This window comes from Acinetobacter sp. WC-743 (assembly GCF_000335555.1).
Lineage (GTDB): Bacteria > Pseudomonadota > Gammaproteobacteria > Pseudomonadales > Moraxellaceae > Acinetobacter > Acinetobacter bereziniae.
Window position 1 is genome coordinate 1 of the sequence record NZ_AMFQ01000148.1, and the last position, 57,671, is coordinate 57,671.

A 57,671-nucleotide genomic window follows, 5' to 3' on the forward strand; every position below is an offset into this window, starting at 1 on the left:
CGTAATTGCAAACTGTGTTATGCGAATCCCCTATTACTTGGGCAATGTCTTTAGGAGTAAAACCAGGTGTTTTACTTATCATTTGCCAAATAGCGTTTTGAGCTTCTCGGCTTAAATTGATTTCCATATGTGAATCCTTTGTATTTATTCACGTTTATTTCATTGATTGAATTATTGATAATTCAATCGTTATTGATTTGTGGCTGAAAGCGACACACGGTCAGCTTTGAGCTGGCCATCAGAATTAACCTCAAAGAGCGCCTGAGTTCTTGGTGGAATACCAAACTTTTCCCACTCCCAGATGGTTGTTCTCCCTCGCTTAATTTTTTTTGCCAATAGAGTGTTATTTTTCACTCCATAAAAAACTCGTAACTGTGCAACATTCATGTTCTTTTAACCGAATTAATTATGTTCGGTTAAGTGAAACATATATTCGTTTAGCCGTCAATAAATTCGTTCACAATTCCGAACAGATTAAGAGGAATATTTTATGGACACATCTGATCGCATAAATTTAAGAATGAGCGAACTAGGGTTGTCTCAAGCTGACCTAATTAGAAGTACTGGAGCTGGACGCGCTACAGTTCATGGCTGGGTTACTGGAACGAATAAACCTAGTGCGAAACATATAGGTGCTGTGTGTGCAGCTTTAAAAACTACACCTCAATGGTTGTTAGATGGAGTTGGTCCATCTGAAACAAGTAATGGCTCTATGACAAACATTGAAATTGATGTTTATAGTCCTGGCGACCCTATACCAGAGGGATATGTAGCTATTGATTATTATGATGACGTATACGTTAGTGCAGGTAATGGTTACTTGAATATCGACCATCCAAGTCCTAAAAAAATGCTTTTTGAAACAGCCTTAGTGAATAAATGCAACGTACACTCTAATGAAGCAAAAATTATCCATGTCCGAGGTGAGAGTATGCAACCAGTTCTTTGGGATGGTCAGCCTGTATCAATTGATACTTCAGCGAAAAAAATATTTGATGGTGAAATTTACGCATTTCAAGTTGCTGATGATACTAAAATCAAGTATTTATCCACTTGGAACGAACAAGGTGTAGGAGGTTTTAAAGCTGTTTCTGCTAATCCAGATAAAAACAGATACCCAGATGAATATTATTCACCAGATAGAATTGAAAGTGAAAATATCCAAATCATTGGCCAGTATTGGATGAAGATAGATACAAGGCGTATTAGACGCTAATTTTAGGAAGTTCTTACATCCAAAATCCATAATCCGAAATAAACTTGAATACCTTTATGTAATTAAAATTCATCAAATAAAAGAGAACACTATGATCGCAACACTTAATAAATCCAAAACTGCGCTAACAATTAATCGCCAAGAGTTTAAATTGGCTTTAGCTAAAATGGGCGAAGGTATTGAGAAGCAAATAGCTAAGCTAAAAAAAGCCAGACTTAGCTATGATGCTGGTGAGATGGCGCGAGAAGTGATTGCTGAAGCAAATATTTTTGAAGCCATTATTGAGGGGTTTAATGAGGCTGAGGAAACCAATCTAAAGCTTGCAGACATAACCAATATCGATGCTGCACAAGGTTGGATTGATGAGTTTTTGGAGAAGTATAAAGAATTGTAAATTACATCCACTAAATTAGCTCCTTGATAGTTCAATAAATCCAGTGTGAAAATTGACAGTCATATGGGAAAAAAATGAAATTTATAGAATTAATAATTATGCTTTTAATAGTCATTTTACTTTGGATTCCTTTGTTAATTAATTAGATAAGGCATATGAGCAAAATTAAAGAGAAAATATTAAATGCTATTGATAAAAATGAGAGCTTGCTCCTTAGTAATCATGAACTCAAAGAACTTAAAGAGGAATTAAATATTAGTAGTCCTACAGTTTCATACACTCTAAATAAGGTAATCAGAATGTGTTCTGAGAACGGTTTAGATGGCCCTTTAACAGGTAAAGAAGATTGATTTCAATTTCTAAGTAATTAAAAGATAAAGGGTGAGATAAATTATGAAACACATAATTATTTACAACGCAGCAAATACCAATAACCTTGATGAGATTAATTACTACGTAAAAAACTTTAAAAAACATATACAGGTCGGTCCTTATATTTGGATTGTTGAGGGTAATGTTTCCTCAACAAATATAAGAAATTACTTAGTAAATGAGATTGGTGCCAATGAATCTATTCTTGTTTTTGGTATCACCAAAGATTGGGCGATAGCCAACTCCATTGATGTAAGTGACTGGCTTGAAGATTAAAAAACTGCGAACCAGCTTAAATCATAAAGTGAAAAAGGGATATTTTGTGGAATTTAGTGATTATATTATTTATGTAGATGAGAGCGGTGATCCAACACTAAATGGTGTTAATTCAAAATACCCTGTATTTGTTTTGGCGTTTTGTATCTTCCATAAACGACACTATACAGAAAAAGTGATTCGAGACTTAGAGCAGCTAAAATTTAAGCATTTCGGTCACGATATTATTGTTATGCATGAAAGAGAAATTCTTAAAGGCACCGGGGACTTCAAAAATTATGCGTCCAAGGAGCAAAAAGAGTCTTTGTTAACTGACCTTACAACCCTTATGAGGGATTCAAATTTCATTTTAATTTCGTGTGTTGTACGAAAAGATTTGCTTATTGCGAAATACTCAACACCAAAAAATCCATATTTTATTGCTCTAGAGTTCGGCTTAGAGAGAATCTATCGATTTTTACAAGAAAAAAATCAACATAACAAGAAAACACACATTATATTTGAGCAGCGAGGACTACAAGAAGACAAAGATCTTGAACTGGAGTTTAGGCGTGTATGTGATGGTAAAAACTTCTCAAAAATATGCCTTCCATTTGAGATCAAAATGGCTTCAAAGAAAGTAAATTCAACGGGGCTTCAGATCGCTGATTTGGTTGCAAGACCCATCGGCAATCACGTACTTAAGCCTGAACAAAATAATCGAGCATTTGAAGTCTTAAAATTTAAATTGTATAGCTCTAAGGGAAGAGATGGTGCTGGGGATGGCTATATGAGATATGGCTTAAAAATATTTCCATAACTAAAAAACAAAAGGCCCTAAAACATTATTAGAGCCTTTTGCCGACTGGGAATCCCCGGTCCATGATTTAAATATAAATCATATATCATAATTTAGCAAATATTTTTCAAAACTGCGAACCCGACGCAGTCCTTAGAATGATCGGGTGGAGAATAAAATGAGTGATAGTATTACAGTTAGTCGTCCAATTGAAATTAAAGACAACTCAGTTGAGCGTGTTGCTCTGGAACTGATGGAAAAAATCGCGTACGCAGAAAGTAAAACTGGCGATGAAAATTACCGAAAACCCAACCCACGCGAGTATTATTTAAAGCTATACAATCAATGCCATAGAGTTGCCAGTTGGTCTGGAGTAGATGTAAAAGACATACTTTAATTTAATTTTTTGCAAATAGCTCCTTTTCAATTTTTTGAATACTATGAATGATATCTTCAGCATCTTTTATGCCTGACTGAATGAATTCAATAACAAGCTTTAGTTTTTCATTGTGATCTAACATGATGAAACTCCATCTAACCCACCCTGTGTGGGTTTTCTTTTGTCTATTAAAGCATAAGTTCGGGTAACAGCACAAAATAAACCGAACAAAACCGAATTTATTATTGACATATTTGTTCGGTTATACGAATATACTAACATCAGCTAATAAAAAAGCGCACCGACCTCGAAATCAAATGCGCTTTTTCAATACAACAGGTGAATTATGAACACAAAACCAAATTCAATCAATCCCATTGTTACACATCGTGTACAGCCTATGGGATTTTTCAAAGTCGCTGCAATAAGTGGTTTAGTCACTGTTGGTGCTGTTGGTCTTACGTACGACCAGAAAGCGACTGAATACAAGCCACCTATCACTGCTCCTAATGTAACGCCATCAGCTTATAGCGTTAGTGCTCTAAAACTTACCTCTGAAACTTCAGGCAAAGCGGTTATCAAACTTGATAGCTTCCTTGTTTTAGTAAGCTTTGATTTTGAAACACATCCTGATAGTTACGGCGTACCTGGTTCCGAATTTACAGCTATTGATATTACAAATTTGGCTGTTGAACAAATTACTGATGTAAACGGTAAAGATTGGAATGATTTCACCGATTACAACGATCACAGAAATATCAATCAGATGATTGTTGGTTATATCGAACGTAATCGATTGGTGGAGGCAGTTCAATGAAAACTTCTACTCAAAATTTCTCAGAATTTCAAGGTGATGAAAACGGTTTATTCCGTATGCGTCTTGGTCAATCGATCTATGTGCAAAAAGGATCTGATGTTTACTGGGTGAATAGATCAGGTGTTTTGATTTTAGTTTCAGAAGAAACCCACGCAACGAAACCTTGGATTCGTGAAAATTTCGAACGTGAACGCAAATTCCAAAAGCGTAAAGCTAAAGCAGAATTGTTTAACCAACCTTGCTTTAAGCGCACACCGTATTCCGCTAATCAACGTATTGCTTACAACAATACGAAATATAATTAAGGGGTTACATCATGGCTCTAAATATTATTTTCCCAGACCAACCTTTAACAGTTTCTTCGATTATTTTTTACTTATATACAGATCCTGGTTTAGGTAAGAGCTCTATAGCTCATACGGCTGATAAACCTGTTGTGTTTGATTTCGATAAAGGTCAGCACCGTGTAAATGCCAAATTACGCAGAGGTGCGATTGTTCCTGTTCCTCAGTGGTCTGATGTCTCTTTTATGGATGAAAAGGATTTAGCTCCTTTTAATACAATTATTTGTGACACTGTTGGTGCAATGCTCGACTGCATAAAAACTCATTTAAGTAATAACAAGGAGAACTTGCAACGAGACGGAAATCTGACTCTAAAAGCTCAAGGTTTGGCTAATAATTTATTTATGCAAACCGTAAATAAATGGATCTCCTTTGGTAAAGATGTTGTGTTTATTGCACATGCTACAGAAGAAGAATCAGGCAAGGAAAAACTGAAGGTTTTCCGACCTGATTTAGGTGGTAAAAACAGAAACATGCTTTACCGCATGGCTGACATGATGGGTTATATGCATGCCACAACAGATGCAGAAGGTAAAATGGATCGAATTATTTACTTCAATCCAAGCCCTACACATCATGCAAAAAATTCAGGTTATCTTGGGGTTAAAACTCAAAAACCAAATGGAATGACTGAGAACTCAGGGCAAGTATTTGTTCCAGATCTTGAATTTAATGGATTATTCCTAGCTTCATTAATTAAAGAAGCGAAAGACTATATCAACTCAATGACACCTGAACAGCAAGCAGAAGTAAAAGCAATTGGTGAGTTGGAGAATTTCCAACAGTGTTGCACAGAAGCTAATCATTCAGGTGACTTAAATCAATTAACCGAGTCGATAGATTCAGATCATAAATACAAAACTCAAATGTGGCATGCAGTTCAAATTCGTGGTCGTGAACTCAAATGCACTTTTGATAAAGAAAATACAAAGCGTTGGTATAACCCGCCTGATTTTAAAGGGATTAGTGATCAGCAAAGAGATGATTTGCAAGCTTTCATTGATGAAAGAGGTCTTGATGTTAAAACAGTTTGTGAATATCTAGGAATTGACGCACTTACGCAAATTGAGGCAAACAAACTTGATGCTGTTAAAGCTGAAATAGATGAATTGGCTAAAAAAGGTGTTACGGCATGATTGCATTGATTTTAGACACTGAAACCAACAGCTTAAACGGTTATCCAATTGAAATTGCTCATGTACCCTGCTCATTTGAGCAGGGAGTTTTTGAAATTCATCAAAAATCAGCTTTTGATGAATATTTTTCTTGCCCTGAGCCTATCGAACTTGGTTCATTAGCAACTCATCATATTCTTGAGTCTGATATAGCGGACAAGCCGAGTTATGAGGTTTTCCGCTTACCTGAAAATACTGTTTATTTGATTGGCCACAATATTGATTACGACATTCAAGCAATCAAATTGTGTGATTCTTCAATCAATGTAAAAGGCATTTGCACATTAGCTTTGGCGCGTATGGTTTGGGATGAATTAGAAACTCATAACCTTACAGCTTTGTATTACCACGTGATGAGCGGAAATTTAGAAACTGCTCGTAAGCATTTGAGAAATGCACATAACGCGCGATGGGATATTTATTTCACTGGCGTGATTCTACAAGTAATTGTCGAAAAGCTTGCAATTAAAGATATGAATTCACTTTATCAAATGTCTGAAATTGCCCGAATTCCCAAGCGCATTAACTTTGGTAAACATAGAGGTGAGCTAATTGATGAGCTTCCTGATTCATATATTGCTTGGCTTCTCAAACAACCCGATTTAGATCCATACCTAACTAAAGCTTTAAAAGGACAAAAATAATGCATACTTTTAATGGTGTTGAGGCAATTTCTGCTTTGCAATCTGGCAAAACTGTTTTATGTCGTCATATCGGTGGATTGCTTGATTTTGATGAGTTAAATCAATTCCCTGCTACTGTATTTTTTACAAATGATCATGAGTTCTGTATCAAACGTGAAACTTTTACATTGGCAGATATTAAATTTACAAAGCCTGTTCAACCGCATGATTTAGAGTCTGGGCAAGAAATTTTTATTGTTATGCCAACTTGTATCTTACGTACAAAATACGATCCTGAGCATGGTGATATATGTTTGAGTGTAGCAAATGGATTTGCTCAGTTGGACGAGGAAAATGCGAAATTACAGCTGCAGGCATTTGGTAAAACTTTTGGCTATATTATTACGGAAATTGAAGTTAAAGACGGTTTCAGTGAAAAGCCCAAAAAAGCAAGAAATACAAAGAAATCTGTTGAGCAAGAATCTTCACAAGTAGTTGAGAAAAAGCCAGTTATATCAATAGAATCAGAATTACAGCTCTACTTAGATGGCTTGCGTGCCTGCACAACTTTGGCTGAGATTGAAACTACTTTATTTAATGTTGATAAAGTGGGTTTTTCAGCTGAACAAAAGCTTGAAATTACGATGGCTAAGGAGAGAAAAATAGCTGAGTTTAATCAACCAAAAGCTATTGAGTCTCAAGAAAATATATCCCTCTCTGAAGATCCAATTACTTCAGAAGATAACTCACCTGCATTACATCCATATCAATCAGTAGTTGATGAGTTGATGGAACGTTTAAAAATCGTCAAAACTCCAACAGAAGCTAATGCTCTCTATAAATACACGGTTCACTGGACCGAGGAAGAGCGTAAGCCAGTTATGAGCGCCATCCATAAACGTTTAGCTGAATTCAACCCACCTGAAAAATCACAATCATCTTTGATGGTTCGCATTCAAGAATCAAAGACATTGGTTGATCTTGCAAAGCTTGAAGAGGAAATAATCCAGTGCGACCCGGCTATACATGAGCGTTTATTCAGTTATGCGAATCAAAGACGTACGGAATTGACTTTGAATAATGAATTTCCATGGGAAGAGCAGAAATGAAAAAAAGAATAAAAGTTCATCCATTAATGAGTGAAGCCTTTTTAATTTGGCTCACAAAAATTGGGTATAGAGGTGTTTCAGGAATTGAAGGGATTTCGTTTTATTGTTCTGTAGCTAATAACTATTTCCCAAGAAATGTAATGATTTTTTCAAACGGTCGCATGAATAAACCTGCCATCAAACTGTTTGAAGAATTTAAAAAATATGACCCTTTTAATGAGGTGGCGTGATGGAAAAACAGATCAAAATTCAAGACATTGATATCAGCACAACACCAAGTGTGATTGCTCAAAATGTATTTTTACAGGCTGTGTCACCAATTGTCGCAGTCTTAGAAAAAGATGGTCGTGAATCAGTAAAAGAGTTCACCTTCTGTTCAATGTGGTTGGCAATGGGTTTGTATATAAACAATTTAAGCACTTCGGACGCAGAGAAAGCATTAAAGCATGCAACCTCAAACGTGATTAAAGAGCTTAAAAAAATGCGAGGTGAAGGTTGATGGGTGCATTAAAAATTGAATCTGAATCAATTCAACATTTAACTAAACTTGTTGAGCAGCTAGTAAATCAAAAAGAAGAGCGTAGAATTGGACGGGCTGAATTTGCTCACATGCTGAACATTGAACCAGAGACTTTGGATCGTAAAATTAGAGAGGGTTTTATTACCCGTCCTTTTAAAGATGGTCGTAAAAGTTATTGGTTCCTGAGTTATGTTCAAACCATTGTAAAAGATACGACAAACAGTGCTAATATAGCCACCAATTAAGGTGGCTTTTTTATACCCTTTTAAATAGGTTACTTTAAGCACATTGAGTACAGAATTGAGTACGATATGGCATCAATTTAAAATTAGTTTTTAAATTCAAAAGGTTAAGTTTGATATGCTTCTAATGATCGATAATTACGATAGCTTTACGTATAACATTGTCCAGTACTTTGGCGAGTTAAACCAAGACGTAAAAGTTGTTCGCAATGATGCCGTGACTTTAGAGGATATTGAACGATGGCAACCAAAGTATCTGGTCATTGGTCCTGGTCCTTGCTCTCCAACTGAGGCAGGGATTTCTATTCCAGCAATTCAACATTTTGCTGGAAAAATTCCTACACTTGGCGTTTGTTTAGGGCACCAAGCGATTGGTCAAGCTTTTGGTGGCGATATTACTCGTGCCAAAACCGTAATGCATGGTCGCTTATCTGACATGTATCACAGCGATCAAGGGATTTTCAGCAATTTACCTTCACCTTTTTCAGCGACACGCTATCACTCCCTCGTGATTGATCAAGCCACAGTTCCTGAATGCCTTGAAGTTACCTGCTGGACCAATGAAACAGATGGCTCAATGGAAGAAATTATGGGTGTAAAACATAAGACACTACCTATAGAAGGTGTGCAGTTCCATCCTGAATCAATTCTGAGCCAGCATGGTCATCAAATCTTTAAAAACTTTTTAGAAATTTATGCGAAATGAGTGTAGTAGCAAATCATGAATATTCAACAAGCTTTAAATAATATCACCAAAAATATTGAACTCACTCAACCACAAATGGAAGAAGTGATGCGCACCATTATGCAAGGTGAAGCGACTGATGCCCAAATAGGCGCACTCATGATGGGTTTACGTTTAAAGGGTGAAAGTATTGACGAGATTACGGCTGCCGCGCGTGTCATGCGTGAGTTTGCGATTAAGCTTGAAGTCAGTGACATTCCTCATTTAGTCGATATTGTGGGTACAGGTGGTGACGGACAAAATCTATTTAATGTATCGACAGCATCCTCATTCGTCATTGCTGCTGCTGGTGCAACGATAGCAAAACATGGCAATCGAGGTGTGTCATCAAAGTCTGGTTCATCTGATCTTTTGGAACAAGCAGGCATCAATCTTGATTTGAATATGCAACAAACTGAACGTTGTATTCGAGAAATGGGGGTTGGTTTTTTATTTGCCCCTAATCATCACAAAGCAATGAAATATGCAGCGGGTCCTCGTAAAGAACTCGGTTTCCGCAGTATTTTCAACCTCCTCGGCCCGCTTACGAATCCGGCTGGGGTAAAACGCTATGTAATTGGTGTCTTTTCGACAGAACTATGCCGTCCTTTGGCTGAAGTGCTCAAGCAACTAGGCGCTGAACATGCGATGGTGGTCCATTCTAAAGATGGTCTAGATGAAATCAGTCTAGCTTCCTCAACCTATGTGGCTGAGTTGAAAAATGGTGAAGTGACAGAGTGGACAATTCAACCAGAAGAAGTCGATATTGAATCGCAAACCTTAACAGGGCTTTCAGTCGAAAGTTCAGCTGAAAGCCTTGCATTAATAAAAGATGCGCTGGGCAAGAAAAAATCAGCAAAAGGTGAAAAAGCAGCAAGTATGATTGCTTTAAATGCTGGTGCAGGCATCTACGTTTCAGGTTTAACCAATACCTATAAACAGGGCGTCGCTTTAGCACATGATATTATCTACGGTGGACAAGCTTTGGAAAAAATGAGCATTTTGTCTGAATTTACCAAAACGCTTAAAGAATATGAAGCTTAAGGATAGAAGGATTTGACCATGCTAGATATTGCCAATACGATTTTAGGTAAAATTGTTGATCGTAAACATGAAGAATTTACTACTCGTTTAAAACAACGTAGTTTAAAGGATGTTGAGGAGCTTGCTCATGCAGCAAGCCCTGTTCGGCATTTTGCACAAGCGTTACATAGTAAACGCCCAGGTGTGATTGCAGAAATTAAGAAAGCTTCGCCATCAAAAGGCATTATTCGTGAAAATTTTGATCCTGCCGAAATCGCTCAACAATATGAACAAGCAGGCGCTGCGTGTTTGTCCGTTTTAACAGATGTTGAATTCTTTCAGGGCGCTGATGAAAATATTCAAATTGCACGAAATCACTGTAATTTACCCGCCCTTCGTAAAGATTTTTTAATTGATCCATATGGCGTGATTGAAGCGCGTGCCCTACATGCAGATTGCATCTTGTTAATTGTGGCTTGCTTGTCTGATCAGCAACTTGAAGAAATGTCAAAAACGGCATTTGAACACAATCTTGATGTTTTAGTTGAAGTCCATGATGAAGCTGAACTTGAGCGCGCATTAAAACTTTCAGATCGTTGTATATTAGGGGTAAACAACCGTAATTTAAAAACCTTTGATGTCGATTTAAATACCTCTCTGCGTTTGAAAAAACAACTCGAACCTACGCGCTTATTGGTTACAGAAAGTGGTATTGCAACACCACATGATGTTCAAATGATGCAGGAACATGATATTCACTCATTCTTGGTGGGTGAAAGCTTTATGAAACAACCTCGTCCTGATCATGCTTTTTCAGCGCTGTTTGGTACACCTGAAAACATATAACTCTTGAATAAAGGGTGAGTCTGCTCACCCTTTATACCTGTATAGTTAGCCTCTATTGATAGAATTTTTTTAATGATTGAAAAGTATTTTATTTAACTTTCATCTTTTATTGATTGTTGCATTATGGTTTTACATTTTAAATATCAGTAATATTTACATAGATTGTTCTCACAAATACCAACAATATAATTTATTTTAAGTCTGCTTAGAATTGAGAATTGAGAATTGAGAATTGAGAATTGAGAATTGAGAATAATGAAATCTAAATCTATAACTCGCAGTTTTGTTTTTTTATTGTTAGTGCTGTTGTATTCGTTACAGCAAATGAGTTGGGCAAAGGAAATACCCATTTACACTGGTTCACCCTATTATATTGATTCAAAACGGATACTCTATTTTAATATCCCCCATCCATCTGAAGGTATCATTGCTGCTCAACTTGATCTTGATCAAATTTTTCCAAATATAGATATGGAGTTTCTTGAGCAAAAAAACTACCTGTTTAAAAACAACCAAATTCAAATTATCAGTTATCAAGGACCACCCATCCATATTGACTTTACTATCGACACCGAAAATAAAAAAGTTCAAAAATCAACATACCATCTTGTTTATAAAGGACAGGAACGTAGATTGCGCAAAGCAATCAACATTCAATCTCAACCGATTTCATTCGAAATACTAAATCAGTTTGAACAAAATTTTAATGTCAAATCTCAAGATTGGCTGGGTAAAAATTTGTCAGCAGAACCTTATATGCTAAATACATTAATGTTTTATGCGGCGATCAATCGTTTCGATGATATGAATGAATTTATGCAAAATCTAATTAAAAATCTCACTCAAAGTCAGGACGTCAATGATTATAAAAAAGCCAAAGCTTTATATCTTCAATATTTAATCGAAAATACTGAGTTTAATGATATTGATTTAATTATGGCGACCATCGACCATCATGATCTGGATTTTTTAAATAATATGAGACTTAGACAGCTCAACCAAATCGTGATAGATGAAATCGAACCCTACACATTTTATTTCACGATGTGTTCACCACTGGGTAAAGCAATACGCCTCAATCAATTTCAAACTGTTGCCCTTTTACTCAACAAAGGCGCTTCAATAGAAAAAGTCTGTATTTCAAAATTTAATGAGCAACAATCAGCATTAGAAGTTGCAAAGAAATATAAAAATAAACGTGTACTAAAATTAATCGAATCATATCTCAATAAACCATAAACTTCTTGGCACTATTAAATTTCACACCATCTTGCGAATGCAATTCAGTTCAAATTTATTCACTTTCAGACTATAATTAGCACCAAATATCGCCGTCCATTGTTTTTTGCAATTATGAGTAAGTCTGATTCTACATTTTCCAAGTCTCAACTGGATTTATTAAAGCAGTTCAAAAAACAAATCACTCATCCACACACGTCAAAAGTTGCAGCACAACCCGAAACCAAACATGTGCTTTCATCCCATGAAGATGACGTTAACGATGCCGATTTGTTTAAAACTGCTTTAACAGGTGTGACTAAACTGGATAACAGCAATATTGCTAAAATTGAGCGTAATGATGTCAGAAAAAAGCCAGATGCAAAAACGCTCGCAAAACGTGCTGCCGCTGAAGGTGCATTTGAAGCTGATGATGCTGAATTATCAGATACTCAAGCAATGCTCAACCCTGTTGCCAGTCAAGCTGCATTAAGTTATCGCATTGCAACACTGCAACATAAGGTTTTTGAAGATTTAAAGGCTGGAAATCTTCGTTGGTTTGAGGCCGTTGATTTACACGGTTGTACTGTTGAAGAAGCGCGTTCCGCAGTTTTACAAATCATCCAAATGGCAAAAGATGAAAATCAAAATGTCATTAAAATTGTGCATGGCAAAGGTCCTGAAGCAATTCTTAAAACTTATGTTAATGGGTGGCTTCGTCAGCACCGCGATGTTCTGGCATTTGTGAGTGCTCCTGAAAAACAAGGCGGTACTGGTGCTGTTTTGGTGCTACTTAAACGTGCTGAAAAAAACCCAAAGTTTAATCGTAATTCATAATCCTTTATTTGATTCAATCCCAAAATCTCCCACAGTGGCGGTTTATCTTGTAATTGAAAAAATTTATCGATTTTTCTGCTACAATGCCGTCCTTGTTCAAACCGTATAAGTGAACACGTTTTATGTCTATGCAGCAATCCTACGCAAATATTTTAACTGCCGTTGGCGAGGACTTAGACCGTCCTGGTCTGAAAGATACGCCTATGCGTGCGGCTAAAGCTTTTTCGTACTTGACGTCTGGTTATAGCAAAACGCTTGAAGAAGTGACCAATAATGCGGTCTTCCCTTCTGATAATGACGAAATGGTCTTGGTTAAAAATATTGAATTCTATTCTTTATGTGAACACCATTTACTTCCATTTCATGGTCGTGTACATATTGCCTATCTTCCGTCTGGTAATGTACTCGGTTTATCCAAATTTGCACGAATTACTGAAATGTTTGCACGTCGCTTGCAGATTCAAGAACAACTGACCAAACAAATCGCGGATGCTGTTGCTGAAGTGACTCAAGCACGTGGTGTTGCTGTGGTGATTGATTCAGCACATATGTGTATGATGATGCGCGGTGTAAGTAAACAAGAGTCAACCACACGTACAGTTTCATTTGTCGGTGACTTTAAAACTGATAAAGAAGCGCGTCGCGAGTTTCTTTCTGCTGTTCCAGAGGCACATTAAAACGTTTATTTGATTGCTTCAAATATAATTCTTAAAGCCTCAATCTACTGAGGCTTTATTTTACTTAGGATTTTATCATGTCTTCAATTTGGCTTGCTGGTTATGGATTAACACAAAGTGAAACGAGTGTAGACCATCCTCGTGCAGACCGTTTGGTACAGGGAAATCCAAAACGCCTTACAGAAAGCTTATATGAACATCCCAATATGAACTGTGGTATTTGGCGATGTGAAGTTGGTGCTTGGCATATTCAATTTGCAGACAATAAACAAGAATTTTTCCAAATGATTGAAGGCGTTGTTCGTCTACATGATCAACTAACCCAAACATTTATAGAAATCCAAGCCGGCGAAGCAGGTATTATTCCTCCCGGATTTAAAGGAACATTTGAAGTTGTAGAAGCCGTAAAAAATATTTTGTAGTGGTTGAAGTTTAATTACAGCAATCTAAAAAATATGTTTTGTTTAACAGGGTTCCTTCGCTGCAAACAAAGCAGTGCTTTGTTTTTGCTCATATACCCCAGCTCAACATGGCAACATCCGTGTCGACTCACGATAGAAAGACCATCGATGATTCAAAAGTACCAAATAAATGGATCACCAAATCTTCTTAAAATTTTTATACAAACCATAAAGTCTATTGGATAAGAATGATTGAAATCAAATCACTTGTCTAAATAGGCAAAAGGTTTGACTCTATTTTCAGTTCAGATGTATGCTTTAGAAAAACAAAATTGAGTTCTTTTTATAAATGAAAAATTTATTAATTTTTATCACAATATTAAGCTCCTCTACAGCATTTGCTGACAACTTAAATAGTCAACAACTCAAGGATGTTCAGCTTGTAATTGCGTTGTTTAAACAAAAAAATATCTCAGCGATTTCAAATCATATTGTTTATCCCTTAGCACGTGAAGAACCACTTCCAAGTATCCAAAACCCCACTGAAATGAAACAACGCTTTAACCAAGTGTTTGACGCTAAACTGATTCAAAATATCGCCAATTCCAAGCCATCACAGTGGCAAAGTGTGGGTTGGCGTGGTGTCATGCTGGATAGCGGTACAGTTTGGTTAGAAGGTCATCAGATTAAAGCCGTCAACTATAGTAGTGATGCAGAACAAAAATTAAAGGCACAACTTATATCCCAACAAAAACAGAAACTATATCCGTCACTGAGAAATTTCAGCAAACCAGATTTACAGTTCAAAACAACCAAATTTCAAATACGTATCGATGAAATGCCAAATGGTCAATATCGTTATGCTGCATGGGGAGTGAACCAATCACAAACTGAAAAACCTGATTTAATTTTAAATCAGGGTAAAGTTGTAATGGATGGTTCAGGGGGAGATCATCACTATATTTTTAACAGTGGTGGTTATCAATATATAATTTATCGAAATCTGTTGGGTACAAGTGAAACGCCTGACGTGCAACTAGAAGTCACTTTAAAAGCCAAAACAGTACTTAGTCAAAATGGCTATTTATTTTAATAATTTTCAGTTGTACCTAGCTAGTCAGGATTCTGTAAGATGATCCCAAAATACAGGTTTGGGTGGTGGTGAGCTCACATTCACTTTAGCCTGTAAATGGTTGGCTAAAATAGATGTCCATAATTGTATATAACGGTTAAAAAATTCATCAGCTTGCTGAATATTTTGACTTAGATGTCGATCTTCCGCCATTCCCCTTAAAAACCATAGTGTAATAATCATTAAATCACCAACATGATCTTGCTCAGTAATCGGTTCAAGATAGTGTGCTGCAGCACTATGCACAGTATGGTACGAAGCCATCCATAGTTTCTGTAATTTCTCAGCAAGTTCGGGTTCTTGACGACTCGCCACCAATAATTCTAATAATGCTGTGATCTCAGGTGTTTTGAGTAAATTTGCGCCTGCTGAAACAAGATCATGTAAACGATCATCCGATTGTTGCATATTCTTAATCAGTTTACCTAAGGCAATGTATATACGACGTACCAATTGCTCTGCTGTAGACTCCATCAGTGCAGCTTTGGATGGGAAATGATGAACTGGCGAACCTCTTGAGACTTGTGCAATTTGGATAATTTTACTAATTGTAGTTTTTGCATAGCCTTCTTGAATCAAACATTGTAATGTCGCTTCGATCAAACGTGCTCGCATTGCTTCACTACGTTCATTTTGACTGCGTCGAATAGCATTTGAATGAGATATATTCATCAATATTCTGCAACCTTATTTTATGAGTAATTTGAGCCGAATAAGACCTGATTTGTTGTTATTGATAGATGTCGGCAATTCATAGCTGGGTGCAATGTCATGTGCCTTACTCTATATTTATAAATCAATATTTACAACACAGTCCAATATTTCGATAAAGCACAATGGATTGAGCAACTCATCAAAGTTTGCTGATCTCATCAAACGCATTGTGCTTGATCTAGGTCTGCTGATATTTCATAAATGGCTTAGCTGTAGGTTAAAATTGAGCATAAAACCTATACATCGTAAGCATTAAACCAAGAAAATAGTGCGACTAATTTCTTAGTTTCATCGTGTAGGATCGGCTAAAAATACACCTAGTCGCAAACATAGACAAATGGTCAACAGACTCTGATATTCCTTATTGCTTTTTTTCTGACAATTGATAAATCAATTGTTCCATTTGTTGCATATACTCACGGTTATCGTGATCCCAAGGATGGAAATTAGGACGAAAATAATCAATATAATTTCCCAATTGTTTTCTCAGTGCACCTATATCACCAAAAGTATAACGATAGGCTTTTTTCCAACTTGAAATATCGCTGAGCTTTCCTTCTCCTTTGACGATATTAAGAAATACAGGAATCACCAATCCCCAGAATACAATGGTTGCGATTACCAAACCAAAGCTACGGATTGTATATGCATATGGACCCTGTCCCATTGCGGTGTTCCATACATCAAAAGCCACTGCTTTATGTTCTGTTTCTTCATAAGCATGCCAGCGCCAAATATTGGCATAATGTTGTTCTGCACCATCAAATAATTCAGGTGTACGCAATACTGAATCGGCCAATAACGCCGTAAAATGTTCTAACGCTATCGTCCCACTCAACCAAAAATAAGCGGGTAAATGCTGTTTTATCAGCCCAAAAATATCCAGTACGAGCGCTTCGAATTTTGGCGCAATGGGTGATCGAGCAAATAAAGCATTGTTGTACTCTTCATGTTCTCGACCATGCATCGCCTCTTGTCCAATAAATGCGGTGACTGCTTTTTGCAATTCAGGATCCTGAACTAAATCACGGTGTGCTCGAACAGCATCAATAAAGAAACGCTCTCCAATAGGCAATACAATGGAAAATGTATTTAATAATGCCGTAAAAATTGGACCTGCTGGTGTGTGCCAATCTGCAATCCGCTCTGCGGGCAAGTTAAATCTTACATCACGGCGAATCGGTAATGGTTCATGATATACCGCAGATTTAATAAATTTCGTTAATATTCCCATGGTTGATCCTGCCTCTGGCTGATTATCATTTTTTTAATTTAGCTGGTGCTGTATTTAGAATTTTACCCAATTGAATGTAATTCCATAGGTCATTTCGACTCATTTATATGTCATTGCATCCCTTTTATGGCTTTTATTAGAAAAAATTAATCTCGCCGATACATGGTAATGACACATGCTCCGCCTAATCCCAAATTATGCTGTAATGCAATACGGGCATGATTGACCTGACGCTGATCTGCTGTTCCTCTCAATTGCCAAACCAATTCGGTACATTGAGCCAAACCTGTTGCCCCAAGTGGATGTCCCTTTGACAGCAGTCCACCAGAAGGATTGGTGACAAATTTTCCTCCGTAGGTATTCTCCGCATCCCAAATGAATTTTTCAGCCTCACCTTCGGGGCATAGACCGAGAGCTTCATAGGTCAATAATTCGTTCGCAGTAAAACAATCATGCAACTCAATGACATCAATATCATCCACACCGATACCTGCAGCCTCATATACCTGTTGAGCGGCTTGTTTCGTCATGTCATATCCCACCATTTTGATCATACTCTTTTCGTCAAAACTTGATGCATAATCCGTGGTCATTGATTGTGCCGCTATATAGACTGGATTAGAAATCTGATGTTTTTTTGCGAACTCATCTGAGCAAAGAATAGCGGCACCTGCACCACAAGTCGGTGGGCAACATTGAAAACGTGTGAGCGGATCAAACACCTCTTCTGAAGCCATGATTTCCTCTAAGGAAAGTGTTTGACCAAATAAAGCATAAGGATTATGGCTAGCATGGCGGCGTGCTTTTTCAGCAATTTTTCCAAAGGTTTCTTTTTTTGTACCATACTTCCAACGATACTCTCGTCCTGCTCCACCAAACATTTGTGCCGCTGGTGGTGATGAATTAAACCCTTGAACATCCAACATGACTTGTGCATGTTGCCCCATAGGTGGTTCACGATCATTGAACTTTGCACCTAAGGCACCTTTTTCCATTTTTTCAAAACCCAAAACCAACACACACTCAGCCACTCCTCCCGCTATAGCTTGTCTTGCCAGGTACAAAGCACTTGAACCTGTTGAACAGTTATTATTGACATTTAAAATTGGAATTCCTGTTAAACCCAATGTATAAGCAGCCCGTTGCCCACATGTCGAATCACCATAAACATAACCTGCAAAAACTTGCTCAATCTCTTGATAGCCAATTCCTGCATCTTTTAAAGCTTTCTCTCCTGCTTCTTTTGCCATGACATAATATTCTTCACTCGCACCCGGTTTGGTAAACTTGGTCATACCCACGCCAATCACATTAACACGTCTTAGCATTCCTTAATCCTCATTGTTTTTTGAATTCAATCAGCAATTGTCCTGTGCTGATTGCGATTATTTGGATATCTCTAGTTGTATCTATTCAACGCTTATTTATTTTTAACTTCATATACGATCTGCTGTAGCCGCAAAACTGTCTGTCAGGATTTGCAAAAATGCAGGATGCTGAATATATCGAATAGCACCCTCTACCATCAGCTCACCATGCTGATATAAATCACGTAAATCTCGTTGCTTTGAAACCAGTGCATAAAAATGCTGATCCGTTAATGTTAAAATCACATCAGCATTGGGATCATCACCTTGTTGCACAGTGCCATTGGCAAAGTCTATCTTCCAAGATTGCTGTGGTTCAGTAATATGAAACTGATAAACATAAGGTACTTCAGCATGTATTTGAAAACAGGTTTGTAACTTACTCAAAAATTCAGATGCTTTGGCTTGCTGCTTAGTTGTCGTCTGCTGATGAGAAGAAATCGAAGCTTGTATTGGTGCTTGACCTGCTGCTACCCGTTGATCTCTTGCCTGAGCAATCAGTTTTTTATCCATATCCTGTAATATGACCAGTTTATTGGATGCCATCACATTTCCTGAAATTTTGAGCTGTCCGCTAAAAAATAACTTTTGCACATCAGCAAGCGAGCCATTAAATATAGTCTCTACATGTTGCTCATCCATTTCTAAGGTCACATCAGGGACAGCAATCTCCCCAGCACCTGCACCGCCCAAGTCATGTTTTAGGTCGATAAACCATGACGATTCAGGATGTTTAATCTTGAACTGAAATGTTGTATTCGTGCGTTCGACCATGTTTGGATGCATGTGGATATGTTCGTTTACAGCTGTAAAAACATCTGCAAGCGTAATCTCACGATGCATAGCAGTTAAAGTATCTGAATCAGAAGCGGTTGATAAATGCTCTTTTGCCGTAGCCATACGCTTCTTTTTAGCCGCTTCAAAACTTGAAGGATCAATTTTCTGTAATATCATGAGCTTATTCGATGCCATGACATTGCCAGAAATTTTTAATTGCCCCCCAAAAAAAAGTTTCTGTACATCAGCTAAAGTGCTTGTCACCACTGTTTGTAAATGCACTTCGTCCATTTCCAAGATGACATCTGGATGGGCAGTTTCACTTTGTATACATGAAGCAGGCGTATTCTTTAAATCCAACGTCCATATTGAATCTGGATTTTTGAGTTTGAATAAAAATTGGGTTTTAGTTTTATCCACCCACTCAGGATGTTGTGCGATTTGTTCTGCAATGACGTTAAATACATCTTCAGCGATTAATCGTGTTGGCTCAGATGAACTTTCTTGAGGGGGATCCGCTATTTTCTCTGAAGACTGTGCCATATCTGGAGCATGAACTTTGGCTTGTGGAATTTCGCTATACAATTCAACCGCTGCATTTTTGATGACGATCTCGTTTCGCTCTTTGACCCATGTTTCAAAAATAATTTTAGTGTCAGAAATTTTCCACATCTTGGTCAATAGTGTATCTCCAGGATAAACACTTTTCGCAAAACGTACTTTAATACTTTTAAAATAGCGACCATCATTGTTGCTAAATGCTTTTATCACATGTCTTCCACTGAAACCAAAAGTACACAAACCATGCAAAATTGGACGATCAAAGCCAAAAGCTTTGGCAAAAGCTGGATCTGCATGCAATGGATTCCAGTCTCCTGACAAACGATACAATAGAGTCTGGTTGATATCCGTTTTTTCTTCTATGACAGCATCTGGTTCACGATCAGGGGCAATATTGGTCGCTAAGGAGTCACCGCGATCACCTCCCCATCCCCCAGCGCCGCGGACAAATGCTGTCATTTCGTTATAAATTAATTCTTCACCACTTTCATCTTTAGAAGAAATCGCAAAAGTAATCACTGCATTCGGATTTTTATCATAAGCAGTTTTTAACTTAAAGGTATGTGTTAATTTTGCATGCGGTGGCAGTGGTCGTTTGATCTCAGTATATTGTTCACCATGTAAGACCCGATCAAAACCATAATTCATGCCTGGCAAGGTAATACCCTGTTTAGCCATATTCAGCATGGCATTCATTTGAGGCATCACACCATAAGTCGGGAAAGCTTGAAATTCACTCCCCAACTCATAGACATAGGCAAGTTCTGAATGATCCAAAGGATTTTGAGCTGCCCCAATCCCGAGTGCATACAAAGATAAATCACGTTCATCATAACTTGACTCAATTTCGAGTTGGGCTTTAGATGCGACATCTAAGTCAATAAATTCATTCCCCCCTAAGTTAGGATGTTGAATACCTTCAAGAATTGGGGTAAATGATTCTGTGGTTGAACTTGGGTGAGTGGATGTCGTGAAATCAGTAATTTTGTCCCACTGTCGGGCAACATCATCAACGCTCAATATATGCTGATTTGGAAAGACATAACCTTCACTGCGTTCCCAGCGTAGTTTTGCCATAAAACCTGCACCCACCTCAAATAAACTCTTCGTTTCTTTACAGTTTTCATGAGCGAGCCAAGCAACCAAAGGACTCACAGCTTCTGGTTGAAGTAAGGCAAGCAAATCTGCTGGCATCACAGTTTCTGTCAAACGGGATGCTGCCAAAGGCGCAATTGTATTAACTAAAATATTTTTATTGCGTCCCTCTTCCGCCAAGCAATTGGCTAAACCCAGTATCCCCAGTTTGGCAGCACAATAATTTGCCTGACCAAAATTACCATAAATACCTGCGGCAGATGTGGTCATGATGATTCGTCCATAACCTTTTTCACGCATAATTGACCATGCAGCATGAGATACACTTTTTGATCCATTTAAGTGTACCTGCATGATTAAATCCCAATCCTGTTCGGTCATTTTGGCAAAACTGACATCCCTTAAAATACCAGCATTATTAATCACAATATCCACTGTTCCAAAATGCGTTAAAGCTGTTTGCACAATCGCTTCACCATTTTCAACAGAATCATAATTTGCGACCGCCTCGCCACCGATTGCCCGGATTTCCTCGACCACTTTGTCTGCTGCAGTTGAGGATTGACCAGAACCATGTGCACCACCACCAAGATCATTGACAACCACTTTGCAACCTCGGGCAGCAAGTGTAAGCGCATGTTGGCGTCCTAAGCCGCCACCTGCCCCTGTAACAATGGCAACACGACCATCAAAGCGTAATTCTGACATTTCGATTCCTTGACTGATATCTTGTTATTTTGAACAATGACTGTAGTTGTAATGCTAAATCGTACGTGAAATCAGTTCTTTCATGATTTCATTGGTACCACCATAAATTCGATTTGGTCGAATATCTAAATAGGCACGGGCAATAGGATATTCCAGCATATAACCATACCCACCATGAAGTTGCAGACACTCGTCTACTACTTTGCAAGCAAGATCGGAAACCCAGTATTTAGCGGTACAGGCAGCCTCTATAGACAATTCATTTTTTAAGACCAATTGCATACATTGATCAATATAGGTCCGTGCAATCTGTATTTCTGCGCGCATTTCGGCTAATTTAAAACGTGTATTTTGAAATACGGAAATCGGTTTGCCAAAAGCTTTGCGCTGCTTGGTGTATTCAACAGTACTTGCCAAGGCAAACTCTGCGCCTGCAGCACAAATGATTCCGATCATCATCCGCTCCCAAGCCAATTCTTTCATTAACATGATAAAACCCAAACCTTCCATACCAAGAAGATTCGATTTCGGAACACGAACTTGATCAAAAAAGAGTTCACAAGTATCTTGTCCATGCAAACCAATTTTCTTCAGTGGTTTACCTTTAGTAAAACCAGTACGACTTGCTTCGATAATCAGCAATGAAACATTTTGTGCTTCACTTTCCCCTTTGCCCGTTTTGACTGCGACAATAGCGATATCGCATAGGTAGCCATTGGTAATAAAAATCTTAGATCCATTGACGATATAATCGTCTCCATCTTCTATTGCAGTGGTCCGAATCGCTTGTAAATCTGAACCTGTTCCTGGTTCTGTCATTGCAATCGCTCCAATGACCTCACCCGTTGCCATAAGTGGCAACCATTGTTGCTTCTGCTGTTCATTTCCAAAATTATTAAGGTAATTCGCAACAATATCCGAGTGCAAAGCAAAACCCGAAGCTGAGTCACCTACTCTGGCTTGTTCTTCCATTAAAATCATTGAATATAATCGATCAACACCCGACCCTCCATATTGTTCTGGCATCGTGCAACACAACAAACCTAATTCTCCAGCTCTCTGCCATAAATGACGGTCAAGATGTTGCTGTGCTTCCCACTGTTCCCGATAAGGTGCAATTTCTGTTTCAAAGAAACGACGGGCTGTTTGACGAAATTGTTCATGTTCCGAATCAAACAACGTACGTGGAATCATGGCAGTCATCGGTTGGGGTATATTTAAAGCAGACATTTCAACTCCTTGTATTTATTTTTCTTAAGAATTAGCAGTGAGTAGCTCATTTGATATTTACAATACGGACGTACAACTTGTTTTATTGTTTTATACTGCGCTCAGAGATTGTTCAATTGTATAAAGTTTCACCAAAGTATTGCACAGTGACGTTTTATGCCAAGATGCCCCCTAAGGCTTTGCCAGAGAAGAAAAAAAGCAATACCCAATAAGATTCAGATATTGCTTGGTACTTAAAATTGTAATGAAAAAGTAATATTGACAATTAAAATAACAATTTGGGAGGCTGTTGATTATTTTGCAAAGGCACCACATGATCATCTTTTAAATCAACGCCTGAAAGTTGTAATTTAAATGAATTTCGCATGAGTGCCATTAAACGCTGAGTTGCAATTTGAATGCTTAATCCCGCAGGTCGTACATTGGAAATGCAGTTTCGACCTGAGTCCAAACAGCCTTTCCGCGCTTTCCAAGTATAATAAATCCCCATACTATCAGGTGAACTTAAACCCGGACGTTCGCCAATCAACATAATTAGCATTGGGGCATTGAACGTTTGAGCTACTTCATCTCCTAAGGCAACTCGACTTCCTGTCGCGATCACAATCGGAGCAAGTGTCCATCCTTCAGCAACAATATGCTCCCCTAACGAGTTGATATAGGCAATTGCATTCTCCTCAATGGCACGTGCGGAAAGTCCATCACCTGCGACAATACATACATCATATTGTTGCGGATGGTCAGCCACATAATCGGTTAATTGCATTTGCGATTGTTCAGATAATTGACGTCCATAATCTGGGCGTTTTAAATAAATTTCTTTGTTTGTTGCCTTACTTTCGACCACGAGGCTTTGAAAGTTTAAATCCGTCAGCTTGTGCTGCATATCTTCAATATTCAATTGATGAAAAACAGCATCTTTGGCTTGAGCATGTGAGAGCTGAAAATTAAGTAATTCTTGAGTCGGAATACTGCAGCCGACTCGCCCCATTGCAATTCGAGCATCGGTATATTGTTTGAGTTTGTGCCACGGGTCTTCATACAGACCATTAGAGAAGGTTTCAAATTTGGAGAGCTTCATGCTTGATGCTCCTTTTACGATAATAATTTAGCAAAATTTTTAGGCATACTATTCGGCCATTGAATCTGGCGTTGTTCTTGATGAAAAATGCCCTGATGATCCAACCAAGCTGAGAATTCAGGGGCAGGTTTTAAACCCATTAACTGACGTAAATACAGCGCATCATGGAAAGAAGTGGTTTGATAGTTCAACATCACATCATCTGAACCTGGAATGCCCATAATAAAATTGATGCCTGCCGCACCAAATAGAGTTAACAGCACATCCATATCATTTTGATCTGCGTCGGCATGGTTGGTATAACAAATATCACATCCCATAGGCACACCGAGTAACTTGCCACAGAAATGATCCTCTAAACCGGCTCGAATAATTTGTTTACCGTCATACAAATATTCAGGACCAATAAAACCGACTACAGTATTAACCAATAAAGGATTGTATTTACGTGCGACAGCGTAAGCCCGTGCTTCAATGGTTTGTTGGTCTACGCCATGATGAGCATTACTGGATAAGGCACTGCCTTGTCCTGTTTCAAAATACATGACATTTTGACCAATTGTTCCCCTGTTCAGTGCCAAAGTCGCTTCATAGCCCTCTTGGAGCAAGTCGAGCGTTACTCCAAAACCATCATTTGCTAATTGTGTTCCTGCTATTGATTGAAACATCAGATCAATGGGAATATTTCTTTCTGCAAGCTGAATGCCTGAACTGATATGAGTCAATACACAAGATTGGGTTGGAATTTCATACTCTTGAATAATGTGATCAAGCAGTTTGAGCAACTCAGACAGATTATGTAAGTTATCTGTGGCAGGATTAATGCCAATGACCGCGTCACCATTCCCATACATTAAACCATCCAATAAACTTGCAGAAATCCCCAATACATCATCGGTCGGGTGATTGGGTTGTAAGCGTGTAGATAAATGCCCTTTCAAGCCAATCGTATTACGAAACTGTGTGACCACTTCGCACTTACTGGACACCAGAATCAGATCTTGATTGCGCATGATTTTACTGACAGCAGCCACCATCTCAGGTGTAAGCCCCTTGGCTAAATTTGCCAGTGTCTCAGCCGTTGCTTCTTCACTTAACAACCAATTTCTAAAGTCACCTACAGTAAAATGTGAAATTGGTGCGAACAAATCTGCGCGATGCTCATCCATAATGAGGCGCGTAATGTCATCTGTGTCATAATCAATGACAGCCTCATTTAAAAAGGTTTTTAACGGGACTTCGGCAAGCGCCATTTGTGCCGCTACTCGTTCTGTTGCATTGCTAGCAGCGACGCCTGCCAATTCATCTCCAGAACGCAGCGGTGTCGCCTTTGCCATTAAAGTTTTTAAGTCTTGGAAAATAAATTGTTGCTGTGCAACATTGTGCCGATAAGCCATAGTTATAATTCCTGCTCTGCTGCCTTAATACTGGCAAACTCTTCTTCGGGTGTCCCTGAAATCAAATGATGGCGGCTATATACTAGAAAATACAGAATAAACACCACATAAATACCCAAAGCAATAAACCAAACTTTAGGATCAACAAGAAAACCTGCAACCACCGCAACAATCGATAAAATCAAAGCAATGCTTGAGGTTACAATCCCTCCTGGCGTTCGATATGGGCGATATACATCAGGTTGAGAAATGCGCAACTTAATATGTGCCATCATCATCAATACATATGAGATCGTTGCTCCAAATACTGCGATTAAAATCAGCAGATCACCCTGTTTGGTTAGTGATAATAAAAAACCGATAATGCCCGGTATAATTACGGCTAAATAAGGCGATTTGTTTTTATTAGTCAAAGACAACGAAGTCGGTAAATAACCTGCCCGAGAAAGTGCAAAAATTTGTCGTGAATAGGCATAGATAATGGAAAAAAAGCTTGCGATTAGACCAGCCAAACCGACAAAGTTAACAAAATTGGCTAACCAACCATGCCCATAAACTTTAACAAGTGCATCCACCAACGGCGCACCTGAGTCTTTCAATACACTTGCACCTGCTGCGCCACCACTGAGAATTAAGATCAGAATAGCAAATGCAGCTAAAATCAACATGGCTCCAATCAAACCACGAGGTAAAGATTGTGCAGGATTTTTTGCTTCTTCCGCAGCCAAAGGAACACCCTCAACTGCAAGAAAAAACCAAATCGCATAAGGAACTGCTGCCCAAATGCCTAAATAGCCTTGAGGTAAAAAGCTGCTTGCACCTACTTTTGATGAATCAACTGCGATATCAAATAAATTCGCACTATTAAAATGGGGAACCATAGCCACTAAAAACACCACAACTGCAACGACGGCGATCGCAGTAATCACAAACATGATTTTAAGCGCTTCACCTGCACCTTTTAAATGAAGCCCCATAAAGACTAAATAACACATCAAATAGATGATCCACCCTCCAATACCAAATAGGGACTCACAATATGCACCAATAAATGTCGCAATTGCTGCTGGCGCAATCGCATATTCAATCAAGATCGCAGTTCCAGTCAGATAGCCCCCAAATGGACCAAAAGCCATCCGAGCAAAACTATAACCTCCCCCTGCTGTGGGCATCATGGTCGACATTTCAGACATGGAAAGGCAGATGCATAAATACATAATGGCAGCAAGAACAACCGCGACAAACATCCCGCCCCAACCGCCTTGTGCAATCCCAAAATTCCAACCCGCAAAATCACCGGAAATGACATAGGCAACACCCAAACCAACCAATAACAGCCAGCCGACTGCGCCTTTTTTAAGTTCTCTTTGTGCAAAATAATCTTTGGAATCACCCGCCTTACCGACAGATAATGGTTCATTGTGATCGCTCATCATCGTTCCTTTTTAATTGCCTTTTCTTGTATAAGCAAAAAAAGTGCCTTTCCTTGGGTCACATCAATTTTTATTCATTTGTTTTAATCAGTGTTCTGTTTCTTCCGTTAAAACAGATTCAATTTCAATCTAACAAACAAAGGTAGGAAAAAAGTTGAAGAACATTTAAAAATAGAAATTGGAGAAAACGATCATCAAGCAAAAATTAAAAGGAGTAAAAATACATAGTTGCTATTTATTTAATAAAATTAATATAGTATTTAGATTTTATACACAAATAAAATGCAATGTGACCAAGACCATGGATGAAAAAACTGATGCTTTGAATGAAAATCTAAAACAAACACAGAAGGATTCACTTGCAAATCAAAAGCTAAGATTTGCGTTAATTGCCTGTAAAAATGACTTACTCAATACCGCATCCTTGGCTTTAATTACGATACAAATTTGGGATATGTATAAAGGTTTGTTTTGGTGTACATCCCATCCGAGTCAATTGCCTTCACAACAACACATAGAGTATCCCTTTGAATCACAGAATGAATATGTTTACAAAGCTCCTATTTTCGATTTAAAAACTCACTATATTTATGGCGAGGTGATTTTATTTAACCGTTTTAAACAAGAAAATATTTTTGGACAATTGGCTGCAACGCAATGTGCAGAGATGATTGTACAAAAAATAAATCAAGAACCAATACAGTGTTTGTCCATCCAAGCTTATTCAAACCAATATGAAATAAAAATCAATCACCAGCCTGTACTTCTAACACCACGCCAATTTGAAATCATCTGTATTTTAATTCTCAATCCGATGGGCTTAAGCTTAGAACAATTACACCTTTATCTATATGAGGATGAAAATATCAGCCTCAACACACTAAAATCTGAAATTTCATATTTAAAAAATAAAGTTGGCGAATTGATCTGCGCCCGAACTTATCAAATTCAGGCTGAAGTTTTTGCGGATTTTAAACTACTCGAAGAAGCACTTGACGCAGGTTATCTCGATACAATCCGAGAGCTTGATCAAGGTGATTATTTTACAAAATGCAAAAGCCCTTTTTTACGCAAGTGGCAACAAATTCTTCGAATACGAATCCAAAACCTACTTGGATAATTTTTTCGATGATTGTAACTGCCTAAAAATAGTGAACAAAACCCAAACCGACTTTCTGCCAATCTATTTGATTTTGTTGTTGATATTCCCATTTTAGGTGCACACTATTTTGTGAATCTAGTGCGTATTGAAACAAGCTGTTCACCCGTAAATTCCACTGACTTGTATCTTGCCAATATGGCAATTCCACTTGAACTACACTATTCAGCCGATCCGACCAAATATTTTGACAACCTACAGTTGGACCCAATCCTAGCCGCCATCCCTTATCCAATGACTTTCCTGCTTGCAACTGAGTTTGCAACTCGGCATAACACAAATGTTTCCGATCATCATCCGCAATGGTATAACCAGACTGCGCTTTTGCACTCATGACACCATGTTGTTGTTGGTCTGTAAACTGCCCATTTTGAATTGCTTCTTGTTGCCAACCCAAAGTAAAGCCCCAGGTTATTGGTGTTTTAAAAGATGTAATCGGGTTATACGAGTTCACTGTGAGTAGATCAAGATGTTCGAGCTTTAAACGGTCATTTCGCCACTGCGCTGCACCATCTAAGAACTGTAATTGGGTCCCTATTCGGAAACCACCTTGTGGATCAGTTAAGTCATGATAAGCCTGTCGATGACCAAGCTCAGCATACTTATCTCCTTGAACCTCACCTACAGCAACTGACCATTTACGTGCATCATGCCCTTTGACGGGGTTAATCTTAGGTTCAGCGGGCGCTTGACGTTGCTTTGCAATTGAAATCTGACTACGCAACCCGAGCAATTGTCTAAAACGTGGCTGTGTATAGCCTGCATCGACTTGTCGCGCTACAAACTGTAAGTATAAATCGTCATACGCCATTTCTAAAATTTTAGCTCGATCTGCTTCATTATAGGCAGCAATCGCTTGTGGCATCTGTTGCGGTTCTAATGATGCAACTTCATGTGCTATCTTAGCTAGCTGATGACCATGCTGTTTGGCTTGCGAATTTAATTGTGTTTCTAATGCAGGGCGATACACCGTTTCTTGAATTAATCCTTGTTGATCAATTGCCTTAATGGTTTCAATCGGTATGGCAGCATAAGTAAATTTTTTTCGTAAATTTGAATCGGGACGAACAAGATCAAGTAAACCAAGCAATCGATAAGCGCAATTGTCACTGACAAAATAATAAGGAAAGCTGACTTTTTGCATTTCCCAAATATGTTTGACTAAAAATGCAGTTTCCTCTGGATTTAAATTGAGTTCATATTCCCAAAGATCCCTACTTTCAAAATCACCATATTCTTTTACTTTTCGATAATACGGCATTAATGAATATTCACCTGGATATTTTCCAACCAGACCTTTCCACGCATATGACCAGTTGTCTTCACTATTGACGGTGGCAGCATAGTTAATTGCATAAGATACCAAATTCAATTGCTTCTGATCTTTTGGATCAAGCCGAAGTGAGGTATGTCCAAACATTGAACTTGGATTTCCCATAAAATCCGTCGCATAGATCAAGGTGGCTTTATAAGGTTTAATTTGTCCAAACCATTGATCAAATTCCGGACAAGAAATAACAGGTAACTGTTGTTCAGTAATATTTAACTGCTGCATCAACCATTGGCTTCGGGCAGGAAATTTACAGCGAATGGATTGATTCGGTTCAGCCTTTTGGAACAATGCTTTGATATCGGCATCTAACTCATGTTGAATATTGGTTCGCCCATCTAGAGCATAAAAATAACCTGAATAGCTGACTTCACTTTGATAGAGCTTTTTTTGATTTGATCCAAGTTCTGCAGTGCCCTCAGCATAAAGTAAACGTTTCCATGTCACCTGTTCAGCCAATTGTTTTTGTTGAGCTAGTTGCAAATAGTTCGCTAAGGTCTGTTGTTCTAATGTTGGTGTTTCTGCATGGGAATAAATGGTCAGTAATGTGCTGAATACGCTAAAACTAAGTGCTATGTATTTCATTCAATCATCAATTTATCATGGTTATAAAATGTGGTAATTATAAGTTGGGATCAACTCACGACTTTCCCTGTTTCATGTAGCTTATCTTGTTTCATTTTCAATCGTATATTGAGCAATAATTTTGAATAAAAAAACCCTGCACCAAAGCAGGGTTTTTTCTGGCTTAAACGTAAGCTTTTAAAACAGCATCATTTGCCATCACTTGTTGAAGTGATGCCAATACTTGTAGAGAATTTTGATTTTCTACTGAATAGATATTGGCAAAGTTAGATTTAGCCACAGCATAGAAATGTGCCTTATCAGCATCTTTAACATTTAACAAAGATGCAAGTACAGTTAAGCTTTCACCTTGTCCTACAGCCATATCACGTGCCAGTGATTCAGAATTTTCATTCGTAAAAGTAACCACTTGCGCAGTCACTTTACCATTACCATTACAACCTAAAGTACCAAAAGTAATACCGAGTAATTGATTAGTAAACAGCCCATTTGTGGTAGCTGCTAAAATTTTAGGTACTTTACCAGATTGACCAGCCCAAACTTGAGAACCCACACCACAACCGACGTCTGGATCAGCCATAGCAACACTAGAACCCGCAGCCAATACAGCAGCTAAAGCGATTTTTTTTAACATATAATTCTCCAGAATTTTCATATGTATTATTTTTAATACAACATATGTGAATTGTTGTTTTGCAAACTATGCAACGGATGTTACACCCACGTAGATTTATCACATAAATTCAGATAAGCAAATCAAAATTTAATCACTTAAAAATTATTTATTGTATTTTTTAAGTGACCAATCACCATTTTCCATTCGATTTCCCAAAATCTTAAGCACCAAGACCAAGCTTAAAAGTAGTAACAGATACCAAGAACCGAGTTTCCCCCAACCCACCATATGCCATGCATCGACCTGACTCGGATACAGCCATATTTTATTGAAAGTGCTGATATTCTCAGCAATCCAAATGATAAATGCCAAAACAATTAGTACAGGCAACATTGGAAGCTGAAACTCATGTTGTTGTAATCTGAAAGATATTTTAGTTTTCCAGAAAATTACTACACTCCAGATAAAAAGCACATTGCGAAAATCAGGAATAAAAAATTTACTCATAAAGTTGATATAAGACAACACAGCTAAACTCAGCATATTGCCAAAACGAGGTAAATTTAAAAATGAGACTTGGTATAAGCGCAATGATCGTGCAAAGAAACTTCCGACTGCTGAATACATAAACCCTGCAAACAAAGGCACAGTTAAAATTTTAAATACAGCAGGTTGCGGGTATTGCCAAGAAGCAATTTGCGGATGAGTCAAGAAAATTTCCATACCCATTGCCATGATATGGAACAAAGCAATGACTTTAGCTTCTGCCCATGATTCTAATTTTAGATAAAGCAAACAGGCTTGAATAATGAGTGCATAAAACAAAAGATAGTCATAACGGAAAAAACCGTAAAACTCTTGGCTTCCCATTTTAGCCGTGATGATAAATGCGATCAGCAATAAAATACCAAATAAGGCAGCTGAAGCTGCCTTAGATAGAAATTCAAACAATGATTTAAAGTAGTTCATCATATGATTAATAAAAAACACTTAGCCTAAATATTTCGCACTATAATCATGTACAGTATCAATAAATATTTTTGGATGATCAGGATCCACCCACTGGGTTATGCCATGACCTAAATTGGCGACATAACCTGTTTTTTCACCATTCGCATAGGCATCATCCAACATTGCCTGAGTTGCTTTTGCAATCGTCGTGGCTGAACCATAGAGCGTTGCAGGATCTAAATTACCCTGTAATGCTGCTCGTCCATTCACTGTTTGACGTGCAACATTTAAAGGTGTTGTCCAATCTAAACCAAACGCATCTGCATCTGTCGCGATCATTGGTTCCAACCATTGACCACCACCTTTAGTAAATAAAATTACAGGCACTTTACGCCCTTCATTTTCACGTTTTAATCCAGCAACGATTTTTTGCATATACTTCAGTGAAAATTCTAGATATTCACGATGTGCTAATGTACCACCCCAACTATCAAAAATTTGAACAGCTTGAGCACCTGCCTCAATTTGGGCATTTAAATAATCAATTACGGCATCAGCGAGACGGTCTAATAATGCATGTAAGACTTCGGGTTGCGCATACATCATTTGCTTGGTGAATCGAAAGTCTTTGCTTGAACCACCTTCAACCATATAGGTAGCCAATGTCCAAGGGCTGCCTGAAAAACCAATTAAAGGCACTTGACCCGCCAATGCAGAACGAATAGTTGAAACTGCATTCATGACATAGGCAAGATCAGACTTGGCATTAAATTTGGGTAAATTTGCGACATCTTGTTCGGTACGCACAGTTTTATGAAATTTAGGTCCTTCACCTGTTTCGAAATAAAGCCCTAAACCTAAAGCATCAGGTACTGTCAAAATATCTGAAAATAAAATGGCAGCATCCAATTCATAGCGGCGTAATGGTTGCAAAGTCACTTCACAAGCAAATTCAGTATTTTTACAAAGAGAAAGAAAATCACCCGCTTTAGCACGTGTTTCACGATACTCTGGTAAATAGCGCCCTGCTTGACGCATCATCCAAACTGGTGTGGTATCTACAGGTTCACGCAATAAGGCACGTAGAAAACGATCATTTTTTAAGGTCGTCATTTACTTTCCCAATCAAATATTAATTTCGCACCATCATAACAAAAAGGTCCCACTGATATTCATTTCTTGAAAATTTTTCTCAATAAAGTTTTGAGCTTATTGATTTGAGCAGCAATTTTGTATACGAAAACAAAACAAAACTCATCTGGGACAAAAATGTCTATAGAAAAAAATGATTAACACAAAACAAATACTGCAACACCTTATAAATTCTGTAATACTTAAGCAGATTTTTAGTCATAAATTATGAATAATTCTTAAGGTTGATCTACATGTTCGTTCGCTCAATTCTTGCTTTGAGTTTAAGCTGTGTGTTAACAGGTACAGCATTTGCTGCATCTACAGCTGAGCAACCGCTAACGCCTAAAAAAGTTGCTGCTCCTGTTGAAGATCCTATCGATCCACTTGCCATTGACAGTTCTGCTTCAAGTGTAGAAGCACAGATCAGTCCGCAAGAGCAACAAGATTTGGACAAAGCAGCAAACACGCTACAGAATTTAGAAAAAACTGAGGATAAAACTTCAGATACAGCAATTTCGCCATCTGCACCACAAACTACGCCAGCGAAAACACCTACAAATCCGAATGCAGCTAAAGCATCTTGGACTTTAGACGGAATAAACAACGCTCAATGGTACGAAAATATTGGCAGAGGACAATTCCCTGTTTATGCACGTGCGCACGTCATGTTAAATAATGCTCACGCTTCTCCTGGCGCTATTGATGGTTCAAGTGGTATGAACACTTTGAAAGCCATTGCTTCATTCCAACAAATGAATGGTATTAAACCAACAGGTGAATTAACCAAAGAAACTTGGGATGCACTTGTGACTCAACAAGGCAACAAACCAGCTTTTGTTGAATACGCTATCACTGCGGAGGACTTAAAAGGTCCATATGCAAAATCAATCCCACATGATTATGCATTACAAGCAAAAATGCCAGGTTTGTACTACACACGTGTTACAGAAATGTTGGGCGAAAAGTTCCATATGGATGAAGATTTCTTAAAGAAACTTAATCCAAAAGCGAACTTCAACAAAGTTGGCGAAAAAATCATTGTTACCAATATCCGTAACGAATTACCTGAAAACATTCATTTGATCGTTGCGCATAAAGGCGCCAAACAGTTGTATTTGTTTAATGCGCAAAACCAAATGGTTGGCTCGTTCCCTGCAACCATTGGTAGTTCAGATACTCCGTCACCAACAGGCACTTATAAAGTAACTGGTGTAGCACGTAATCCGTGGTACAGCTACTCACCGAGCAACTTTGTACAAGGTAAAAACTTGAAACCACTGTCATTACCACCTGGTCCTAATGCACCTGTAGGTAATATCTGGATTGGTTTAAGCAAAAAATCATTCGGTATTCATGGTACACCAAACCCATCTGCGATTTCTAAGACTGCATCGCATGGTTGTATCCGCCTAACCAACTGGGATGCAAATGATCTCGGTAAAAAAGTGAAATCAGGTGTTACCGTTAAGTTCCTTGAATAATCAAACACTTTAACCGTATAGAACCAGTGCTAATGCACTGGTTTTTTATTTAAAGTACCTGTTAAACAGCGTTGCAAAAACAAAACAATGTGTTGTAATTTCATTATTTCATCTCATATATTTAAATATTAAACTCAACTTATGTTAAAAAATAAAGAATTGGAGATTTGAGATGAATACTTTTTTACATCACAGCGAAAATCGTGGTCATGTCAAAATGGGGTGGTTGGACACCAAACACAGCTTCTCATTTGGTAGTTGGTATGACCCAAAATACATGGGTGTAGGATCTTTACGTGTAATCAATGATGATACGATTGCCGCACACAATGGCTTTGGTACTCATCCTCACGACAATATGGAAATCTTGACCTGTGTATTGAAAGGCACAATTTCACATAAAGACAGTATGGGAAATGAACGTCATATCAATGCAGGTGAATGGCAATTGATGAGTGCAGGTACTGGTGTACAACACAGCGAAATTAACCAAGGTGATGAAGCTGTTCATATGCTTCAAATCTGGGTGATTCCAAATGTTCGTGATGCTGAACCGAATTATCAACAAATCGAACGTGATCCTAAAAAATCACCGAATGAATGGCAATTGATTGTTGGTCCAAATGATGATGCTCCTATGCACATTCGTCAAAATGCTGAAATCAAAGCAGCATATTTGGAAAAAGATCACAGCTTAGACGTTAAAGCGACTCAAAAATTTAACTATGTGCATGTGATCGAAGGTGAGATTGATATTGCCGGTCAAGTACTGAAAGCAGGCGATGCTTACTTATTTGATGAAGATTCAACACTCACTGCACATGAAAACAGCCAATTTATTTGGTTTGATTTAAACAGTTAATCCTGCTGAAATAAAAACCTCCATATGCAATAAATGGAGGTTTTTTTATACTATTTCAAAACCGCCTATTCAGCTCAAGATAGGGCGAGTACTCCCTCACTCAACGACAATAATCCTTTTTCTGATCTTTGATCAATGATAATGCAGCATTCCAAGCTGCACAGATAATCGGTTCAGCAGCGTCACTTTCAAATTGCTTCACAGTATATTCTGAAACCTCTTTACTCGGATAATGTAACTTTGAACTGCTCATGGCTTTAATCTGAATCTGACAGGCACGTTCAAGAAAATAAATTTCATGAAATGCTCGAGCTATGCTATTCCCCGTTGCCAATAAACCATGATTGCGCAAGATCATACAACGATGCTCACCAAGGTCTTTAACTAAACGCTCACGTTCTTCGGTTGAAAAAGCAATCCCTTCATACTCATGATAGGCAATATTGTTATAAAACTTCAGTGCATGTTGAGACAAAGGCAATAACCCTTTTTCTTGCGCAGAAACGGCAATACCATCTGCTGTATGGGTATGAATCACACAGTTAATCTGATCATTGGCATGGTGTAAGGCAGAATGAATCACAAATCCAGCGACATTGACCATCTTACCTTGATCACCTTTTGCCACGATATTGCCTTGATGGTCAATTTTGACCAAATCAGAAGCAGTCATTTGATCAAAAGTCACGCCATAACGATTAATCAGAAAATGATTAGATTCATCGGGAACGCGTAAACTGATATGTGTATCAATCAAATCTGTCATTTTAAAATATGCAATTAAACGATACAGTGCTGCCAACTGGCAACGTGCTTCCCATTCTGATTTTTGCATATACTTTGGTCGTTTCATCCTAAAATCCTTTTTAGTATCGATTGATCGTTATTCATTTTTAACCAGTGTTCAACCACGATACAAGTTTTAATTCGTGAATGACCCGCCCAAGTATCATTTTGCTTAGTTTAAATGTAAAAAATCCAAACCAACACTAATCTATTGATTTGGATTTAAAATTATCAATTATCATATTTTATTATTATTTATTTTTCTTTTTCATTTATTGTTATTCAGCCGTATTCTTATTATTATTTTTTTCAAAAAAAAAAAATAAAAAACGATTATTGTTTTATCTTATTCTTATTCATGTCTTATTGTTTTTATAAAACTTAACTAGACACTAAGTTGGTAAAGTAATTTTTTACCTTTAAAAGTTAAATCCTTAATAAAAACAATGTTTTTATTATCTAAATATGAAATAGCATCATCAATTTCAATATAATTTTCTTCAATCAACCATGTAATATCAAGTTCATTTAAATCAACCATTCCTACCAAAGAAATGGCTCGATTTTTATTATGTTGATTTTGAATATTCTTTAAAACTTCGCGTACTTTAATTAAATCGTTCATATTTTAAATCTCATCGTGCTTACAGGTTCTATTATATAAATTGGGAAAACTATTACTAGATACAAAAACGCCCTGTGCGACAAAAATTGTCGCACAGGGCGTTCAATATAAAGATCAACATTTTTGAGATATTTCTATTGCTAGAATAGCAATAAGATAAATTAAATATTATTTAAATTTCAAATATTTAAAACCAAGTCAATAAAACCGTAATTTGTAGCCTGTGTCTTGCTCCAAACGTTGTATTGCTGCTGAAAAGTCCATGGATGCTGCATCTGTTGTTTTAATCAGATCATAGCAAGCATGGGTTGTTTGCAATACTTGAAGTTCGAGTTGGCTACGACGCATTAAATCTATAGCAATCCCCATATCTTTTTGAAGCAGGTTTAAAGCAAAGCTTCGATCAAATGCACCATTCAAGATTCTCTGTGCAACGATGGTTTCAGACATACCACTTCGCCCACTGGAATGATTGATACAGTTAAGCGCCGCTGCTAAATCCACTTGTTGGGCTTTTAAAATACTTAGCCCTTCGGCGGCTGCCCAAAGATTCACAGCCATTAAACTATTGTTAACAGCTTTTACTGCAAAACCAGAACCACTTTCGCCCACATATTCAATGAGATCAGCAAAGGCTTGAATAAATGGCTTTGCACGTAGACAGGCATCATAATGACCTGCCAACATCACGGTCAGAGTGCCATTTTCTGCTCCGATGGTTTGTCCTGAAACAGGTGCATCCAAATAATCAATATTTAACTTTTTTAGCTTTTCTGCCAATTGACACGCTGAACTGGGAATACCACTGGTACAATCCACCCAAATACTTCCAGCTTTTAAACTGACCCTGGCAATCAAGTTTTCAACATCTGCGCTGGTGGGTAAACAAGAAAAAATGATGTCTGCCTGTACTGCTTCTTGTAAATTTACAGCAATTGTTCCAAAGCTTTGCGCATGTTGTTGGGCTTTTTCAAAATTTCGATTCCAGACTTTTACTGTTTTACATACCTTAGGCAGATGGGAAGCCATATGCCATCCCATTGCCCCAAGCCCAATGAATGCGACATGGGGCAACTCACTGTCTTTTGTATTATTGCTCATCACATTCATCTCCGTTTTAAGCACTATGCGTAAATGACTTGATACTTTCATCAGACTCCGTCTGCACTGCACCAGAGGGCTTTTCGCCGCGGTTGAGGAATAAATTTAGAATAATTGCAGTCAAAGTGGCTGTACCGATACCGCCTAAATCAAACGAGCCAATATGCACGCTAAAATTCCCCGCCCCCATGATCAGACTGACAGCAGCAATGATAAGGGTACTATTTTTAGTAAAATCAATTTTGTTATCTATCCAAATTTTTGCGCCTGCCACAGTGATTAAACCAAACACCACAATAGACGCTCCGCCAAGTAAAGCGACTGGAATGGTACTGATGACCGCACCAAATTTAGGTGATAACCCCAATAAGATGGCAAAAATACCAGCAATCACAAATACGGTCGTCGAGTAAATCTTGGTCACCGCCATCACGCCAATATTTTCAGCATAAGTGGTCATTCCTGTGCCACCGACTGATGCTGATAAAGTTGTACAAACACCATCAGCAAAAAATGCGCGCCCCATATAAGGCGATAAATTTCGCCCAGTCATGGCAGAGACCGCTTTAAAATGACCTAAGTTTTCCGCAACGAGAATGATGGCAACAGGTGCTATCAAAAGCATCGCATTGGCATTAAATGTCGGTGCAACAAAATGTGGTAATCCAAACCAAGCAGCGTTATTGATCACGGCAAAATCAATGGCTTTGCCTAGTCCCATGACATTGGCAAGAATAAAATACAGGACATAAGCACAGACCAACCCCAGCAAAAGCAAAAGTCGACGCATCATCCCTCGGGTAAATACAGCAATGACACTAATACACACGATTGTGAGAATTGCCATCCAAGTATCAAAAGAATTTGCTGAAACGCTTTTAATGGTGACTGGTGCAAGGTTTAGTCCAATGATCATGACAATTGCCCCAGTAACGATCGGAGGCATCAGTTTTTCTATCCAACCTGTTCCTGTTTTCATCACGATTAAACCGATGGCAGCGTAAACCAAACCACAGGCAATAGTTCCTCCCAAAGCCACTGCGATATTGGGATTTGTTCCAACACCTGTGTAACCTGTTGCTGCTGCTACAGCACCAATAAATGCAAAACTCGACCCGAGATAACTCGGCATTCTTCCACCAGTCATGAGGAAAAATAAAATTGTGCCAATCCCTGTAATGAATATGGTTAAGTTCGGATCAAAACCCATCAATAAAGGTGCTAAAACAGTTGCACCAAACATTGCAAAAGCATGTTGTAAGCCCAGTACGATGCTTTTTCCTGCTGGTAAATACTCGTCAATCTGCACAGGTGTTTGGTCTAAATTTCCTGTATAAGGTTTAAATGAAGCAAACCACGGTTCTTTTGTCGCCATTTTTTAATTCCCCATATTTAAAAATCAACATACGTTTTGAGGTTCACAATAGTTACGTTTAAAATACAGAAGCGCATTTAAGTCTGGATTGTGTCTTATTGCTTTGACTTGGCAAAACAGCACATCATGGCTTCCTACGGATTGACTCGAAACAACTTCACAATCAAACGAAATCAATGCACTCTCCAACACGGGTGAGCCAGTGATCAGCTCACTCCAGTTGGCTTGTGCAAATCTTTCTTGCATGGGTGTTTTTCCACCAAATAAATTAGATAAATCTGCCTGATTTGACCCCAATGTGTTGACACATAAAACTTTATTTTCTGAAAATGTACTGTATACAGAAGAAGATCGATTTAAACAGACCAATAAAGTGGGTGGTGTATCAGTCACACTACATACTGCGGAAGCTGTAAAACCTGCTTGCCCTGCCTTGCCTTTAGTGGTGATTACATTGACTGCCGCACCTAAATTGGACATCCCCTGTCTGAATAAGGTTTGATCGACTTCTAAATGAACATTGGCTTCATTGGCTTGAGTGAATTCAATTATTTCACCTACGACTGTGTTGGTTGGTTTGATCATTTGCATCATGGCTCTCCCACCCCGATGCACAAATGTTCAAAGGGGTTAAAAATATCGTTGAAAAATTAAATTCAGGTGATTAATAAAATTGAACGAAGGCTTATCCCACATGTGCAACAGATGCAATTTCAACGAGAGCATCGGGTTTGACTAACCCCACCTGAACACAGTAGCGTGCGGGTTTATCATTGGGAAAATATTCAGCATAAACGGTATTCACCGCAGCATAATCTGCCCAATCTTTGACAAAGATTGAATTAAACGTGACGTCATCCATCGTTCCACCCGCTGTTTCTATCACTCTTTTGATGGTTTCTAGAATATGCCGAGTTTGTCCCGCAGCATCGCCGACATAAACCACATCATTATTTTCATCAAATGCCAAAGTGCCTGAAACATAAACGATATTGTCTGCTTTAGTTGCAGGAACATAAGGGGCGAGTGGTTTTGAAGTTCCTGCTGGGATTACAACTTGTTTAGACATTTAAAATTCCTTATTTTACAAAGTCCATCTCCGCCATAAACTGAATCATTAACAGGTGGCAAAAATGGATAAATCATTAAAAAATACTTAGGCAGATTGACTTAAAACCACTGTAGTTTCTTGAGGTGATTGAAAAGTTTCTACAAATGCAGTGGTATTTGATACCCATCCAAAAAAAGTTTTAATGTTATATAAAGCTGCGACTTGAGCTTCTTCTGGACCTGCCTGATAACAAGCATCTTCTAGCGCGATGCCAAAATATTCCAAAAAGAAACCATCCCTCAAGGTTGACTCGACACAAACGTTGGTGGCGATGCCGACAAAAACCAGATTTCGTATACCACGAGCACGTAACATGCTATCTAAAGCAGTATTAAAGAAGCCGCTATAACGAGGTTTTTCAATAACAATATCTTGAGCTTCAGGTTTTAACTCATCGATTAATGCAAAATCCCAGCCACCTTTTGCCAATAATTTGCCTGCCAACTCTGGTTTTTTACGCATAGTTTTTAATGCATTGGATTTATGAAAATTCGGTGAACCTAAACCACCTGCCTCTTGATATTGATCATCCCAACCATTTTGAAAATAGATCACTTGGATACCCGCAGTATGTGCAGCATCAACCGCTTTTTTTATATTTGCGACCACAGGTTGAGTTTTTGAAACATCAAAGCCAGCCAGATCTAAATAACCACCGAGCGAGGTATAAGCATTTTGCATATCAATCACAATAAGTGCTGTATGCTCAGGTGCCAGTTGAATAGATTCAGGTTCAGCCTTTAAAAGTTTTCCCGTACCTGCTTGAGAGGTAAAATCAGCACAAACAATGTTCGATAGAGCTTGTTTGTTTTCCATCATATTCATGCGCTTTTCTCCAAAATGGTTTGGCTAGGTTCTTGATAACTTGCAACAACAGCTTCACGACTTTTCATCAAGGGTTGAATACGCTGACCAAAATCCTCCACACCTTGTACAAAATCATCAAAAGTTAATAAAATCCCTTCCGTCCTATCTATTTCAGCAATTTCATCCAGCATCTTGGCAACATTGTCATACGCCCCCACGATCGTACCCATATTGATATTCACAGGAGATACGCTAGACGCCATTTGACGAATATTGGTATCTGTGCCAGATGTTTGATCTTTACCTCCTTGATTCATCAGCCAGTTAATTGCTTCTACATCTGCGCCTGCGTTGTAATTTTTCCATTTATCCATTGCTTCTTGATCTGTTTCAGCTGCTATCACCATAAACAGCACATAAGTTTGAACCTCACGCCCTGTTCGATCTGTATGTACTTTTAAGCGATCATTGATTTCAGCATAGGCAGTTGGTGTATTTAGCCCTTTTCCAAAAACAAAGTTATAGTCTGCATATTGTGCAGAGAACGCGAGACCTGTCTCAGACTGCCCTGCACAGATAATTTTCATGTCCGCTTGCGGTGTTGGCTTGACTTGGCAATCATCCATTTGGAAAAACTCACCTTTAAAATCTGATTTTCCTGTTGCCCATAACTCACGTAAAATTTCGACATATTCCGACAAATAATCATAACGCTTGGCAAAATAATCATTCCCAGGCCACATGCCCATTTGTGTATATTCAGTTGGTTGCCATCCCGTAACAACGTTTAAACCGAATCGTCCATTCGAAATTGAGTCAATGGTTGAAGCCATTCGTGCCACAATTGCTGGAGGCATCACCAACGTTGCTGCTGTCGCAAAAATTTTAATTTTACTGGTCACAGCCGCAAGACCTGCCATTAATGTAAAAGTTTCTAAGTTATAATCCCAAAATTCAGTTTTACCGCCAAAACCGCGGAGTTTAATCATAGAAAGCGCAAAATCAAAACCATAATATTCAGCGCGTTGTACAATCTGTTTATTCAACTCAAATGTTGGTTTATATTGCGGAGCATTTTCTGAAAGCAACCAGCCATTGTTTCCAATCGGACAAAATACACCTATTTTCATCTTTAAACCTCACTGCATAAAAAATATTCTAATCAAAAACACTTCGCCATAAACTAAAATTTAGATGCTTTGATATTTTCAATAATGCATAGTGCGTGCCACTAAATTTATCCTATTGTTTATTATATTTAATTTTTAATATTCAATTTTTATTTTACCTTTTGGTAAAAAATAGTTTTATATTATGGAAACACCAATAAACTAAAATGGTGCAAAATGCGCCGAATTAGATCATTTCTAAAACTTCTCAATTAAATACTTACATCAAATAAAAAACCGCATCAAAAATAGATACGGTTTAATTTAATTCTTTCTTATTTAAATATTATTTATAATATTTTACATGCTTCCAAAAAATCTAACCTAGGTAGTCTTGAATATATTTTTGTATGATCTCCATATCCAATATTAATGATCATATTAATTTGATAATCCGTATTCTTAAAGAAAATATCATTTACTTTTTGAGGATTAAAGCCAGACATTGGTCCCGTATCTAGCCCTAAACTCCGACAAGCTAAAATCAAATAAGCAGCCTGCATTGAACTGTTACGAAACGCTGTTTCTTGTGTCAGTTCAGGGCTTGACGTAAACCAAGACTTCGCATCGGCATGCGGAAATAATTTACCAAATTGATCATAAAACTTTTGATCTGTGGCGACTAATACGGTCAAAGGCGCCGACATGGTTTTCTCAATATTTCCTGTAGACAACGCAGGTTTAAGCTGGGCTTTTGACTCAGCCGTCGTTAAAAATACAAATCGTGCAGGACAACAATTGGCTGATGTCGGTCCCATTTTAACCAAGTCATAGATTTTGTGAATTTGTTCAGTTGAGATTTGCTGATCTAACCAGCCATTATGTGTTCTGGCTTGATGAAACAATTGATCTAAATCTATATTTTCTTGCTTACTCATCGCGCTTATCCTTTTAAGTTTTTAATCAACAAATAATTGAGTGTTTTACTGTCAGTGATTGTTGAAGCATGTGCACCATAGTCCAATACGGTTAAGTCCCCATGCCCTAATGCTGCTTGAAGATCGTGACTTTTTTGATAAGGCACTAGAAAATCATCTTTATTGGCAATGTAATACAAGTCTGTATTCAATAAAGCCTTTCGATGAATGGGTAAAATTTCAAATTCCATCAGTGCTTTCAATCGTGCCATTACATTGTGCGATGGAGGAAAGTCTTGTAGTCCTATATTCTCTATCTGTTGTATTTCTTGGTGATTTTTTGAAATAAAAGCAGGAGGATAAAGAAATAAAGCCTGTGCACGCACATAAGCTTCTGCCCCAGAATCTTTTAATAAAGCGATTCGAGTTTGAAAACATTTTTGTGTGTGGGGATCCAAAGTATCCCAAGCATTGATCATGGTTAAACCCAATAAAGAAATCGAAGTATTTTGTACCAGCACAGCCAGTTCAGCTCCAATCACTGCACCTAAGGCATGCCCAATAAAGTGACATTTATCGATTTTATACTTTTGCAAAATTGCGAGGGCTTGTTCAGCCATATTTTGAATGGAATAGTATTGAGGCAAATGGGCTGAATCTGCATGACAGCCTTCTTGATCATAAACCAAGACATGAAAATATTGCGTTAGCGGCTCAATCTGCGGTTGCCAGAATGTTGCATGTCCACCTAAACCTGAAGACAAAATGACGAATTCGGCATCTTGTCCGTTGCTACAAGGAAAAATCTTCTCTTTCATTTTCTACCATTCGATAAATTAATTAAGCGAACAACAGCAAGAAATATGCCGAATTAATATTTTTTAAATTTTGGTATTTATGAATTTTGAGCATGCTTGCTTGAAGCGAGCATGTTTATAAACAGCTAATTCAGCTAAAGGCAGGTTTTTAATGTAGTGAATATATCAACTCATTTTTTCATGTAATGCATTCACTTTACTTAAAATTCGATCAAAAAAAGCAACACGAATGTTGCTAGCTTGAGTAATTAGAGACAATTAAAAAAGAAGCTCATCAACGCATACGCTTTAAGTTATAGGTGACGACACCCCAAATTTCAAACTCTTGCCCTTCTTCAATATAAATATTCTTAAATTCAGGGTTTTCTGCTTTTAACCAAACTTTAGGTGGATCAAAATGCTTATCAATCATTAAGCGCTTCACGGTAAAATCATTGTCAATACGCGCAATCACGATATCACCAGACTTTGCCGTGATACTGCGATCGACGATCAATGGGTCTTCAATATCTATCCCCACATCCAACATTGAAAGAGAATTGGCTTTAACAATAAAAGTCGAACTTTCATTTCGAATCAGATATTCATTCATATCCAAAGATTGTTCAATTGTGTCCTGAACAGAAAACGGCACACCTGCTGCAACTCGTTCGGTCGCTAAAGGTATTTGATAAATCTTATCGTTTTTTGCTTGAACTGTTTGGATATTCATAGTCGAGCTAAAATCACTTAGCTGTGCGTTGCTGAAATTTTTCAGTAACCAATTTTTGATAAAATCAACTTGGGATTCAGGCACACGGATTACTTTGGTAGGCTCACTGAATTGTGCTTTACGCCCAGCATTGGCTCTCGCACCTCCATGTTCAAATTCTACTTTTTTAGTCATTTTTTATCCTGTATGCTACATAAAAACCAGTAAAATCAATATACCTTGAAAAAGTTACAAATTCAAGTTGACGGCAAGTTTTTTTTGAATAACAATAACCCTATCGATCAGTTTTGATACATTTCTTTGAACAAGGATGTCAAAGACAATCAATATACTTATCATAAATCAATAATTTACAATATAAGCTCAATGTTATTTTATTGATTTCTTTGAATAAGTTCTCTGGTCATCGTTATGCACTTATTTGATTGATTTTCTATGTGGAGACATAAAAATGGCTACTCAACGTGATGCAATTCTTGGTTATGCTGATGAACAACATGCGTACTATATTCGTTTAATTGAAGACAATAATGTGCTTGGCAGTCAATATGGTTTGTTCTGTGAAAACACCAACAGTGATGATGCTGAAAGTATCATGACTACACTATTTTTAAAGAAATCATTTTGGCTGAACGGTTCTGAATTTAACGATATCGTCAAAGGATTAGAACCGCTTCCATTTTAAATTAAATTTTATCCACCTAAATTGAATATGCTTTGATGTTCAACTTTAGTGAATCATGATCTATATTTTTGTGCAATCAAAATGCCGTTGTATTCAATTGAATAGAACGGCTTCTTTATGGTTCAATTTTAACAACAAGTGTGAATTCAATTCATGAACATCACCCTCAAAGCGCACAACGCTTGTCCTCTTTATTCTTAAATACTCTATCTATAGTCAAATTGTTGAAAAATTCATACAGTAGAATATCATTTCTCTTGATCAATAAAATTAAAGCGATGAATATATTGTTCGATGATATAAGCCTTGCACTGCCACGCTTTAGCTCTAGAGTTTAAATTGTTTTGCGTAGGCGATACTTTACTTTTCAGAGATGAAAAGTAACAAAAATCTTCTGTTGAGCGAGGGGTACATCCTAATACCCCCGCTCAACATAGCGACATCCATGTCGCCTTGTGATAGCAAGACTGTTTATGATTAAAACGTACAAAATAAATGAATCATCCAAATTACTTGTATGAATAATCAGACGTTTTGACTATATTTCATTCTCAATAATTTCATTCAACACTATTTGATTATCTGTTTATTTTAAATGCTTTTTAAAAGCATCATGTTTCAAACCTCTCAACTGTTTGAACACATCACTTACTTTTTTATTTACTTCAATCTCATGTCTTTTGCCTTATGGCACTCATTTTGCTTAATCAATATTACGTTTTTTAATAATCGTAATACTCAAGCAAAGAATGAGGATGACAAATATGGGTTATGTCGCAAAGGATATGGGTCAAAAGAACAAGCTGATCTTAAGCTTGTGCTCTTTTCTGATCCCTATATGTCTCTGGTGTGCTGTTAGTTATTTACCTTTTATTTGGCATCCACAAGTGCAAATTACCGATTCAGGAAGTGTTTCATATCTGCAAGTCGGAAGCCGTGTCGATAAAAATGTGTTCTATAGTGAGGCACAAAATGCTGTAGATCACCATTCTGCACCACCACAAGGTGTTTTGGTCAATCCAATTTACTTACCAGCTCCACATGAAGTTGCTAAAGCATTGGTAACTGCTTTTACCACGCCACCCGAACAACCTGATACGCCTTGGTTTCATCAAAGCTTATGGCACAGTATTAAAATTGTTTTCTCTGCTTTCCTGATTTCCTCAATTGTTGGTATCCCACTGGGAATTCTTTGTGGCTTCTCACAAAAAATATCTCTACTCACTGAACCTTTTGTTGAATTCTTTCGCTATTTGCCTGCACCTGCATTCGGTGCCTTGGCTGTAGCGATTTTAGGAATTAATGATGCACCGAAAATTGCAATCATTATCATTGGTACACTTTTTCAGCAAATTTTGATTATCGCCAACACCACACGCATGGTTGATCAAGGATTGGTTGAAGCGGGTTATACCCTAGGAACCAATAAATTGAAAAGTCTGTTTTATGTCGTTATTCCCGCCGCATTTCCTGATATCTACCGCGATTTAAGAGTGCTACTGGGTTGGGCATGGACCTATTTAATCGTCTCTGAATTGATCGGAACAACCTCTGGTATCACTTGGTTTATCACCCAACAAGCGCGCTATCAAAACTTTGACAATGTGTATGCCGCAATCTTAATTATTGGGGTGATCGGCTTAGTTTGTGATTGGGTTTTGATGAAGTTGGGTGAGCGTATGTTTGCATGGAAAATAGGAGCAAAATAATGAATGATTCAACTTTTAACTCACATGAATATTTTCAAAAGATCTATGCACGTCCTGTCATTTTAGAGACCAAACAACTCAGCCAAGTATTTAAACATGGCAAGTCTGAACGAGTGGTGTTAAAACAGCTTGATTTAAAAATTCATAAACGAGAATTTGTTTGTGTGATTGGTCCTTCTGGTTGCGGGAAATCTACCTTAAGTCGTGTGATTGCGGGTTTAGATCCTTATCACAGTGGCGAGGTCTTGGTCGATGGCGAGCGTATTACAGGTCCTAGTCCTGAACGGGGTATGGTGTTCCAAGGCTATACGCTATTTCCTTGGAAAACAGTCAAAGAAAATGTCATGTTTGGCCCACGAATGAAAGGTATCAGTCAAATCTCTGCTGAATCCCATGCACGTGAATGGATTAATATCATTGGTTTAGAAAAATATGAAAATCAATATCCTCATCAGTTATCAGGTGGGATGAAACAACGTGTCGCTATTGCACGTGCTTTGGTCAATGAACCTAAAATTTTATTGATGGATGAACCTTTTGGCGCATTAGACCCGCATACTCGCCAAAAGATGCAAAAACATCTGATGGATTTATGGCAAAACATAGACATCACGATTATTTTTGTGACCCATGATATGGATGAAGCCATATTGTTGGCTGATCGTATTGTGGCACTCAAAGCCAACCCCGGTGAAATCAAAGAGATCATTGAAGTCGATTTACCTCGTCCACGTTCAACAGACTTAATCAACAGCTCTGCATTCAAACAACTCAGAGCTCGCGTTGATCAGTTAGTGCATGCTCAAGAAGATGAACTTGATCCAGCACTACAAAATTTACCGAAAATTCCACGTATGACACAAATCAGTACGGATAAATAAGCCATAAACGCTTTCTTATCGCATTTGGGACGACCCAAATTGCTTAGTTCTTTGTTGGACGACCAACTTTGGTGATATTCATGACAAATCGCTATGTTTTACCACTTTTGGATATTTCTTTATTGTGTAGCGCTGATCGTAATGAACGCTTGAAAGTTGCACATGCTTTAGACCAAGCCTGTAAAGATGTTGGTTTTCTTTATCTAAAAGGTGAACAATTTAAGCCTGAATTATTTGAAAAACTCCATCAAACGGCGCAACAGTATTTTGCCCAAGATACAGCCTTAAAGATGCAGAATTATATTGGCTTATCGGAAAATCACAGTGGCTATGTGCCCATTGGAGAGGAACGTTTTGTAGAAAATACCTACGACCTCAAAGAAGCTTATGATGTGAATTATGATTACCTCAGTTTGGAAGATCGACGCCCACTGGTAGGTCCAACTCAGTGGCCTGATGATCCTAGCTTTAAATTGCATGTTTCCAATTATTATCAACACATTAAAAAAATTGGGCAGCAAATTTTTCAAAGTTTTGCCTTAGCATTGGACTTGGATGAGCATTATTTTGATGCGCATATTTCAAAAGCTCCCAGTCAACTTCGCTTGATACATTATCCATATATTGCGGATATTCAGGATAAAGAAGGTATAGGTGCGCATACGGATTATGAATGTTTTACCTTACTTCTTCCGACCGCACCTGGCTTACAAGTGCTCAATAAAGCTGGACAATGGATAGATGTACCATTGCTTGAAAATACCTTGATTATGAACATTGGCGATATGATGGAGATTTTATCCAATGGACGTTATTTAGCCACCAAACATCGGGTGAAGAAAGTGGCTGAGGAACGTTATTCTTTTCCATTCTTTTTCTCATGTGATTATGACTACATCATTCAGCCATTGATCAATCCTGAATCTGCTCACTATGCGCCATTAAAAGGTGGGGAGCATTTATTTAATCAAACAGCGCAAACATTTCAATATCTCAAAGATAAAGTCGCACGTGGTGAAATTCAACTTGAAAATGCCAGACCACTTTACTCCTTTGGTTTAAACCAAAACGAGGAGTCACAATGAATCTCATAACACTCTGTACTCAACTCAAAGTATCTGCTACTTCAACATGCCTACTCCCTGAGTATTTGTTGGGTGCTTTTCGCCGTAAAAGTATTAGCTTTGCCAATGGGCTCACTGACGAAACTACCTTGGTCTATTGGTTTCAGTCTAAATCATTCACCATCGATTTACGTTTAAAAAGCCAAAACACAACACCCGTTTTGGAGCGACAAGGCTGGGTTGGCAATACACTGTGGGATGAGCAACAGCAACTACTTTCTTGGCAAATCACCAGTAATTATCAAAATCATGTTCAATGGCCTGAACCAGCAAAACTTTATGCGATTGGCAATGCCATTTTAGAATTTTCCCCGAGCCATGCTTATGTTGAAGATTGGCGTCAGCAAGCCAAACGTGGGCTTTTTCTGGGTTTACGTTTATTTAAAATTGACAATATGGATTTAAATACAAGTTACCCTGCGGATGGTGGCTTAATTATTTGTGATCATTTTATTGCCTTTGCACGATCACGCCGTCCTGAGATCCAACAACGTTTAGAAATGGAGAAATCCTTGACCGAAGCCTTTGCTCAGCAAGATTTCACTGTTCAAGATATCCAAGATTACGAAGTATCGGTGAGTTTTGGACAGCAAATGATTGATCTCAGTACTGTGACGGAGCAAGTTGGCACACACATGGAACTTGATCACTTTACTCAGTTGGATGACAACACATTGGTACAGCAACGCTTAATTCAAGGACAACGTTGCCAGTTATATTTCACCATTGATACTTTTGAGCAAGATTTTTGTTTTTCCACAGAGACAGCAACATCAAATGCCAGCCTTGCCTGGTTTGATCAGGAACACAACCACCTTTTCCATCATGCAAAAATAAGTGTCTAGGAAGCATATTTTAACCATGTCTTTTATCTATTTAATTATTGCAATTGTGGCAGAAGTCATTGCGACCTCTGCCATGAAAGCTTCAGAAGGATTTAGTCAGCTCTTGCCTTCAATCATCACCATCTGTGGCTATGCTGTGGCGATTTATTTCTTATCCCTGACCATGAAAACCATTCCAGTCGGTATTACCTATGCCTTATGGTCAGGTGCTGGCATTATTTTGGTGTCTTTGGTCGGCTTTTTTTATTATAAACAGCACTTGGATTTAGCTGCTATTCTTGGACTTTCCCTGATGATTATTGGGATTTCAATTATTCATCTTTTCTCAAACAGCACAGAACTCACTTAAGTAAAGTTTATGCTGATGAAATTTTGAGGCTTACTCATTTGCCTCAATCTTCTTTTTTAATTCCTTTTTAGTCACTTTGGACTCTAGAGCTAAAGCGTGGTAGTGCAAGGCTTATATCATCGAACAATATATTGATCGCTTTAATTTTATTGATCAACAGAAATGATATTCTACTGTATGAATTTTTCAACAGATTGACTGTATTTAAAAAGATAATACTGAATGAACAGATTTAAATATTGTTATGCTTAATTTGATCTAAACAATTAAAAGCCCAACTGAGTTAGGCGATGATACGGATCAATATGATTCGATGAAGAAAATAACATACCTTCGACTTAATTTGAATGAATTAGCTCGATGTTCGAGATGGTATCTTTTCATCTCTGAAAACTAAGGCATCGTCTGCACTAATTGATCAAAGCTTTTCACAAAATAAGAAGCAGTGAAGCTTCTTATCTAATTATTTAAGTTTCCAGAAGGATACTGCTTAGGCTATTGGGTCTTTAGCTAATTCGCGATTGGTCATAAAGATGTCTCTCCAGACCAATCCAATTAGCGCAAATCCCCTTATGGTAACTCTTGTAATAAGGTTGGATAAATCAAACCATCTACATTTTGCTCAGTTTTATAGATGCCATTCTGTACATTAAATTTATTCACATGATAGGACGAACCATATATCGAATCAAAACCATTACCTTTGCTAAAGACTTTTTTATTGGCTGAAATATCCAGTAAATGTGTACCATTCACCATCGTTTCGTATTGTTTCGGATCGACACCTGAACGATTTGCCATAATTTTGACTGCATCTGCATGTGTAGCGGGATCGTTGATATATTTCACCGTTTTATCCCACACTTGCAGAACTTTTTTCCATTCCTCTTTATGTGCAGTTAAATGACTCATATTGACCGTTAATGTGTCATAGATTAAACCCGGTTTATCTTGCGATGTATAAATGATTTTTGATCCTGCAACGGCTTTTAATGCTTGACTGGCAACAGGCTGCCAAACTGCAATTGCTGAAATATCAGGACTTGAAAACACTTGAGGTAATTGATTGGTCGCAGAATTCACCAATTTGATTTCATTAATAGGAATTTTCTGATCTGACATCGCTGTTGCAAGCAGTAAATGGTCCACCAATCCCTTTTCAACACCAACTGATTTGCCTTTTAAATCCTGAATATGATTAATCCCCTCTTTGGCAATAATGACATCATTTCCAGCAGAATAATCTGTTGCCATAATCATCATGCCTTGCGTACCGCCTGAAGCAGTCACCAAATTATCTCCATTGGTGACAAATACCGCATCCAATTGATTTGCTGAAAAAGCTGAAAGCGATGCGGAGTAATCAAACCATTTAAAATCAACATTTAATCCCGCTTCTTTTAACCACCCCTTTTCAATCGCAACTTGCCATGCAACAAATCCCGGCCAATCACTATAACCAATAGTAATCGGTTGTGCGTTTGCTGTGGTTTGCTTATTTTCTTTGGCTTCTGGCACTTTTGCTGTGTTGTCACAACCTGATATTAAAACTGAAGTTAAAATGGATATAGATAAAAAAGATTTACGAATCATACCGAAACTCCCCCAACGTTTTCACAGTTAAATTTTGTATTTGACGGACTGAGTGACTTGATGTAGGCACGCCAACCACCAAAATGACTGATATCGACAGCCTCTTGAATTGCATAAGCTTCACAAATAAAACCTTTAACCCATGTCCCATCTTCAAGCTGTAGATTGCCAATGCCTAGTGGTGATGGAACTTCAGCGACGATTGCCCCAAAATTCGCCAAAGGAATCTCCCAAACTTCAACCTCTATCGCAGTACCATCAACATCAAATTGCAATCCCGGTTTCGGTGGAACAGTATTTTTCAAAGCAAATAGCTTATAGCTTTTAGCCGTTCGGGTTTTTGCGAGCAATGTCGCTTGCCGGGTTGTCAATTGAAAATTCAAAGGCATCGCTGAGAGATGTGCACCGACCACAGCAAGCTTTACCGAGTTTTGTGATTCAATTTCAAAGCTTTTTTGATAACGATATGATGACGTGCCAAGAGGAAGTTCTGTGAGTGTTTGCCATTGTTGGGCAAATTTTGCCAAAGCTTGGTCATACCAAGCAGGTGCAATAAAAGTTACACCACTTGGTAGACCATCTGCACGAATGATATTGGGTAAGGCAATCGCAGCTAGATCAGCAAAATTTACAAAGTTGGTATACGCCCCCATATGTGAATTTTTATTGAGTGGGTCTGCTTCAACTTCACTGATCCGATAAATCGTCGGTGAAGTCGGTACCAACAATGCATCATAGGCTTGTAACTGAAGATTAATTTTTTGTGCTAATTCAGCCCGTTGATACTCAGCTTTAAATGTATCTGTAGCTTTAAACTGATCTGCTTGCGCAATGATTTGTGCAATCACTGGATGCGCTTGTTGCCGAGAGACTCGCGCTTCGACAGCAACCGTTCGCTCTGCAACCCAAGCATCATTATAAAGTGCTCTCGCTAAAAGGTTGAAATCCGTAAAATCAATAGATTCAACCTCATATCCAAGTGCCTGAACACGTTCTACTGCAATCTTAAATGCTTTCTCAGATTCAATATCACCATAAAACTCAAGTTGAGCAGGTATCGCAATTTTACCTTTAGAAAATTGTGTTGCAACATTGGCAGGATGACTACGCGAATAAGCATCTGTTTTATCATTACCTTGCATCAATGTTGCAACCAGCCAAGCATCATCACTGGTCAGTGCAAAAATTGAAATCACATCCAGTGTTCTACACGCAGGCATCAAACCTGTGGTGGAAAACCATCCCTTTGTAGGTTTCAATCCAACTATATTGTTATGACCTGCTGGGACTCGACCTGAACCTGCCGTATCTGTACCTAGACTAAAAGGTACAATTCCATTCGCTACAGCCACTGACGATCCAGAACTGGAACCACCACTGATATATTCTGGATTAAAGCTATTTTTTACTGCACCATACGGCGAACGTACTCCCACTAAACCTGTTGCAAATTGATCTAAATTGGTTTTTCCAACAACGACTGCGCCTGCTTTTTTAAGCTTAGCAATAACGAAAGCATCTGTGTTTGCTAAATATTTGGCATCCTTACATGCGGCAGTAGTATGAAAACCAGCGACATCAATATTGTCTTTGACTGCAAATGGCACACCATAGAGGGGTAGATCATCGCAATTTTGAGTTTTTAAATACTCAATTTGCATCTGTATTTGTGCTGAAGATGCGATTTCAATCCAAGCATGATCATCATTTTTTATGGTTTTAACATAGTCGATTAAACCATCAATATCGATTTGCTGATTTGCATACGCATTTTTCCAATCTTGGATCGTCCATAAGTCTTGCATGACCATACTCCTGATTTAATCATTTTGTAGAATCGGAGGCATCACTGCATCCATAAGTTCTAAATGCCCTTTAATCACGCCTTTGAGTGCAATAAATTGCTGACTAATTTGCTTGAGCTCTGAGCTTGCACCTTGCATCAACATCACCTGCAAGATTTTTTGCTGATCAAGTTGAATATGTAGTGAACTGATCACTTGGGCTAAAAACTGTTGTTGTAAATCAATTAGTTGATTTCTAAGTGGCATCTGCCCTGCATCATAAAGAATGGTTAATGTCCCCACCATCACTTCATTGGCTTGAACCTGCTCTGCAATCAAATGTTTGTTGATCATGTCCACAATTGCTTGTGATCGGCTTTCATAGTGTTGATCAACAATTTTTTGGTCGAGGGCATTGAGTGTCGTTTCAGGTACAGTAATACTGATCCGAGCCAACTTTTGTTTAGGCACAGTGCTATCCTTTTGGTTTATGGACTGAGTGTGTTTGTTTGATATACAGACCAGCGCGTACACTGAATAATTCGACAAAAAATGTTTTGAGCGGATGTACTTTTTTGTCTGCTGTTTTTACATGATTCATCGCATCACTCCTATGTAAGGGTCTGATGGCCATTCGCTATTTGTAAACATAGAAGAATAGGCATCAGTATTACCAAATTAAGTTTTTGTATTACGCCCCTATAGATGCAGAAAATGTGCCAATTTCTAAGCGTGCTTTTACTGCGATTGATCAAAATTTATGACTATTTTGTGGGCAAAAAAATGCCCCATGCGCAGTGATGGGGCGAAAATATTCAAGTCGTTATATTCATCAATCAGATTTTTTTTAAGTACGATTCAGCAATAGCATTTTATTATTTTTTAATCTAAATCTTCATTAAGCATGCCATGTGCCCAAATAGACAATGATTCTAAAACAGGCTTAAAAGAATGTCCTAAGTCGGTCATTTCATAGACTACTTTGATTGGTGCTTTTTCTCCATACACGGTTCTAGAAACCAATCCACTTTGTTCTAATTGCTTAAGTTGCAGGCTGAGTGTCATTTCAGTAATCGTTGGCATCAGTTGTTTGATTTCATTAAAGCGTTTTGCTCCATCTTTGAGATAGTAAAGAATTACACTTTTCCATTTCCCACCGACCAAATCCATTGCCATACTGATATGACATGGATAGGTTTTACCATTCATTTTTATTTCACATTTATTTTCAATAGGTTCCATCAATATCTCTAGGCTATCAACTTTGATAGTTATTGTACGCCATCCATATAAAAAATATAGTGACTATTATTTTTATAGTTAATAGGTACATATTATGGCACTGCTCATTTTGGCGCATCCCTATTACACACGGTCGATTGCAAACAAGACCATTGTCAATGAACTGACAGATAAGTATCCAGATTTAGAAGTTCGAGATATTTTCCAACGCTACCCTGATTATCAAATTGATGTCACTGCGGAACAGCAGGCATTACTGCGACATGAAACGGTCATTCTGCAATATCCAATGTTTTGGTTTAATATGCCCGCTATTTTAAAATTATGGTTCGATGAAGTTTTTAGCTATCAATTTGCTTATGGTTCACAAGGAGATAAATTGAAAAATAAAAAAGTTTTGCTGAGTATGACTGTTGGACAGTCAGAAAAAAATTTAATCAATGAACACGAAAATTTAATCGAAAGCTTTTTAAAATCTGTTCATCACTCCATTCAATATAGTCAAATGAATTTAAGTGGCACTTTTTTACTCTTTGATGTGTCCCCCTTATCTGGTCACTCAGCGTCTAAAATCAAACGGGAAGCGGTCGAACACGGTGACAAAATTCTTAAACATTTACTCGCTACTTGATAAAAAGGGCATCTTAATGATGCCCTTTGTTTTAGTATTGTTCTATCTTTAGAGGTTTTTTCAAACCACCGGTGCTAAGGTAAACAACACCTGCCCTGTTTTAACTGTCTGCCCTTTTTCAATGGTTATAGTTTCAACTTTCATTCGCTCAGGCGCGATGATTGGAATTTCAATTTTCATGGCTTCGATCACTGCAAGGGTTGCGCCTTCTTCCACAATGTCACCTGAAGCACATTCTATTTTCCAAATTGAACCGGGCATATGTGATTCAACTGCACACCCACCTTGCGGGATAATGACGGCTTCTGCATCGTCTACAGCATCCAGACTTTCAGAAACATATTCTTGTAAACCAGCAGCATGCCAACGACGACGTTCAGCTTCAAAATTGGTTTGTTGCGTGTGTTTAAATGCCTGAATGCTATCTTGATTTTCGGCTAAGAAGTCATTGTATTGTTTAAGGTTGAGCACGCCCTCTTCAATTCGAAGTTGCAAACGACCTGCTTTAAAATCTTCACGCATTTTCAGCAGTTCTGACTCGGAAACTTCATAAAATTTTACCTGATCAAAAAAGCGCAATAACCATGGTTTGCCTGCTTCAAAATTTGCGTTTTGACGATAACGACTCCACATTTGTGTAGTTCGTCCAACGAACTGATATCCTCCCGGACCTTCCATTCCATAAACACACATATAGGCACCGCCGATACCCACCGCATTTTCAGGTGTCCAAGTTCGAGCAGGGTTATATTTTGTCGTGACCAAACGCTGACGTGGATCAAGTGGCGTGGCTACGGGCGCACCTAGATATACATCTCCCAAACCCATCACCAAATAATGTGCACTATATACGACATCTTTCACTGCCTGCTTAGAAGCTAGACCATTGATACGACGGATAAACTCGATATTATCAGGACACCAAGGTGCATCTGGACGCACAATTTGGGTATAGCGTTCAGTCGCTAACTGCGTTTGTGAATCTTCCCAAGCCAACGGTAAATAAACTGTTCTTGAAGGAACTTGCATCTGATCAATATCAACGAGTTCAGCTTCAGCACTTTGCAATATCTTTAACAATTCCAATTGATCAACTTGAATTGAATCAAAATGGATCTGTAAAGAACGAATACCCGGTGTGAGATCAATAATCCCTTGAATATTTTGAGCTTTTACCCATTGCATCAAGGCATGAATGCGGAATCGTAAATTCAAATCTAAAACCAGTTCACCATATTCAACCAATAAATAACTGTTTCCTGCGGGTCTATAGCAGACACTTGGCAACTTGCCTTGCCCCTCTATGTTCGCGAGTACAGCATTGCTTAAAGTTTCATGCTCAGGCTGAATCAGAGGATGGAAATCAACAGTAGTCGTGTCTGTAGCGATTAAACTTTGATGATATTTTTGGTCGAGACTTTTTGCCTGCGCATAACCTACAGGTATAAATTTGACTTTATCTCCTGCCTTCAACTGACCAATTTTCCAAAGTTCAGAATGAATTACTACTGCGGGACATACAAATCCACCTAAACTTGGACCATCAGGTCCCAAGATAATTGGCATATCCCCAGTGAAGTCTATTGCACCAATTGCATAAGCGTTGTCATGGATATTGGAAGGATGTAAGCCAGCCTCACCACCATCTTCACGTGCCCAATCTGGCTTTGGTCCAATCAAACGAACCCCTGTACGGCTGGAGTTATAATGAATTTCAAAGGTATTGGTAAAAAACTGATCGATGTCTTTTGTAGTAAAGAAATCAGGAGCTCCATGCGGACCATACATCACAGCGATTTCCCAAGTTCGGCTAAAGCTTGGAATTTGATCTTTGGCTAAACGCTTACTGTCTTCAGAACAATACTCAGTGATTGGAAGCATATCTCCAATCAATAAATTACGACCTGCATGTCCACCAAATTGACCTAAGGTAAAGGTTGCTTTTGAGCCTAAGTATTCTGGAACGTCAAATCCGCCTTTAATCCCAATATAACTACGGCAACCTGTGCTGATTGCGCCACACTTTAAGACTTGAGATTTTTTAACATTGATTGTTTGCCACATCGGTAGAGCGATACCATCAAGTGTGACCGCCATCTCTCCACCCGTGATGACAATTTGACTATCACAATGGAACTTTAAAGTTGGACCTTGTAAAGTACATTCTAGTCCTGCCGTGTTGTATGGATTTGCTAAAAGTTGATTGGCAACATTTAAGCTTAAAGGGTCAATTGCACCTGACGGTGGTACACCAACATCCCAGTACCCTAAACGACCAGTGATGTCTTGAATCGAAGTTTGAATACCTGATTGTAAAACTTCGATTTTTTGAGTTTTCCATACGAAAGTATTTAAAAAACGCGTGGTTTGCATTCCTGATTGGAACACTTCGCCTGCAATAATATTCTGCAAATACTCCAAATTGGTTTCAATACCCGCGATTTGAGTTACTGCAAGACTGGCTTGCATGGCGCGTATTGCTGAGTTTCGATCTGCTGCTGTGACAATAATTTTGGCCAGCATCGGATCATAAAATGAAGAAACATGAGAACCGGTTTCGACCCATGTTTCGACCCGCGCCTGCGAATCAAATTGCACATACGTCAATAATCCTGCACTGGGCTGAAATTGCTTAATCGGGTCTTCAGC

At 38.1% G+C, this 57,671-nt stretch carries 62 protein-coding genes and 1 pseudogene (1 of these 63 running past the window's edge); 32 read left to right on the top strand and 31 right to left on the bottom strand.

From position 1 onward, the window contains the following. Positions 1-189: 189 nt before the first annotated feature. The gene (locus tag ACINWC743_RS21950) at positions 190-387 is read right to left on the bottom strand and encodes a hypothetical protein (protein WP_009587101.1); all 198 of its coding nucleotides are present in this window, start codon (positions 385-387) and stop codon (positions 190-192) included. 103 nt (positions 388-490) lie between these two features. Between ACINWC743_RS21950 and ACINWC743_RS21955 the strand changes: the two genes are divergently transcribed. The 6 genes from ACINWC743_RS21955 to ACINWC743_RS21980 all read left to right on the top strand — a co-directional run bounded on the left by ACINWC743_RS21955 (position 491) and on the right by ACINWC743_RS21980 (position 3,433). Further along, positions 491-1,216 carry a S24 family peptidase gene (locus ACINWC743_RS21955; RefSeq protein ID WP_009587040.1) on the top strand — a complete coding sequence of 242 codons (726 nt, stop codon included), beginning with the start codon at positions 491-493 and terminating at the stop codon, positions 1,214-1,216. Between the two features lie 91 nt (positions 1,217-1,307). Next, a complete protein-coding gene (locus tag ACINWC743_RS21960; RefSeq protein WP_009587050.1) occupies positions 1,308-1,610 on the top strand; it encodes a hypothetical protein in 303 nt (100 codons plus the stop codon). Positions 1,611-1,765: 155 nt separating this feature from the next. After that, entirely contained in the window at positions 1,766-1,960 is a 195-nt protein-coding gene (locus tag ACINWC743_RS21965; protein WP_035301578.1) for a MarR family transcriptional regulator, read from the top strand. Positions 1,961-2,003: 43 nt separating this feature from the next. Then, the gene (locus ACINWC743_RS21970; protein WP_009587081.1) at positions 2,004-2,258 is read left to right on the top strand and encodes a hypothetical protein; all 255 of its coding nucleotides are present in this window, start codon (positions 2,004-2,006) and stop codon (positions 2,256-2,258) included. Beyond that, entirely contained in the window at positions 2,248-3,057 is an 810-nt protein-coding gene (locus ACINWC743_RS21975; protein ID WP_227510964.1) for a DUF3800 domain-containing protein, read from the top strand. The genes ACINWC743_RS21970 and ACINWC743_RS21975 overlap by 11 nt, the downstream gene beginning before the upstream one ends. Before the next feature lie 157 nt (positions 3,058-3,214). Further along, positions 3,215-3,433: a hypothetical protein gene (locus ACINWC743_RS21980; RefSeq protein WP_009587087.1), complete on the top strand. Its 219-nt coding sequence runs from the start codon at positions 3,215-3,217 to the stop codon at positions 3,431-3,433. A 1-nt stretch (position 3,434) separates the two neighbouring features. On the opposite strand, the gene ACINWC743_RS25125 is transcribed toward ACINWC743_RS21980, so the two are convergent. After that, entirely contained in the window at positions 3,435-3,557 is a 123-nt protein-coding gene (locus ACINWC743_RS25125) for a hypothetical protein (protein WP_009587084.1), read from the bottom strand. A 204-nt stretch (positions 3,558-3,761) separates the two neighbouring features. Here ACINWC743_RS25125 and ACINWC743_RS21985 point away from each other — a divergent pair, with 204 nt between their 5' ends. The 16 genes and pseudogenes from ACINWC743_RS21985 (at position 3,762) to ACINWC743_RS22060 (ending at position 15,064) form a co-directional block, all read left to right on the top strand. Next, entirely contained in the window at positions 3,762-4,232 is a 471-nt protein-coding gene (locus ACINWC743_RS21985; protein WP_009587073.1) for a hypothetical protein, read from the top strand. After that, positions 4,229-4,537, top strand: coding sequence for a hypothetical protein (locus ACINWC743_RS21990; RefSeq protein WP_009587075.1), 309 nt, complete (start codon positions 4,229-4,231; stop codon positions 4,535-4,537). The genes ACINWC743_RS21985 and ACINWC743_RS21990 overlap by 4 nt, the downstream gene beginning before the upstream one ends. Positions 4,538-4,548: 11 nt before the next feature. Next, positions 4,549-5,712: an ATP-binding protein gene (locus ACINWC743_RS21995; RefSeq protein WP_009587070.1), complete on the top strand. Its 1,164-nt coding sequence runs from the start codon at positions 4,549-4,551 to the stop codon at positions 5,710-5,712. Further along, positions 5,709-6,395, top strand: a complete 687-nt coding sequence (locus ACINWC743_RS22000; protein ID WP_009587104.1) for a 3'-5' exonuclease — start codon at positions 5,709-5,711, stop codon at positions 6,393-6,395. Before ACINWC743_RS21995 ends, ACINWC743_RS22000 begins: the two co-directional genes overlap by 4 nt. Further along, positions 6,395-7,483, top strand: a complete 1,089-nt coding sequence (locus ACINWC743_RS22005) for a hypothetical protein (protein WP_009587038.1) — start codon at positions 6,395-6,397, stop codon at positions 7,481-7,483. The genes ACINWC743_RS22000 and ACINWC743_RS22005 overlap by 1 nt, the downstream gene beginning before the upstream one ends. Then, positions 7,465-7,713: a hypothetical protein gene (locus ACINWC743_RS22010; protein WP_009587059.1), complete on the top strand. Its 249-nt coding sequence runs from the start codon at positions 7,465-7,467 to the stop codon at positions 7,711-7,713. The genes ACINWC743_RS22005 and ACINWC743_RS22010 overlap by 19 nt, the downstream gene beginning before the upstream one ends. Further along, the gene (locus tag ACINWC743_RS22015) at positions 7,713-7,982 is read left to right on the top strand and encodes a hypothetical protein (protein WP_004828875.1); all 270 of its coding nucleotides are present in this window, start codon (positions 7,713-7,715) and stop codon (positions 7,980-7,982) included. The genes ACINWC743_RS22010 and ACINWC743_RS22015 overlap by 1 nt, the downstream gene beginning before the upstream one ends. Further along, positions 7,982-8,248 (top strand): hypothetical protein, encoded by a 267-nt coding sequence (locus ACINWC743_RS22020; RefSeq protein WP_004828877.1) that lies wholly within the window; start codon positions 7,982-7,984, stop codon positions 8,246-8,248. Before ACINWC743_RS22015 ends, ACINWC743_RS22020 begins: the two co-directional genes overlap by 1 nt. Before the next feature lie 115 nt (positions 8,249-8,363). Further along, positions 8,364-8,951: an anthranilate synthase component II gene (locus tag ACINWC743_RS22025; RefSeq protein WP_035301579.1), complete on the top strand. Its 588-nt coding sequence runs from the start codon at positions 8,364-8,366 to the stop codon at positions 8,949-8,951. Positions 8,952-8,966: 15 nt separating this feature from the next. Beyond that, positions 8,967-10,013: an anthranilate phosphoribosyltransferase gene (gene trpD / locus ACINWC743_RS22030; RefSeq protein WP_009587082.1), complete on the top strand. Its 1,047-nt coding sequence runs from the start codon at positions 8,967-8,969 to the stop codon at positions 10,011-10,013. A gap of 18 nt (positions 10,014-10,031) precedes the next feature. Next, positions 10,032-10,838 (top strand): indole-3-glycerol phosphate synthase TrpC, encoded by an 807-nt coding sequence (gene trpC, locus ACINWC743_RS22035; RefSeq protein ID WP_009587067.1) that lies wholly within the window; start codon positions 10,032-10,034, stop codon positions 10,836-10,838. Between the two features lie 255 nt (positions 10,839-11,093). Continuing rightward, positions 11,094-12,077 (top strand): hypothetical protein, encoded by a 984-nt coding sequence (locus tag ACINWC743_RS22040; RefSeq protein ID WP_009587071.1) that lies wholly within the window; start codon positions 11,094-11,096, stop codon positions 12,075-12,077. A gap of 114 nt (positions 12,078-12,191) precedes the next feature. Then, on the top strand, positions 12,192-12,893 hold the full coding sequence (locus ACINWC743_RS22045; RefSeq protein ID WP_005032424.1) for a Smr/MutS family protein: 702 nt from the start codon (positions 12,192-12,194) through the stop codon (positions 12,891-12,893). A gap of 128 nt (positions 12,894-13,021) precedes the next feature. Continuing rightward, positions 13,022-13,570: a GTP cyclohydrolase I FolE gene (folE, locus tag ACINWC743_RS22050; protein WP_171064926.1), complete on the top strand. Its 549-nt coding sequence runs from the start codon at positions 13,022-13,024 to the stop codon at positions 13,568-13,570. Positions 13,571-13,647: 77 nt separating this feature from the next. Further along, positions 13,648-14,006, top strand: a pseudogene (locus ACINWC743_RS22055) (cupin domain-containing protein). Positions 14,007-14,320: 314 nt separating this feature from the next. After that, positions 14,321-15,064 carry a hypothetical protein gene (locus tag ACINWC743_RS22060; RefSeq protein ID WP_009587092.1) on the top strand — a complete coding sequence of 248 codons (744 nt, stop codon included), beginning with the start codon at positions 14,321-14,323 and terminating at the stop codon, positions 15,062-15,064. Positions 15,065-15,088: 24 nt separating this feature from the next. Here the strand turns inward: ACINWC743_RS22060 and ACINWC743_RS22065 are convergent, their stop codons facing one another. The 8 genes from ACINWC743_RS22065 to eat all read right to left on the bottom strand — a co-directional run bounded on the left by ACINWC743_RS22065 (position 15,089) and on the right by eat (position 26,700). Then, on the bottom strand, positions 15,089-15,775 hold the full coding sequence (locus tag ACINWC743_RS22065; protein ID WP_009587105.1) for a TetR/AcrR family transcriptional regulator: 687 nt from the start codon (positions 15,773-15,775) through the stop codon (positions 15,089-15,091). 403 nt (positions 15,776-16,178) lie between these two features. Next, positions 16,179-17,051, bottom strand: a complete 873-nt coding sequence (locus ACINWC743_RS22070; RefSeq protein WP_005032431.1) for a metal-dependent hydrolase — start codon at positions 17,049-17,051, stop codon at positions 16,179-16,181. Between the two features lie 146 nt (positions 17,052-17,197). Then, the gene (locus ACINWC743_RS22075) at positions 17,198-18,379 is read right to left on the bottom strand and encodes a lipid-transfer protein (protein WP_009587080.1); all 1,182 of its coding nucleotides are present in this window, start codon (positions 18,377-18,379) and stop codon (positions 17,198-17,200) included. Between the two features lie 108 nt (positions 18,380-18,487). Next, complete coding sequence (locus tag ACINWC743_RS22080) at positions 18,488-21,559, bottom strand: peroxisomal multifunctional enzyme type 2 (RefSeq protein WP_009587042.1); 3,072 nt, start codon at positions 21,557-21,559, stop codon at positions 18,488-18,490. Between the two features lie 54 nt (positions 21,560-21,613). After that, complete coding sequence (locus ACINWC743_RS22085) at positions 21,614-22,789, bottom strand: acyl-CoA dehydrogenase family protein (RefSeq protein ID WP_004828905.1); 1,176 nt, start codon at positions 22,787-22,789, stop codon at positions 21,614-21,616. A gap of 265 nt (positions 22,790-23,054) precedes the next feature. Further along, the gene (gene eutC, locus ACINWC743_RS22090; protein ID WP_009587058.1) at positions 23,055-23,870 is read right to left on the bottom strand and encodes an ethanolamine ammonia-lyase subunit EutC; all 816 of its coding nucleotides are present in this window, start codon (positions 23,868-23,870) and stop codon (positions 23,055-23,057) included. A 14-nt stretch (positions 23,871-23,884) separates the two neighbouring features. Continuing rightward, complete coding sequence (locus tag ACINWC743_RS22095; RefSeq protein WP_009587057.1) at positions 23,885-25,267, bottom strand: ethanolamine ammonia-lyase subunit EutB; 1,383 nt, start codon at positions 25,265-25,267, stop codon at positions 23,885-23,887. A gap of 2 nt (positions 25,268-25,269) precedes the next feature. Further along, positions 25,270-26,700: an ethanolamine permease gene (eat, locus tag ACINWC743_RS22100; RefSeq protein ID WP_009587103.1), complete on the bottom strand. Its 1,431-nt coding sequence runs from the start codon at positions 26,698-26,700 to the stop codon at positions 25,270-25,272. Positions 26,701-27,001: 301 nt separating this feature from the next. Between eat and ACINWC743_RS22105 the strand changes: the two genes are divergently transcribed. Next, the gene (locus ACINWC743_RS22105) at positions 27,002-27,820 is read left to right on the top strand and encodes a helix-turn-helix domain-containing protein (RefSeq protein ID WP_009587076.1); all 819 of its coding nucleotides are present in this window, start codon (positions 27,002-27,004) and stop codon (positions 27,818-27,820) included. A 22-nt stretch (positions 27,821-27,842) separates the two neighbouring features. Here the strand turns inward: ACINWC743_RS22105 and ACINWC743_RS22110 are convergent, their stop codons facing one another. The 4 genes from ACINWC743_RS22110 to hemE all read right to left on the bottom strand — a co-directional run bounded on the left by ACINWC743_RS22110 (position 27,843) and on the right by hemE (position 32,454). After that, positions 27,843-29,774: a DUF4105 domain-containing protein gene (locus ACINWC743_RS22110; protein ID WP_009587097.1), complete on the bottom strand. Its 1,932-nt coding sequence runs from the start codon at positions 29,772-29,774 to the stop codon at positions 27,843-27,845. A gap of 163 nt (positions 29,775-29,937) precedes the next feature. Further along, on the bottom strand, positions 29,938-30,408 hold the full coding sequence (locus ACINWC743_RS22115; protein WP_004828916.1) for a DUF3015 family protein: 471 nt from the start codon (positions 30,406-30,408) through the stop codon (positions 29,938-29,940). A 144-nt stretch (positions 30,409-30,552) separates the two neighbouring features. Further along, positions 30,553-31,359 (bottom strand): DUF817 domain-containing protein, encoded by an 807-nt coding sequence (locus ACINWC743_RS22120; protein WP_171064927.1) that lies wholly within the window; start codon positions 31,357-31,359, stop codon positions 30,553-30,555. A gap of 21 nt (positions 31,360-31,380) precedes the next feature. After that, entirely contained in the window at positions 31,381-32,454 is a 1,074-nt protein-coding gene (hemE, locus tag ACINWC743_RS22125; RefSeq protein ID WP_009587053.1) for a uroporphyrinogen decarboxylase, read from the bottom strand. Between the two features lie 272 nt (positions 32,455-32,726). On the opposite strand from hemE, the gene ACINWC743_RS22130 reads away from it, so the two are divergent. Further along, on the top strand, positions 32,727-33,956 hold the full coding sequence (locus ACINWC743_RS22130; protein ID WP_004828919.1) for a L,D-transpeptidase family protein: 1,230 nt from the start codon (positions 32,727-32,729) through the stop codon (positions 33,954-33,956). A 172-nt stretch (positions 33,957-34,128) separates the two neighbouring features. After that, a complete protein-coding gene (locus ACINWC743_RS22135; RefSeq protein ID WP_005032452.1) occupies positions 34,129-34,818 on the top strand; it encodes a pirin family protein in 690 nt (229 codons plus the stop codon). A gap of 100 nt (positions 34,819-34,918) precedes the next feature. On the opposite strand, the gene ACINWC743_RS22140 is transcribed toward ACINWC743_RS22135, so the two are convergent. The 11 genes from ACINWC743_RS22140 to ACINWC743_RS22190 form a co-directional block, all read right to left on the bottom strand. Then, positions 34,919-35,671 carry a class II aldolase/adducin family protein gene (locus ACINWC743_RS22140; RefSeq protein ID WP_009587100.1) on the bottom strand — a complete coding sequence of 251 codons (753 nt, stop codon included), beginning with the start codon at positions 35,669-35,671 and terminating at the stop codon, positions 34,919-34,921. A 318-nt stretch (positions 35,672-35,989) separates the two neighbouring features. Continuing rightward, positions 35,990-36,229, bottom strand: coding sequence for a hypothetical protein (locus ACINWC743_RS22145; protein WP_005032456.1), 240 nt, complete (start codon positions 36,227-36,229; stop codon positions 35,990-35,992). Between the two features lie 198 nt (positions 36,230-36,427). Next, positions 36,428-37,330, bottom strand: coding sequence for an NAD(P)-dependent oxidoreductase (locus ACINWC743_RS22150; RefSeq protein ID WP_009587091.1), 903 nt, complete (start codon positions 37,328-37,330; stop codon positions 36,428-36,430). A gap of 16 nt (positions 37,331-37,346) precedes the next feature. After that, positions 37,347-38,705 (bottom strand): pyrimidine utilization transport protein G, encoded by a 1,359-nt coding sequence (gene rutG, locus ACINWC743_RS22155; protein ID WP_004828931.1) that lies wholly within the window; start codon positions 38,703-38,705, stop codon positions 37,347-37,349. A gap of 24 nt (positions 38,706-38,729) precedes the next feature. Next, positions 38,730-39,296 carry an NADH-dependent FMN reductase RutF gene (gene rutF / locus ACINWC743_RS22160; RefSeq protein WP_005032462.1) on the bottom strand — a complete coding sequence of 189 codons (567 nt, stop codon included), beginning with the start codon at positions 39,294-39,296 and terminating at the stop codon, positions 38,730-38,732. A 94-nt stretch (positions 39,297-39,390) separates the two neighbouring features. Then, positions 39,391-39,774, bottom strand: coding sequence for a pyrimidine utilization protein C (gene rutC, locus ACINWC743_RS22165; RefSeq protein WP_004828938.1), 384 nt, complete (start codon positions 39,772-39,774; stop codon positions 39,391-39,393). A gap of 87 nt (positions 39,775-39,861) precedes the next feature. Further along, the gene (gene rutB / locus ACINWC743_RS22170; RefSeq protein WP_373867890.1) at positions 39,862-40,632 is read right to left on the bottom strand and encodes a pyrimidine utilization protein B; all 771 of its coding nucleotides are present in this window, start codon (positions 40,630-40,632) and stop codon (positions 39,862-39,864) included. Between the two features lie 5 nt (positions 40,633-40,637). Then, positions 40,638-41,753 carry a pyrimidine utilization protein A gene (rutA, locus tag ACINWC743_RS22175; RefSeq protein ID WP_009587043.1) on the bottom strand — a complete coding sequence of 372 codons (1,116 nt, stop codon included), beginning with the start codon at positions 41,751-41,753 and terminating at the stop codon, positions 40,638-40,640. A gap of 329 nt (positions 41,754-42,082) precedes the next feature. Further along, positions 42,083-42,670: a malonic semialdehyde reductase gene (locus tag ACINWC743_RS22180; protein WP_004828946.1), complete on the bottom strand. Its 588-nt coding sequence runs from the start codon at positions 42,668-42,670 to the stop codon at positions 42,083-42,085. Positions 42,671-42,675: 5 nt separating this feature from the next. Continuing rightward, the gene (gene rutD / locus ACINWC743_RS22185; protein WP_009587056.1) at positions 42,676-43,467 is read right to left on the bottom strand and encodes a pyrimidine utilization protein D; all 792 of its coding nucleotides are present in this window, start codon (positions 43,465-43,467) and stop codon (positions 42,676-42,678) included. 274 nt (positions 43,468-43,741) lie between these two features. Then, entirely contained in the window at positions 43,742-44,353 is a 612-nt protein-coding gene (locus tag ACINWC743_RS22190) for a LexA family protein (protein ID WP_004828948.1), read from the bottom strand. 277 nt (positions 44,354-44,630) lie between these two features. Between ACINWC743_RS22190 and ACINWC743_RS22195 the strand changes: the two genes are divergently transcribed. The 6 genes from ACINWC743_RS22195 to ACINWC743_RS22220 all read left to right on the top strand — a co-directional run bounded on the left by ACINWC743_RS22195 (position 44,631) and on the right by ACINWC743_RS22220 (position 49,772). Next, positions 44,631-44,864, top strand: a complete 234-nt coding sequence (locus tag ACINWC743_RS22195) for a hypothetical protein (RefSeq protein WP_004828949.1) — start codon at positions 44,631-44,633, stop codon at positions 44,862-44,864. Between the two features lie 764 nt (positions 44,865-45,628). Continuing rightward, on the top strand, positions 45,629-46,573 hold the full coding sequence (locus ACINWC743_RS22200; protein ID WP_009587098.1) for an ABC transporter permease: 945 nt from the start codon (positions 45,629-45,631) through the stop codon (positions 46,571-46,573). Further along, positions 46,573-47,454 (top strand): ABC transporter ATP-binding protein, encoded by an 882-nt coding sequence (locus ACINWC743_RS22205; RefSeq protein ID WP_009587090.1) that lies wholly within the window; start codon positions 46,573-46,575, stop codon positions 47,452-47,454. Before ACINWC743_RS22200 ends, ACINWC743_RS22205 begins: the two co-directional genes overlap by 1 nt. An 80-nt stretch (positions 47,455-47,534) precedes the next feature. Further along, positions 47,535-48,539 carry an isopenicillin N synthase family dioxygenase gene (locus ACINWC743_RS22210; RefSeq protein WP_009587102.1) on the top strand — a complete coding sequence of 335 codons (1,005 nt, stop codon included), beginning with the start codon at positions 47,535-47,537 and terminating at the stop codon, positions 48,537-48,539. Further along, on the top strand, positions 48,536-49,423 hold the full coding sequence (locus tag ACINWC743_RS22215) for a hypothetical protein (protein ID WP_009587094.1): 888 nt from the start codon (positions 48,536-48,538) through the stop codon (positions 49,421-49,423). Before ACINWC743_RS22210 ends, ACINWC743_RS22215 begins: the two co-directional genes overlap by 4 nt. 16 nt (positions 49,424-49,439) lie before the next feature. Then, positions 49,440-49,772, top strand: coding sequence for a DMT family transporter (locus tag ACINWC743_RS22220; RefSeq protein WP_009587047.1), 333 nt, complete (start codon positions 49,440-49,442; stop codon positions 49,770-49,772). Positions 49,773-50,342: 570 nt separating this feature from the next. On the opposite strand, the gene ACINWC743_RS22225 is transcribed toward ACINWC743_RS22220, so the two are convergent. From ACINWC743_RS22225 to ACINWC743_RS22240, 5 genes are all read right to left on the bottom strand, one after another. Further along, on the bottom strand, positions 50,343-51,365 hold the full coding sequence (locus ACINWC743_RS22225) for an ABC transporter substrate-binding protein (protein ID WP_009587095.1): 1,023 nt from the start codon (positions 51,363-51,365) through the stop codon (positions 50,343-50,345). Beyond that, positions 51,362-53,176, bottom strand: a complete 1,815-nt coding sequence (atzF, locus tag ACINWC743_RS22230; RefSeq protein ID WP_171064925.1) for an allophanate hydrolase — start codon at positions 53,174-53,176, stop codon at positions 51,362-51,364. The genes ACINWC743_RS22225 and atzF overlap by 4 nt, the downstream gene beginning before the upstream one ends. 9 nt (positions 53,177-53,185) lie before the next feature. Beyond that, complete coding sequence (locus tag ACINWC743_RS22235) at positions 53,186-53,620, bottom strand: CopG family ribbon-helix-helix protein (protein WP_009587055.1); 435 nt, start codon at positions 53,618-53,620, stop codon at positions 53,186-53,188. 4 nt (positions 53,621-53,624) lie between these two features. Then, positions 53,625-53,750, bottom strand: coding sequence for a hypothetical protein (locus tag ACINWC743_RS25130; protein ID WP_004828958.1), 126 nt, complete (start codon positions 53,748-53,750; stop codon positions 53,625-53,627). A gap of 281 nt (positions 53,751-54,031) precedes the next feature. Then, a complete protein-coding gene (locus ACINWC743_RS22240; RefSeq protein WP_009587107.1) occupies positions 54,032-54,391 on the bottom strand; it encodes a winged helix-turn-helix transcriptional regulator in 360 nt (119 codons plus the stop codon). Positions 54,392-54,485: 94 nt separating this feature from the next. Between ACINWC743_RS22240 and ACINWC743_RS22245 the strand changes: the two genes are divergently transcribed. Continuing rightward, positions 54,486-55,022, top strand: a complete 537-nt coding sequence (locus tag ACINWC743_RS22245; protein ID WP_009587064.1) for an NAD(P)H-dependent oxidoreductase — start codon at positions 54,486-54,488, stop codon at positions 55,020-55,022. A gap of 60 nt (positions 55,023-55,082) precedes the next feature. On the opposite strand, the gene uca is transcribed toward ACINWC743_RS22245, so the two are convergent. After that, on the bottom strand, positions 55,083-57,671 hold the 3' portion of the coding sequence (uca, locus tag ACINWC743_RS22250; RefSeq protein ID WP_009587039.1) for an urea carboxylase. 1,017 nt of this gene lie beyond the right edge of the window; only the last 2,589 of its 3,606 coding nucleotides appear in the window; its start codon lies off the right edge, out of view — the gene reads right to left on this strand; it ends in the stop codon at positions 55,083-55,085.

Coding starts and splice junctions, on each gene's coding strand:
- ACINWC743_RS21950 (WP_009587101.1), bottom strand. CDS start 387: ATGAATGTTGCACAGTTACGAGTTTTTTATGGAGTGAAAAATAACACT.
- ACINWC743_RS21955 (WP_009587040.1), top strand. CDS start 491: ATGGACACATCTGATCGCATAAATTTAAGAATGAGCGAACTAGGGTTG.
- ACINWC743_RS21960 (WP_009587050.1), top strand. CDS start 1,308: ATGATCGCAACACTTAATAAATCCAAAACTGCGCTAACAATTAATCGC.
- ACINWC743_RS21965 (WP_035301578.1), top strand. CDS start 1,766: ATGAGCAAAATTAAAGAGAAAATATTAAATGCTATTGATAAAAATGAG.
- ACINWC743_RS21970 (WP_009587081.1), top strand. CDS start 2,004: ATGAAACACATAATTATTTACAACGCAGCAAATACCAATAACCTTGAT.
- ACINWC743_RS21980 (WP_009587087.1), top strand. CDS start 3,215: ATGAGTGATAGTATTACAGTTAGTCGTCCAATTGAAATTAAAGACAAC.
- ACINWC743_RS25125 (WP_009587084.1), bottom strand. CDS start 3,557: ATGTTAGATCACAATGAAAAACTAAAGCTTGTTATTGAATTCATTCAG.
- ACINWC743_RS21985 (WP_009587073.1), top strand. CDS start 3,762: ATGAACACAAAACCAAATTCAATCAATCCCATTGTTACACATCGTGTA.
- ACINWC743_RS21990 (WP_009587075.1), top strand. CDS start 4,229: ATGAAAACTTCTACTCAAAATTTCTCAGAATTTCAAGGTGATGAAAAC.
- ACINWC743_RS21995 (WP_009587070.1), top strand. CDS start 4,549: ATGGCTCTAAATATTATTTTCCCAGACCAACCTTTAACAGTTTCTTCG.
- ACINWC743_RS22000 (WP_009587104.1), top strand. CDS start 5,709: ATGATTGCATTGATTTTAGACACTGAAACCAACAGCTTAAACGGTTAT.
- ACINWC743_RS22005 (WP_009587038.1), top strand. CDS start 6,395: ATGCATACTTTTAATGGTGTTGAGGCAATTTCTGCTTTGCAATCTGGC.
- ACINWC743_RS22010 (WP_009587059.1), top strand. CDS start 7,465: ATGGGAAGAGCAGAAATGAAAAAAAGAATAAAAGTTCATCCATTAATG.
- ACINWC743_RS22015 (WP_004828875.1), top strand. CDS start 7,713: ATGGAAAAACAGATCAAAATTCAAGACATTGATATCAGCACAACACCA.
- ACINWC743_RS22020 (WP_004828877.1), top strand. CDS start 7,982: ATGGGTGCATTAAAAATTGAATCTGAATCAATTCAACATTTAACTAAA.
- ACINWC743_RS22025 (WP_035301579.1), top strand. CDS start 8,364: ATGCTTCTAATGATCGATAATTACGATAGCTTTACGTATAACATTGTC.
- trpD (WP_009587082.1), top strand. CDS start 8,967: ATGAATATTCAACAAGCTTTAAATAATATCACCAAAAATATTGAACTC.
- trpC (WP_009587067.1), top strand. CDS start 10,032: ATGCTAGATATTGCCAATACGATTTTAGGTAAAATTGTTGATCGTAAA.
- ACINWC743_RS22040 (WP_009587071.1), top strand. CDS start 11,094: ATGAAATCTAAATCTATAACTCGCAGTTTTGTTTTTTTATTGTTAGTG.
- ACINWC743_RS22045 (WP_005032424.1), top strand. CDS start 12,192: ATGAGTAAGTCTGATTCTACATTTTCCAAGTCTCAACTGGATTTATTA.
- folE (WP_171064926.1), top strand. CDS start 13,022: ATGCAGCAATCCTACGCAAATATTTTAACTGCCGTTGGCGAGGACTTA.
- ACINWC743_RS22060 (WP_009587092.1), top strand. CDS start 14,321: ATGAAAAATTTATTAATTTTTATCACAATATTAAGCTCCTCTACAGCA.
- ACINWC743_RS22065 (WP_009587105.1), bottom strand. CDS start 15,775: ATGAATATATCTCATTCAAATGCTATTCGACGCAGTCAAAATGAACGT.
- ACINWC743_RS22070 (WP_005032431.1), bottom strand. CDS start 17,051: ATGGGAATATTAACGAAATTTATTAAATCTGCGGTATATCATGAACCA.
- ACINWC743_RS22075 (WP_009587080.1), bottom strand. CDS start 18,379: ATGCTAAGACGTGTTAATGTGATTGGCGTGGGTATGACCAAGTTTACC.
- ACINWC743_RS22080 (WP_009587042.1), bottom strand. CDS start 21,559: ATGTCAGAATTACGCTTTGATGGTCGTGTTGCCATTGTTACAGGGGCA.
- ACINWC743_RS22085 (WP_004828905.1), bottom strand. CDS start 22,789: ATGTCTGCTTTAAATATACCCCAACCGATGACTGCCATGATTCCACGT.
- eutC (WP_009587058.1), bottom strand. CDS start 23,870: ATGAAGCTCTCCAAATTTGAAACCTTCTCTAATGGTCTGTATGAAGAC.
- ACINWC743_RS22095 (WP_009587057.1), bottom strand. CDS start 25,267: ATGGCTTATCGGCACAATGTTGCACAGCAACAATTTATTTTCCAAGAC.
- eat (WP_009587103.1), bottom strand. CDS start 26,700: ATGAGCGATCACAATGAACCATTATCTGTCGGTAAGGCGGGTGATTCC.
- ACINWC743_RS22105 (WP_009587076.1), top strand. CDS start 27,002: ATGGATGAAAAAACTGATGCTTTGAATGAAAATCTAAAACAAACACAG.
- ACINWC743_RS22110 (WP_009587097.1), bottom strand. CDS start 29,774: ATGAAATACATAGCACTTAGTTTTAGCGTATTCAGCACATTACTGACC.
- ACINWC743_RS22115 (WP_004828916.1), bottom strand. CDS start 30,408: ATGTTAAAAAAAATCGCTTTAGCTGCTGTATTGGCTGCGGGTTCTAGT.
- ACINWC743_RS22120 (WP_171064927.1), bottom strand. CDS start 31,359: ATGAACTACTTTAAATCATTGTTTGAATTTCTATCTAAGGCAGCTTCA.
- hemE (WP_009587053.1), bottom strand. CDS start 32,454: ATGACGACCTTAAAAAATGATCGTTTTCTACGTGCCTTATTGCGTGAA.
- ACINWC743_RS22130 (WP_004828919.1), top strand. CDS start 32,727: ATGTTCGTTCGCTCAATTCTTGCTTTGAGTTTAAGCTGTGTGTTAACA.
- ACINWC743_RS22135 (WP_005032452.1), top strand. CDS start 34,129: ATGAATACTTTTTTACATCACAGCGAAAATCGTGGTCATGTCAAAATG.
- ACINWC743_RS22140 (WP_009587100.1), bottom strand. CDS start 35,671: ATGAAACGACCAAAGTATATGCAAAAATCAGAATGGGAAGCACGTTGC.
- ACINWC743_RS22145 (WP_005032456.1), bottom strand. CDS start 36,229: ATGAACGATTTAATTAAAGTACGCGAAGTTTTAAAGAATATTCAAAAT.
- ACINWC743_RS22150 (WP_009587091.1), bottom strand. CDS start 37,330: ATGAGCAATAATACAAAAGACAGTGAGTTGCCCCATGTCGCATTCATT.
- rutG (WP_004828931.1), bottom strand. CDS start 38,705: ATGGCGACAAAAGAACCGTGGTTTGCTTCATTTAAACCTTATACAGGA.
- rutF (WP_005032462.1), bottom strand. CDS start 39,296: ATGCAAATGATCAAACCAACCAACACAGTCGTAGGTGAAATAATTGAA.
- rutC (WP_004828938.1), bottom strand. CDS start 39,774: ATGTCTAAACAAGTTGTAATCCCAGCAGGAACTTCAAAACCACTCGCC.
- rutB (WP_373867890.1), bottom strand. CDS start 40,632: ATGGAAAACAAACAAGCTCTATCGAACATTGTTTGTGCTGATTTTACC.
- rutA (WP_009587043.1), bottom strand. CDS start 41,753: ATGAAAATAGGTGTATTTTGTCCGATTGGAAACAATGGCTGGTTGCTT.
- ACINWC743_RS22180 (WP_004828946.1), bottom strand. CDS start 42,670: ATGAGTAAGCAAGAAAATATAGATTTAGATCAATTGTTTCATCAAGCC.
- rutD (WP_009587056.1), bottom strand. CDS start 43,467: ATGAAAGAGAAGATTTTTCCTTGTAGCAACGGACAAGATGCCGAATTC.
- ACINWC743_RS22190 (WP_004828948.1), bottom strand. CDS start 44,353: ATGACTAAAAAAGTAGAATTTGAACATGGAGGTGCGAGAGCCAATGCT.
- ACINWC743_RS22195 (WP_004828949.1), top strand. CDS start 44,631: ATGGCTACTCAACGTGATGCAATTCTTGGTTATGCTGATGAACAACAT.
- ACINWC743_RS22200 (WP_009587098.1), top strand. CDS start 45,629: ATGGGTTATGTCGCAAAGGATATGGGTCAAAAGAACAAGCTGATCTTA.
- ACINWC743_RS22205 (WP_009587090.1), top strand. CDS start 46,573: ATGAATGATTCAACTTTTAACTCACATGAATATTTTCAAAAGATCTAT.
- ACINWC743_RS22210 (WP_009587102.1), top strand. CDS start 47,535: ATGACAAATCGCTATGTTTTACCACTTTTGGATATTTCTTTATTGTGT.
- ACINWC743_RS22215 (WP_009587094.1), top strand. CDS start 48,536: ATGAATCTCATAACACTCTGTACTCAACTCAAAGTATCTGCTACTTCA.
- ACINWC743_RS22220 (WP_009587047.1), top strand. CDS start 49,440: ATGTCTTTTATCTATTTAATTATTGCAATTGTGGCAGAAGTCATTGCG.
- ACINWC743_RS22225 (WP_009587095.1), bottom strand. CDS start 51,365: ATGATTCGTAAATCTTTTTTATCTATATCCATTTTAACTTCAGTTTTA.
- atzF (WP_171064925.1), bottom strand. CDS start 53,176: ATGGTCATGCAAGACTTATGGACGATCCAAGATTGGAAAAATGCGTAT.
- ACINWC743_RS25130 (WP_004828958.1), bottom strand. CDS start 53,750: ATGAATCATGTAAAAACAGCAGACAAAAAAGTACATCCGCTCAAAACA.
- ACINWC743_RS22240 (WP_009587107.1), bottom strand. CDS start 54,391: ATGGAACCTATTGAAAATAAATGTGAAATAAAAATGAATGGTAAAACC.
- ACINWC743_RS22245 (WP_009587064.1), top strand. CDS start 54,486: ATGGCACTGCTCATTTTGGCGCATCCCTATTACACACGGTCGATTGCA.